This window comes from Aureispira sp. CCB-QB1, from assembly GCF_000724545.1.
Classification (GTDB): Bacteria; Bacteroidota; Bacteroidia; order Chitinophagales; family Saprospiraceae; genus Aureispira.
This window is the reverse complement of sequence record NZ_JHBV01000031.1, coordinates 173,015-230,685: the sequence shown is the minus strand read 5'-3', so window position 1 is coordinate 230,685 and position 57,671 is coordinate 173,015. Positions and strand designations below refer to the sequence as shown.

Annotated in this window: 54 protein-coding genes (2 of these 54 running past the window's edge); 34 read left to right on the top strand and 20 right to left on the bottom strand. The window is 35.2% G+C overall.

Features of this window, described 5'->3' with window-relative positions; translation table 11 throughout:
- The 5 genes from CG11_RS16925 to CG11_RS16900 form a co-directional block, all read left to right on the top strand.
- Positions 1–2,058, top strand: partial view of a S9 family peptidase gene (locus tag CG11_RS16925; RefSeq protein WP_052597988.1) — the 3' portion only. 87 nt of this gene lie to the left of the window's left edge; 2,058 of the gene's 2,145 nt are visible here — the last part of the coding sequence; its start codon lies off the left edge, out of view; the stop codon is at positions 2,056–2,058.
- Positions 2,059–2,224: 166 nt separating this feature from the next.
- Positions 2,225–2,614 (top strand): hypothetical protein, encoded by a 390-nt coding sequence (locus tag CG11_RS16920; protein ID WP_052597987.1) that lies wholly within the window; start codon positions 2,225–2,227, stop codon positions 2,612–2,614.
- A gap of 263 nt (positions 2,615–2,877) precedes the next feature.
- Positions 2,878–3,804, top strand: a complete 927-nt coding sequence (locus CG11_RS16910; protein WP_231512808.1) for a glycoside hydrolase family 73 protein — start codon at positions 2,878–2,880, stop codon at positions 3,802–3,804.
- 31 nt (positions 3,805–3,835) lie between these two features.
- Positions 3,836–4,279, top strand: a complete 444-nt coding sequence (locus tag CG11_RS16905; protein WP_052597984.1) for a hypothetical protein — start codon at positions 3,836–3,838, stop codon at positions 4,277–4,279.
- A gap of 295 nt (positions 4,280–4,574) precedes the next feature.
- Positions 4,575–4,814 (top strand): hypothetical protein, encoded by a 240-nt coding sequence (locus CG11_RS16900; protein ID WP_052597983.1) that lies wholly within the window; start codon positions 4,575–4,577, stop codon positions 4,812–4,814.
- A gap of 100 nt (positions 4,815–4,914) precedes the next feature.
- On the opposite strand, the gene CG11_RS16895 is transcribed toward CG11_RS16900, so the two are convergent.
- From CG11_RS16895 to serS, 5 genes are all read right to left on the bottom strand, one after another.
- Positions 4,915–5,334, bottom strand: coding sequence for a hypothetical protein (locus tag CG11_RS16895; RefSeq protein WP_052597982.1), 420 nt, complete (start codon positions 5,332–5,334; stop codon positions 4,915–4,917).
- A gap of 99 nt (positions 5,335–5,433) precedes the next feature.
- Entirely contained in the window at positions 5,434–6,210 is a 777-nt protein-coding gene (locus CG11_RS16890) for a hypothetical protein (protein WP_052597981.1), read from the bottom strand.
- A gap of 409 nt (positions 6,211–6,619) precedes the next feature.
- Positions 6,620–7,336, bottom strand: a complete 717-nt coding sequence (locus tag CG11_RS16885) for a hypothetical protein (RefSeq protein WP_052597980.1) — start codon at positions 7,334–7,336, stop codon at positions 6,620–6,622.
- Positions 7,337–7,779: 443 nt separating this feature from the next.
- Positions 7,780–8,850 (bottom strand): bifunctional diaminohydroxyphosphoribosylaminopyrimidine deaminase/5-amino-6-(5-phosphoribosylamino)uracil reductase RibD, encoded by a 1,071-nt coding sequence (gene ribD / locus CG11_RS16880; protein ID WP_052597979.1) that lies wholly within the window; start codon positions 8,848–8,850, stop codon positions 7,780–7,782.
- Positions 8,851–8,929: 79 nt separating this feature from the next.
- Positions 8,930–10,204 (bottom strand): serine--tRNA ligase, encoded by a 1,275-nt coding sequence (serS, locus tag CG11_RS16875; RefSeq protein ID WP_052597978.1) that lies wholly within the window; start codon positions 10,202–10,204, stop codon positions 8,930–8,932.
- 996 nt (positions 10,205–11,200) lie between these two features.
- On the opposite strand from serS, the gene rho reads away from it, so the two are divergent.
- The 4 genes from rho (at position 11,201) to CG11_RS16855 (ending at position 15,088) form a co-directional block, all read left to right on the top strand.
- Entirely contained in the window at positions 11,201–12,868 is a 1,668-nt protein-coding gene (gene rho, locus CG11_RS16870) for a transcription termination factor Rho (RefSeq protein WP_052597977.1), read from the top strand.
- Positions 12,869–13,002: 134 nt separating this feature from the next.
- Complete coding sequence (locus CG11_RS16865) at positions 13,003–13,995, top strand: hypothetical protein (protein ID WP_052597976.1); 993 nt, start codon at positions 13,003–13,005, stop codon at positions 13,993–13,995.
- Positions 13,996–14,049: 54 nt separating this feature from the next.
- Positions 14,050–14,478 carry a hypothetical protein gene (locus CG11_RS16860; RefSeq protein ID WP_052597975.1) on the top strand — a complete coding sequence of 143 codons (429 nt, stop codon included), beginning with the start codon at positions 14,050–14,052 and terminating at the stop codon, positions 14,476–14,478.
- Between the two features lie 142 nt (positions 14,479–14,620).
- The gene (locus CG11_RS16855; protein ID WP_052597974.1) at positions 14,621–15,088 is read left to right on the top strand and encodes a hypothetical protein; all 468 of its coding nucleotides are present in this window, start codon (positions 14,621–14,623) and stop codon (positions 15,086–15,088) included.
- Positions 15,089–15,182: 94 nt separating this feature from the next.
- Here the strand turns inward: CG11_RS16855 and CG11_RS16850 are convergent, their stop codons facing one another.
- The 7 genes from CG11_RS16850 to CG11_RS16820 all read right to left on the bottom strand — a co-directional run bounded on the left by CG11_RS16850 (position 15,183) and on the right by CG11_RS16820 (position 23,275).
- Complete coding sequence (locus tag CG11_RS16850) at positions 15,183–15,653, bottom strand: ribonuclease H-like YkuK family protein (RefSeq protein WP_052597973.1); 471 nt, start codon at positions 15,651–15,653, stop codon at positions 15,183–15,185.
- A 328-nt stretch (positions 15,654–15,981) separates the two neighbouring features.
- A complete protein-coding gene (rodA, locus tag CG11_RS16845; protein ID WP_052597972.1) occupies positions 15,982–17,397 on the bottom strand; it encodes a rod shape-determining protein RodA in 1,416 nt (471 codons plus the stop codon).
- A gap of 58 nt (positions 17,398–17,455) precedes the next feature.
- A complete protein-coding gene (gene mrdA / locus CG11_RS16840) occupies positions 17,456–19,324 on the bottom strand; it encodes a penicillin-binding protein 2 (RefSeq protein WP_052597971.1) in 1,869 nt (622 codons plus the stop codon).
- A gap of 164 nt (positions 19,325–19,488) precedes the next feature.
- Positions 19,489–19,983 carry a hypothetical protein gene (locus tag CG11_RS16835; RefSeq protein WP_052597970.1) on the bottom strand — a complete coding sequence of 165 codons (495 nt, stop codon included), beginning with the start codon at positions 19,981–19,983 and terminating at the stop codon, positions 19,489–19,491.
- On the bottom strand, positions 19,976–20,815 hold the full coding sequence (gene mreC, locus CG11_RS16830; protein WP_052597969.1) for a rod shape-determining protein MreC: 840 nt from the start codon (positions 20,813–20,815) through the stop codon (positions 19,976–19,978). Before mreC ends, CG11_RS16835 begins: the two co-directional genes overlap by 8 nt.
- A gap of 189 nt (positions 20,816–21,004) precedes the next feature.
- Entirely contained in the window at positions 21,005–22,039 is a 1,035-nt protein-coding gene (locus CG11_RS16825) for a rod shape-determining protein (RefSeq protein WP_052597968.1), read from the bottom strand.
- A 357-nt stretch (positions 22,040–22,396) separates the two neighbouring features.
- On the bottom strand, positions 22,397–23,275 hold the full coding sequence (locus CG11_RS16820; protein ID WP_052597967.1) for a S9 family peptidase: 879 nt from the start codon (positions 23,273–23,275) through the stop codon (positions 22,397–22,399).
- A gap of 667 nt (positions 23,276–23,942) precedes the next feature.
- Between CG11_RS16820 and CG11_RS16815 the strand changes: the two genes are divergently transcribed.
- Both CG11_RS16815 and CG11_RS16810 read left to right on the top strand, forming a co-directional pair.
- On the top strand, positions 23,943–24,917 hold the full coding sequence (locus tag CG11_RS16815; RefSeq protein WP_052597966.1) for a polyprenyl synthetase family protein: 975 nt from the start codon (positions 23,943–23,945) through the stop codon (positions 24,915–24,917).
- A gap of 213 nt (positions 24,918–25,130) precedes the next feature.
- Positions 25,131–25,712, top strand: a complete 582-nt coding sequence (locus tag CG11_RS16810; RefSeq protein WP_052597965.1) for a hypothetical protein — start codon at positions 25,131–25,133, stop codon at positions 25,710–25,712.
- Positions 25,713–25,725: 13 nt separating this feature from the next.
- Here CG11_RS16810 and CG11_RS16805 read toward each other — a convergent pair whose 3' ends face one another.
- Positions 25,726–26,337, bottom strand: a complete 612-nt coding sequence (locus CG11_RS16805) for an START domain-containing protein (protein ID WP_052597964.1) — start codon at positions 26,335–26,337, stop codon at positions 25,726–25,728.
- 244 nt (positions 26,338–26,581) lie between these two features.
- Between CG11_RS16805 and CG11_RS16800 the strand changes: the two genes are divergently transcribed.
- From CG11_RS16800 to CG11_RS16770, 7 genes are all read left to right on the top strand, one after another.
- On the top strand, positions 26,582–27,358 hold the full coding sequence (locus tag CG11_RS16800; RefSeq protein ID WP_063833133.1) for a S24 family peptidase: 777 nt from the start codon (positions 26,582–26,584) through the stop codon (positions 27,356–27,358).
- A 61-nt stretch (positions 27,359–27,419) separates the two neighbouring features.
- The gene (locus CG11_RS16795; protein ID WP_052597962.1) at positions 27,420–27,728 is read left to right on the top strand and encodes a S24 family peptidase; all 309 of its coding nucleotides are present in this window, start codon (positions 27,420–27,422) and stop codon (positions 27,726–27,728) included.
- 350 nt (positions 27,729–28,078) lie between these two features.
- Entirely contained in the window at positions 28,079–28,567 is a 489-nt protein-coding gene (locus CG11_RS16790; RefSeq protein WP_052597961.1) for an energy transducer TonB, read from the top strand.
- A gap of 12 nt (positions 28,568–28,579) precedes the next feature.
- Positions 28,580–29,050 carry an energy transducer TonB gene (locus CG11_RS16785; protein ID WP_052597960.1) on the top strand — a complete coding sequence of 157 codons (471 nt, stop codon included), beginning with the start codon at positions 28,580–28,582 and terminating at the stop codon, positions 29,048–29,050.
- A gap of 184 nt (positions 29,051–29,234) precedes the next feature.
- A complete protein-coding gene (locus tag CG11_RS16780) occupies positions 29,235–30,143 on the top strand; it encodes a hypothetical protein (protein ID WP_052597959.1) in 909 nt (302 codons plus the stop codon).
- 7 nt (positions 30,144–30,150) lie between these two features.
- On the top strand, positions 30,151–31,845 hold the full coding sequence (locus CG11_RS16775) for a T9SS type A sorting domain-containing protein (RefSeq protein WP_197043873.1): 1,695 nt from the start codon (positions 30,151–30,153) through the stop codon (positions 31,843–31,845).
- 190 nt (positions 31,846–32,035) lie between these two features.
- On the top strand, positions 32,036–32,593 hold the full coding sequence (locus CG11_RS16770) for a GNAT family N-acetyltransferase (protein ID WP_052597957.1): 558 nt from the start codon (positions 32,036–32,038) through the stop codon (positions 32,591–32,593).
- Positions 32,594–32,634: 41 nt separating this feature from the next.
- Here CG11_RS16770 and CG11_RS16765 read toward each other — a convergent pair whose 3' ends face one another.
- The 4 genes from CG11_RS16765 to CG11_RS16750 all read right to left on the bottom strand — a co-directional run bounded on the left by CG11_RS16765 (position 32,635) and on the right by CG11_RS16750 (position 39,621).
- Positions 32,635–36,084 (bottom strand): efflux RND transporter permease subunit, encoded by a 3,450-nt coding sequence (locus tag CG11_RS16765; protein ID WP_052597956.1) that lies wholly within the window; start codon positions 36,082–36,084, stop codon positions 32,635–32,637.
- A gap of 59 nt (positions 36,085–36,143) precedes the next feature.
- Entirely contained in the window at positions 36,144–37,301 is a 1,158-nt protein-coding gene (locus CG11_RS16760) for an efflux RND transporter periplasmic adaptor subunit (RefSeq protein ID WP_052597955.1), read from the bottom strand.
- A gap of 162 nt (positions 37,302–37,463) precedes the next feature.
- On the bottom strand, positions 37,464–38,819 hold the full coding sequence (locus tag CG11_RS16755) for a TolC family protein (protein WP_052597954.1): 1,356 nt from the start codon (positions 38,817–38,819) through the stop codon (positions 37,464–37,466).
- A gap of 175 nt (positions 38,820–38,994) precedes the next feature.
- Entirely contained in the window at positions 38,995–39,621 is a 627-nt protein-coding gene (locus CG11_RS16750) for a TetR/AcrR family transcriptional regulator (protein ID WP_052597953.1), read from the bottom strand.
- Between the two features lie 630 nt (positions 39,622–40,251).
- Here CG11_RS16750 and CG11_RS16745 point away from each other — a divergent pair.
- The 6 genes from CG11_RS16745 (at position 40,252) to CG11_RS16720 (ending at position 46,447) form a co-directional block, all read left to right on the top strand.
- Positions 40,252–40,977, top strand: a complete 726-nt coding sequence (locus CG11_RS16745; RefSeq protein WP_156039805.1) for a hypothetical protein — start codon at positions 40,252–40,254, stop codon at positions 40,975–40,977.
- Between the two features lie 62 nt (positions 40,978–41,039).
- The gene (locus tag CG11_RS16740; RefSeq protein WP_052597951.1) at positions 41,040–41,567 is read left to right on the top strand and encodes a hypothetical protein; all 528 of its coding nucleotides are present in this window, start codon (positions 41,040–41,042) and stop codon (positions 41,565–41,567) included.
- A 520-nt stretch (positions 41,568–42,087) separates the two neighbouring features.
- Entirely contained in the window at positions 42,088–42,522 is a 435-nt protein-coding gene (dut, locus tag CG11_RS16735) for a dUTP diphosphatase (RefSeq protein ID WP_052597950.1), read from the top strand.
- Between the two features lie 119 nt (positions 42,523–42,641).
- Positions 42,642–43,646, top strand: coding sequence for a sugar nucleotidyltransferase (locus CG11_RS16730; RefSeq protein WP_052598022.1), 1,005 nt, complete (start codon positions 42,642–42,644; stop codon positions 43,644–43,646).
- Between the two features lie 319 nt (positions 43,647–43,965).
- On the top strand, positions 43,966–45,696 hold the full coding sequence (locus CG11_RS16725; protein WP_052597949.1) for a tetratricopeptide repeat protein: 1,731 nt from the start codon (positions 43,966–43,968) through the stop codon (positions 45,694–45,696).
- A 43-nt stretch (positions 45,697–45,739) separates the two neighbouring features.
- Positions 45,740–46,447, top strand: a complete 708-nt coding sequence (locus tag CG11_RS16720) for a DUF4292 domain-containing protein (RefSeq protein ID WP_197043872.1) — start codon at positions 45,740–45,742, stop codon at positions 46,445–46,447.
- Positions 46,448–46,469: 22 nt separating this feature from the next.
- On the opposite strand, the gene CG11_RS16715 is transcribed toward CG11_RS16720, so the two are convergent.
- Both CG11_RS16715 and CG11_RS16710 read right to left on the bottom strand, forming a co-directional pair.
- The gene (locus CG11_RS16715) at positions 46,470–47,291 is read right to left on the bottom strand and encodes a hypothetical protein (RefSeq protein WP_052597947.1); all 822 of its coding nucleotides are present in this window, start codon (positions 47,289–47,291) and stop codon (positions 46,470–46,472) included.
- 299 nt (positions 47,292–47,590) lie between these two features.
- Positions 47,591–48,316: a hypothetical protein gene (locus CG11_RS16710; RefSeq protein ID WP_052597946.1), complete on the bottom strand. Its 726-nt coding sequence runs from the start codon at positions 48,314–48,316 to the stop codon at positions 47,591–47,593.
- A gap of 377 nt (positions 48,317–48,693) precedes the next feature.
- Here CG11_RS16710 and CG11_RS16705 point away from each other — a divergent pair, with 377 nt between their 5' ends.
- The 9 genes from CG11_RS16705 (at position 48,694) to CG11_RS16665 (ending at position 56,461) form a co-directional block, all read left to right on the top strand.
- Entirely contained in the window at positions 48,694–49,689 is a 996-nt protein-coding gene (locus tag CG11_RS16705) for a MoxR family ATPase (RefSeq protein WP_052597945.1), read from the top strand.
- A gap of 9 nt (positions 49,690–49,698) precedes the next feature.
- On the top strand, positions 49,699–50,247 hold the full coding sequence (locus tag CG11_RS16700; RefSeq protein WP_052597944.1) for a GNAT family N-acetyltransferase: 549 nt from the start codon (positions 49,699–49,701) through the stop codon (positions 50,245–50,247).
- The gene (locus CG11_RS16695) at positions 50,248–50,925 is read left to right on the top strand and encodes a hypothetical protein (protein WP_052597943.1); all 678 of its coding nucleotides are present in this window, start codon (positions 50,248–50,250) and stop codon (positions 50,923–50,925) included.
- A gap of 190 nt (positions 50,926–51,115) precedes the next feature.
- Positions 51,116–51,790, top strand: coding sequence for a hypothetical protein (locus tag CG11_RS16690; RefSeq protein WP_052597942.1), 675 nt, complete (start codon positions 51,116–51,118; stop codon positions 51,788–51,790).
- A gap of 54 nt (positions 51,791–51,844) precedes the next feature.
- Positions 51,845–52,714, top strand: coding sequence for a DUF58 domain-containing protein (locus CG11_RS16685; protein ID WP_052597941.1), 870 nt, complete (start codon positions 51,845–51,847; stop codon positions 52,712–52,714).
- 2 nt (positions 52,715–52,716) lie between these two features.
- Positions 52,717–53,688: a hypothetical protein gene (locus tag CG11_RS16680; RefSeq protein ID WP_052597940.1), complete on the top strand. Its 972-nt coding sequence runs from the start codon at positions 52,717–52,719 to the stop codon at positions 53,686–53,688.
- Between the two features lie 4 nt (positions 53,689–53,692).
- Positions 53,693–54,697, top strand: a complete 1,005-nt coding sequence (locus CG11_RS16675) for a VWA domain-containing protein (RefSeq protein WP_052597939.1) — start codon at positions 53,693–53,695, stop codon at positions 54,695–54,697.
- 10 nt (positions 54,698–54,707) lie between these two features.
- Complete coding sequence (locus CG11_RS16670; protein ID WP_052597938.1) at positions 54,708–55,721, top strand: VWA domain-containing protein; 1,014 nt, start codon at positions 54,708–54,710, stop codon at positions 55,719–55,721.
- 65 nt (positions 55,722–55,786) lie between these two features.
- Positions 55,787–56,461 (top strand): tetratricopeptide repeat protein, encoded by a 675-nt coding sequence (locus CG11_RS16665; RefSeq protein WP_052597937.1) that lies wholly within the window; start codon positions 55,787–55,789, stop codon positions 56,459–56,461.
- A 102-nt stretch (positions 56,462–56,563) separates the two neighbouring features.
- On the opposite strand, the gene CG11_RS16660 is transcribed toward CG11_RS16665, so the two are convergent.
- Positions 56,564–56,746 carry a hypothetical protein gene (locus tag CG11_RS16660; RefSeq protein WP_052597936.1) on the bottom strand — a complete coding sequence of 61 codons (183 nt, stop codon included), beginning with the start codon at positions 56,744–56,746 and terminating at the stop codon, positions 56,564–56,566.
- Positions 56,747–57,256: 510 nt separating this feature from the next.
- Here CG11_RS16660 and CG11_RS16655 point away from each other — a divergent pair.
- Positions 57,257–57,671 carry the 5' portion of a DMT family transporter gene (locus CG11_RS16655; protein WP_052597935.1) on the top strand. The gene runs 461 nt beyond the window's last position, so 415 of the gene's 876 nt are visible here — the first part of the coding sequence; it begins with the start codon at positions 57,257–57,259; the stop codon falls past the right edge of the window.

Here is a 57,671-nt window from a genome sequence, read left to right as displayed (position 1 = left end):
TGGGAAGACTATAAGTTTTACCCTAAAATGGTTCCTGGATTTAATTTCATGAATGATGGTAAACATTATTCGGTTCAAAAGAGCAGCGAAATTATCCAATATGACTTGACTTCTGGCGAACAAACACAAGTCATTTATAGTGCCAAGGACATCAACTTTTCTAGCTATACTTTTAGTGCTGATGAGAATAAAATTGTTTTAGAAACAGATAGAGAGCAAATTTATCGCCGTTCCTCTAAAGCTAATTTTTATGTTTGGGATCGAAAAGCAGAAAAATTAACCCCTGTTTCTAAAGAAGGCAAACAACGTTATGCAACATTGGATGCTAAAGGAAACAAAATTGCTTTCGTTCGTGGCAATAACCTATTTTACAAAGAAGTGAACGCCTCTAAGGAAGTTCAAATTACAACAGATGGAGCGCAAAATAAGATTATCAATGGTGCAACAGATTGGGTGTACGAAGAGGAATTTGCAATGTCTAGCGCTTTTGTATGGTCTCCTGAAGGTACTAAAATTGCCTTTTTACGTTTTGATGAAACAGACGTTAAGGAGTTTACTTATACATCTTATAACAATGAGTTGTATCCTATTTATAATACCTTCAAATATCCCAAAGCAGGAGAAAAAAATTCGGATGTAACGGTTCATATTTATGACTTGGCAACAAAGAAAACAACAAAAGTACAAGTAAAAGGAGAGAAAGATCAATACATCCCTCGTATTAAGTGGATTGATGACAATCAACTTTGTGTGACTCGCCTCAATCGCCACCAAAATGATTTGACCTTATTAATCGCCAATCCTAAAACAGGCAAGACAAAAGTTTTGCTACACGAGGAAAACAAGTACTTTATTGATGTACATGATAATTTGACTTTTTTAGATAATAATGAGTTTATTTGGACGAGCGATGACGATGGCTTCAACCACATCTACCTTTACAATATGAAGGGCAAAAAAATACGCCAATTAACCAAAGGTGAATTTGACGTCATTCGCTTTTATGGTATTAACAAGACCACCAAAGAACTATTCTTTCAAGCAGCAGCAGAAAGCGCTATGAATAGAGGGGTTTATAGCACAGCACTGTCAGGTGGCAAAATGAAAGCTTTACATACAGAAAAAGGAGTTAATAAGGCACAATTTAGCAGTACGTTTGATTACTATGTCAATACGTATTCTAATGCAACGACTCCTCCTACTTATAAAGTTTATGAAACTAAAAACAACCAACTTGTTCGTACCATAGAAGATAATCAATATCTGAACAAGCAACTAAAGGAGTATAACATGGGCAAACATAGCTTCTTTGAATATACCAACACCGATTCAGTGGTGCTGCATGGTTGGATGATTAAGCCTGCTAATTTTGATCCAAACAAAAAATATCCTGTCTTTATGTATGTATACGGAGGGCCTGGTCGCCAAACGGTCATGGACGAATGGGGCGGTCAAAACTATATGTGGTTTCAAATGTTGGCTCAACAAGGGTACATCGTTGTCTCGGTTGATAATAGAGGGACAGATGCTCGTGGAGAAGCATTTCGTAAATCTACTTATATGAACTTGGGTGGACTAGAGACAAAAGATCAAATTGAAGTCGCTAAATTTTTCGCCAATCAATCCTATGTCGATCCTAATAGAATTGGAATATTTGGATGGAGTTTTGGTGGTTATTTATCCACCTCTTGCCTAGCCAAAGGAGCTGATGTTTTCAAAATGGCAATTGCTGTAGCTCCTGTTATCAACTGGAAATGGTACGATACCATCTATACCGAACGTTTTATGCGTACCCCTAGCGAAAACGATAAGGGATACGAAGATAACTCTCCCATCAATTTTGCAGGACAGATCCGAGGCAAATATCTCTTAGTACATGGAATGGCTGATGATAACGTGCATTTTCAAAACGCAGCTGAAATGGCAAGGGCTTTGATCAACAAGAATATTCCTTTTGAAGAGGCTTACTATCCCAATAAAAATCATGGCATTTATGGTGGGTACACTAGATCGCACCTATATAATAAAATGACCAACTTTGTTCTAAACAATTTGTAAAATAACAATTATCGTTTCTAAAAGTAGGAGAAGCATTCGTTAAAGGGGCTTCTCCTACTTTTTTTTAGAATGACCACAATCATCTCTAGAAGTGACTTTTATCAACAATTTGCACCATCTCATAACCTATCTTTGAGTTATTAATTAATGCAAAAACAAACAAGTCATGAATACGATAGCTGCAAAAACCGAACATAAGACATTACCTCAAAAAGATGTCACTACTAAAACAGCAACAACAACTACAACCAACAGAGGTATTATTGAACGATACTTGGATTTTTGTGACAATCAAATGAAATATAGAATGACTTGGTTCTTATTTCCTGCTTTAATTCTACCTTGTTTGTTTATGCCTCTAGCTATCTATACAATGCTAAATTTTGGTGGAGCTGGAATTGGATTTTCTATTTATCTATTTGGTGGTATGTCACTGTTTATAGCAGGCATGGTTGCCAATGTAGGTAATTTGACAACTCGAGTAACGATTTCTTTATTTTTTGCTGCTGCGTTGTGGAATATCTTATTTCCTCTTATTAGTGTTATGATGGGCTAGATACACAGTCTGCTAAGTTTAATAAGAAATAATTTTGTAATTTTTAGAGCCCTTTCGAGGGCTCTTTTTTATTTATAAATACATTTTTTTGTTTCAAAATTTTCAAAAAACACCCTAACAAACCTCCAAAAACACTATCAAATTTATTTTTTGCACTTTTTAAAACATTTTGTTTTTGATTTCTTTTATTTTTAAAACATTTTGTTTTACATTTGTAATGTGATAACAAAAAGACATTATAGACAATATAAAATGCATTAATTATGATGATAGTAAACAAAAATTTGCCCGTAGTGGTAAAACAAGCCGTTGATGATAGTCTACAAAGAATCAAAAATCTAGCAAAGCAACTATGGCTGCGTGTCGCATTCTTTATTTTAATTGTTTTGGTATTAACGCAGAAAGAATTTAGCTTCCAATTTACCATTGGCAATGGGACAGCTCAACAAACAGCTAGTGTTGTCGAAACACCTCCGCCATCACAAACCCCACAAAATACTGTAGCTCCTTATGCTACAACAGTATCTAGTACAACTGCCTCTAAAGACAAAAAATGGTGGGAAACCATTCGTGACGAAAGCAAAGATATTCGCTCTCAAATGAATTTAGCCAATGCTGCTACAGCAGTAGGTAGTGCTTTAACAGAAGAACAAAAGAAGAAGGCTGCTCAATACTCTAACTTAGGTTTTATTTTGAATCCCAACTTTGCAAAAAAACACAACGTAGATCCACAAATTGTAGCCGTTAAAAACAAGATTTGTACAGATTATATTGCTAAATATAGTGTAACAGCCAAAGAAGAAGCGGATTTGTTCAATATTCCTGCTAGCATCACCCTAGCACAAGGTTTGTTAGAGAGCAATGCCGGCAAAAGCTCTCTTGCCGCCAAAGAAAATAATCACTTTGGAATCAAATGCCGTAAAAAATGCCTTGGTTGTCGTTGTGCCAATTATACCGACGACAGTCGATACGATATGTTTAGAATTTTTGACTCTGCTTGGGAGAGTTTTAGAGAACATAGCAAGTTATTATCTAACACTCGTTACAAACACTTATCTAAATTAAAACGCACGGATTATAAAAACTGGGCACATGGTCTACAAGCAGCAGGCTATGCAACAGACAAAAGGTATGCATCCAAATTGATTGCCATTATTGAAGCATTGAATTTGGATCGATTTGACAAATAATTTTGATGGGCTACTATAATCTTTTTATACTATGATGATCCAAAAAATAACACGTTACTTTCAAAGGATAGGAATTGATTTTATAACGGACCCTGATCGCCAGGCATTGAGTTTTGATGTCAAAACGCCTGAAGGAGAATGGCAATGCTTAATTTTGGTAGGCAATAAAACTAAAAATAGCACGACCAATAAACGAGCGCTCCACAGCGGCATCGGTTTATACTCTACCCATCCAATGAAAGTTCCTCTAACCCTACGCAATCAAATGGCTCTTTTTTTAATGTGCTTAAATAGTGATCGTGTTTTTGGAAACTTTGAGTTAGATCCAGATTCTGGCGATTTGCATTTCAAGACCTATATTGATTTTGAAAATCGCTCATTCTCAGAAAAAACAGTTGAACGAAATTTATTGATCAACATTTCTATTATGGAACAGCACCTACAAAAAATAACCAAAATGATCAAGTGCGCTTAAAAAATTAAAAGCCAAGCTACTACAAATAACAGGTAGGCAACTTTTAAGCCCTTTTTTGCTTCTATTATAGGCAAAAAGGGCTTTCTTATTATTATTTTCGCTAATATTTCCAACCTTTTGACTATGGGGGACGTCCTATAAGAATCTTATAAAAATATTAACAGGTGTTATACAAAATAAAATTCCGAAAAAAAAATGACACCCATGCAACATTTAGACAAAAGGTTGCGTTTTCCATATAGTAGCAAATTTAATTTCAAACAGTTTATTTTTGAAAAATAAAACGACCCGGAAAATGAAGCATCAAATTACAAAAGAAGATTTAGTTCGTGATATTTATGGAGAAACTGATTATTTAGAAAAAATGGCTATCCAAAAAGCAAAACATTCTGATTCTAAAATCAAGGAAAATCACAATGCTTTAAAAAAAGCACAACAATTATTAGATGCAGTCGATATCCAACCACCTAGTTTTGTGGTCCAAAATATTTTAAATTACAGCAAAAGTTCTGAATTTGAAGCAGAGGCTGGATAAGAGTTGCTAAATCATCAAATCAATCTAAAAAAGGCTACTACTCCTTGAGAGTAATAGCCTTTTTTCTTCGTACGGTTACGTTGTTGCTTATTTGGTAGTCTTATTTTTTCTTATCCATCTTATTAACAATCTCCTCTACTTCCTTGGTCAACTTTTTCAAATCTTCTTTGGTTTGCTCCTCATCTATATTTTCTCCTTCTTTTGATTGTTCTACTTTTTCCTTAATTCGTTTGGTTTCTTGTACCAAATCCTGAATTTCGTCTTGACTATCCTCGCTCTTAGCTTGTTCTCGCAATCGATCCAACAAGGCTCCTAATTTATCAATAGAATCATCATAAGTACCTTCTTTAAATTTTCCGCTTTCGTGCTGAAAAATATTAAATATCCCTTGTACCGTTTCCTTAGCATTGCTAATGACCTCTTGCCCCATGGCTTGTTCTTGCTTCGTTCCAAAAAATTGAGTGTAAACTACCCAACCTACAATAAAAAAGAATACAAGACTTATTAACTTACCAATCATAATTACAGTTCGTTTTTATCAATTATTTACGTGCATTACACACATTCAACTTAAATTTCAACAATTAAAAAAAAATTAAAGTTCAACTAGCTTCAAAGACTATAATCGTCCTTTGGGTTGCTCTTTTTTATTCTTTCTTTGCTTGCGCTTATTGGGAGTAAATAAATAAGCTCTATCCTCATCGCTTATAAATGGAATTACAATTGAAACATTAAATCCAAAATGACTCATATCATCTTCTATTGCATCCATAGCAACGTTGGGCGTTTGGTTGAGCTCTGCTTCAAAATTACCGCTTTCTAAATAAGCATGTAACTGATAATAAGGGCGAATTCTCAACAAGTAGTAATACTTATCTCTTTGAGATTTTTTTAGCAAGAATTTAATTTTGATGGCATAATCAATGTAAAACTCAGGGGCAATAACATATTTGTTAACAGGTGTCTGATAATCTCCTCCAAAAGAATAACGAATTCGTTGAGCCCCCAAGTGCATTGCAGCGCCAAAAGTAAAATAATGTTTAGGAAAAGGTTTGACCCCTGCTCGTGCCGTAGCCGACATATAATTGGCTACTACCTCTGCACTTTCTTTTAATTGATTAGGATTCGTACTTTTTTGACTAGAAACTAAATTTCCAAATCCTAGCTCTAAAACGGTATACTTGCTGTATTTTCCTGCTCCAAAACGATAGCCATGAAAGTTGTTTGTCAATGGTCCTATCGTGTGACTTTCTCTAGCATTAAAAGCATCTATCACCGCATTGGAGCCTTCCATATTTATTGCGCCATAATTATAGCCACCAAAAATATAATATTGCCCAAAAGAAGTGGGAATTACAAAAAAACAGAAAATCAGTACAATATAAATGCGTGTCATTTTAACTTGATTTATTAGTGATACTCACAACATGAATTTGATATAAGAATGTTTTTAATTCTTTTCTTACACAAATTTTAATTGTTGATTATCAATATTGGGGATAATATTTTTTATCATTACTTTGTCAAAACCATACAGTAGTAGCATAAAAAACTAATTGACAGCCAATTAAACTTACACCAATAGCACAAAGGCACTGCCCATGGAATAATCAGCAGAGTATTATTTTACAATAGTAGTCGTCCAGAAAAATTCTACAAACCACGAAGTAACACATAGGTCTGCTATAAATCATCTGTTAAGCTTTTTCTAAATACGAGTTGGGCAAATATACACAATTTATTGTACAAGAAAATCACCTAAGAGTTAATAAACAAGACCTTAGCACATAGCCTTAGTTCTCATTCTAAATAATCTCCATATTCGACAGAGCAATTAAGACAATTGCTGCTATTGACAATAAGATGCCGACCATGTTTAGCTTAGACAAATGCTCTCTAAACGACAAATACCCTACCAAGGCTGCTCCAGTTACAATTATAATATTACAAGAAGAATAAACCACTGAACCATCCATGCCACTATCTAAAGCATTTAGCATAAAATAAATGGAAAAATAATTGGGTACACCAAGTATAATTCCTCCTATGATATTTTTAAGTTTAATTTTTTCTCTAAAAATTATCAAACCAATCATGCCTACTACTCCTGCATTAGCAAATAAAATAATGGACTCATTGGCAGGTTTCATTTCATGAACAGCATGCAAATATTGTAATAATATTTCAATCAATGAACTTACTAGAAAGATAGATACTGGATAGAGTATTAACCATTTAGAAGATTGATTATCTCCTTCTTGAGTCTTTTTTACTTTTTTATCTGGAATATTAATAAATACAACTGCAGAAAGGGCCAATAATATTCCTATTATTTTAAAGACATCATAGGGTTCACCATAATATAAGATAGCAAATGTGGCCGAAAGACCTAAAGACATTCGTTGTGCAACGGATGTAACTGCCATACCAAAATGAGTAACAGTTCTACTAATAAGGTTAAACCCACCCATAAACAAAAAACCAAGCCCAATCATAATAGGAAACCAAGGTTCCGTAATCATATTTTTTTCAAAAGGGACTGCCCCTAATGTAAGACAACCTGTAATAACGCAAATAAGATAGTTAAAAACAATCGCTTGATAACGATTTATTGAGTAGCGGTCGAACAACTTAAAAATAACCACAATGGTTATCGAGCAACTCGCTGATAAAAGTAAATAGCCCAAGATTTATTTTTTTTGTATTAAGAAGTTTGTCATCTGCTCATTTCACAATCTCTCACTAGACATAACTAGGTTGTCACTCGCCTATTCGTGAGTTTTATGACTTAGATTCGTTATGCTAGTACACAATTGCCCTTAGCAGATTATAAAAAATGAAGTTTTCTTTGTTAATACGCTGTTGCTTTTTTTAGGTTTTTAGGCTCAAGACAAAAACACATCTAACTAATAACCAAACCAATACATTTTTTCTTCAACAGAGTAGTGCTTGTGAATATTTCAATTTAAGATTGAATATAACTGGTGTCGTTTTGAGTAGCATTCACATAAGTTTTAACCCAGTTATCCCCTAATGGTTCTTCAAACTGTAAATATTGAGTTGGAATTTTTGGCGCAATGACTCCTTCTCCAAGACATAAATTGCTACACAGAACTTTGGCTTCGTCCCACAAATTGGCAGCTATAAAACCTTGTAAAAGCTGTTGCCCTCCTTCAATCATGACAGATTGTATTTTTTGCTCATATAGGTATTCCAATATTGAAGGCAATAAGTTTTCATCAAAATCTAAAGTTACATAGCGAACGTTCTTTTGACTTGCCTGCTTTTTTTGTGCTGTAAACACCCAAGTTTCGATAGAACCATCAAACAAATATAAATGATCAGGTAAGCGTAATTGTCGATCTAAGACCAATCGAAGTGGAGATCGACCGTAAAACAAACGATTATTGAGTTGAGGGTTATCAATTAAAGCAGTATTGGTTCCTACCATAATAGCCGTTTCTTCACTTCTCCACTGATGCACCAACCGTTTGCTCAATGCATTGGAAATCGCTATCTCCTTAGAGGGATCTCCCATAAACCCATCTTTAGATTGGGCAAATTTTAATAATATATAAGGTCGCTTTTTTTGAACGTTGGTAAAAAATCGTCGAACTACCCAAGATGCTTCTTGCTCTAATATTCCTACCACCACCTCAACATCTGCGGCTTTGAGTTTTTGAATGCTTTGCCCCGCAACTTTTTCAAATGGATCTTTGCAAGCAATCACCACTCGTGGAAACTTATGTTTTAGAATAAGCTCTACGCAAGGAGGTGTTTTGCCATAATGAAAGCAAGGCTCTAGCGTAACATAGATGGTAGATGCTGCCAATAACCTTAGGTCTTCAGGGCGTACAGAAGCTACTGCATTCACCTCTGCATGTCCTTCTCCACAACGCTCATGATAGCCTTCTCCTATAATTTTATCTTGATGCACAATAACAGCGCCTACCCTTGGATTTGGGGCATTGTGACCGCCTGCTCGATTGGCCAATTCAATGGCACGTTGCATATATAATTCGTCTTTTTCTTTCATGCTGCAAAAATAGAAAAAGCCCACTTGAAAATCAAGGGGCTTTTATTTTTTATTCTAGTATTTTGTCAACAGCTTCTATTTATTTGATCATATCAAAACCTGTGTATTTTTGCAATACTTTAGGAATTTTAATACCATCTTCTGTCTGATTATTCTCCAACAAAGTCGCGATAATACGAGGCAATGCCAATGCAGAACCATTTAAGGTATGCGCCAAGTGGTTTTTACCATCTTCTCCTTTATAACGCAATTTCAAACGATTGGCTTGGAAAGTTTCAAAATTAGAAACAGAACTTACCTCCAACCAACGTTTTTGTGCCGCAGAATAGGTTTCAAAGTCATAGGTTAAAGCAGAAGTAAAGCCCAAATCTCCTCCACACAATAACAAGATGCGGTATGGAAGTTCTAGTTTTTTCAACAAACCTTCTACGTGATTACACATTTCGGTAAGCGTATCATACGATTTTTCAGGATGTTGAATTTGTACCAACTCCACCTTTTCAAATTGATGCAAACGATTCAAACCACGCACATGCGCTCCATAAGAACCAGCTTCTCTTCTAAAACAAGGCGTATGACCTGTTAATTTTACAGGAAAATCCTTTTCTTTTAGAATCACATCTCTATAAATATTCGTCAGAGGAACCTCAGCTGTTGGAATTAAATACAAGTCATCGTTGCCAATGTGATACATTTGACCTTCTTTGTCAGGCAACTGACCTGTTCCACGAGCACTATCTTCATTTACCACATAAGGTACTTGGTGCTCAATATATCCTGCGTCTTGTGCTTCATCCAAAAAGAAACTAATCAAGGCACGTTGCAGTCTTGCCCCTTTACCTATATAGACGGGAAATCCAGCACCGGTAATTTTAGCCCCCAATTCAAAATCAATTAAATTGTACTTTTTGGCTAGTTCCCAATGCGGTAATGCTGTACCACTAACTTCTGGCAAATCTTGTCCCCAATCTTGCTGTACTTGATTGTCCTCATCTGAATTTCCAGGAGGAACGATTTCATTGGCACAATTGGGCACTTGCAACATCAAATCTTCTAATTGCGCTTTTATTTCTGTCAATTCATGTTTAAGACCGGCATTGATGGTTTTTAGCTCACTTCCTCGTTTCTTTTTCCCTTCTGCTTCTGCACCTCTACCTGTTTTATACAAATCCTTGATTTCAGCTGCAATTTTGTTTCCCTCTGCCAAATGTTCGTCCAATTCTTTTTGAAGGCTTTTGCGTTTGGAGTCTACTTGTATGATTTGGTCTAGAATAGAGAAATCTGTAAAATTTCTTATTTCTAAACTTTTGATTACTTTCTCTTTGTGTTCTCGAATAAAACTAACTGGCAACATTTCTTTTTATATTTATAATAGTATATAGTACGAGCTCCATTGCTCTATGTTAAGCTTCTTATTTTGAATATGCTTAAAAACTGTTTTTCTCAACTCATTTTTTAAACTATACTCTTGCGTTTTGATCCTTTTTGGACTTCAAAAAAGACTTTTTTTTAATTTTTTATGGATTAAATATAACTTATTACGAAGTTAAACGTTATTTTGAATAAAAATAGGTTTATTTAAGTATAAAATCCTGTTAATTTAGTTCTAAATCTAATATTTTTGCAAATATACTATTTGAATTCAAAAATTAAAGTGTACTTTTGCATCACTAAGTCAAGTAAAATCGACTTCCCTCAAAAAATCGTTAACCTCCCACTGTTATCAATTCAAAAAAATCATTTCTACATAGCTTGTAAATTTAAAACCACACTATTTAGTTCCATTCAACGAACTTTTTAATGATTTTATTTTGCATAACATCAAGCAAGGGAGTTTGCATTTATCTACAGTTTGTTCAACAATTTCATCTATTTGAGGTATGAATTTGGAGAAAACAATTGCTCTGCTATACATCAATGTTAGAGCAAAAGTGCAGCAAGCTGTTATTTAATTTTCTATAATTTGTTAGAAAGGTAGGTAACAACAATAAAGCAATTATATTCTCAATCGTTGAGATGCCTTTTCTGTTGCTTATACACCAAACTTCAACAAGTTATTGTATTTAGTTGGTAAGTCTATTATACCCCATAAGGAGCTCTTTGTTTGGTTGATTGTTGTTTTGTAAAAAAACAAAATTCCTCAACTATAACTTATAAGACTCCATGATAAAAAACCACAACACATAAACAAATAAAGTTTGCTGTTTTGTGTGGACAATAGTTTGATTATATAAAAAACAACAATTATTTAATCTATCAAGTCTTATCGTAGTTACATGGTTAATTACATATACTTAATAGTATAATTTTCATTGATTTATTCACTTAATTTCATTTAACCTACCTTTGTATGTACGACATACTTCAATTAAATCAGATGCTCGTTCCTGAGCTAAGAGAAATAGCTGAGACGCTGGAGATGAAAGGATATAAGAGACTCACCAAAAAAGAGCTGATTTATAAAATCTTGGACTTCCAAGCAATTAAAGGAGATACTATCTCTACTTCAACAACTCCTACAGAAGAAAAAAAGGTTGCAAAAACAACCCGAACTAGAACACCTAGGACAACAAAAACTCAAAAAGTTGCTGTTGCTGAAAAGGAAAAGTCAAAAGTTGAAAAAACTTCTAAGACAACAGAAGAACCAACAAAACGTAGAAGAGTTCGCAAGACAGAAAACAGAGAGTCAGCAGATACTAACACAACCAATAAAGAAACGGAAGTCGCTAAAAAGACTGAAGAGAAAAAAGTTGCTGTTCCAGAAAAGAAAGAAGAGCGTTCTACTCCTCGTAACAGTACGAATAGTAATAGTAGTAATAACAAAAAGGAGCCTAAAAAACCTAGAAGCACCTCTCATAAAGAGAAATTCAACAAATCTGCTAAGTTTAATATTGACTTAGATGGTGTTGTATCGGGAGAAGGTGTGCTAGAAATGATGTCAGAAGGATATGGCTTTTTGCGTTCTTCAGACTACAACTACTTAACCTCTCCAGATGACATTTATGTTTCGCCTTCTCAAATCAAGTTATTTGGCTTGAAAACAGGTGATTCTATAGAAGGAGCCATCCGCCCTCCCAAAGAAGGGGAAAAATATTTTGCCTTGCTAAAGGTTGAAAAGATTAATGGTTGGAGTCCTGAAGAAATTCGTGACCGTGTTCACTTTGATCACTTAACGCCTTTATTTCCTGAGCAAAAACTAAATATTGTTCAGAAGAGTAAACCCAATTTGTATTCTACTCGTATCATGGATTTGTTTACTCCTATTGGGAAAGGTCAACGTGGTCTTATTGTTGCCCAACCCAAAACAGGTAAAACATTCTTGCTGAAAGATGTCGCTAATGCTATTGCAGAAAATCACCCAGAGTGTTATTTGATTATTCTATTAGTCGATGAACGCCCAGAAGAGGTGACAGATATGCAACGTAGCGTGCGTGCTGAAGTTATTGGTTCTACTTTTGACGCTCATCCAGAAAATCACGTTCGTGTTGCCAATATTGTTTTGGAAAAAGCAAAACGTATGGTAGAATGTGGGCATGATGTTGTCATCTTATTAGATTCTATCACGCGTTTGGCAAGAGCTCATAATACAGTATCTCCTTCTAGTGGAAAAGTATTGTCTGGTGGTGTGGAAGCGAGTGCATTGTTAAAACCTAAAAAATTCTTTGGGGCAGCTCGTAATATCGAAGATGGTGGTTCTTTGACTATCTTAGCGACAGCTTTGATTGATACTGGTTCCAAAATGGATGAGGTTATCTTTGAAGAGTTTAAAGGTACAGGTAACTTAGAATTGCAATTAGACAGAAAATTAGCCAATAGACGTACTTATCCTGCTATTGATTTGACCAAATCAAGTACGCGCCGTGATGATTTATTGCATCACCCAGATGTTATCAATAAAATGATTATCCTTCGTCGCTATCTTGCAGATATGAAAACAGAAGAAGCAATGGACTTTTTATTAAGTCGCATGAAAGGCACACATAGTAACGATGAGTTTTTGCACTCTATGACTAAATAATAAGATAGAATTCCAAAATGAATGCCTCTCGATTTTTTTGAGAGGCATTTTTTTATGTCACCAAATGATCAGATTTGGTATTAGATTTGTGCGTTTTAATTTACAACACTATTCACACTTCTTTATATTCCCACATGAACAGTATCTACATCTTTGCAGGCTTAATTGGTCTGCTTTTAATTCCTTATTTGACTCAAAATCCCTTTGATTGGCACCAGACTCAAGTTCTAAAAGAAGGGTCAACAACCTATTATATCATTCCAGAGCTAGAGTTGAATACCTTTCAAGAAAACTCCTCCCATTTGTTTACGATTGAGCCTGTTCTCGAAGCATCATCTCAGAAACAGAGTTTTCAATGGGGCAAAAATACAGAGCGCATACAAACTCGTGTGGCAGAACTTCGCCAAGAATCGAGTATGTTTAATCAAATTTTAACCCATTTAGAAGAATCTGAATATCCTTATTCTATTAATAATACGCCTGTCAAAGATGCTTATGGTACTTATTCTTCTAAAAACGGTACGCTCAAATTTGGGGTAGACCAAATGCATGATTTTTTCTTTGATGCCACTATTATCGAAGAATTTGCCCACGCTTATCAAGCTCTTTATTATAATTATACGCATGGGCGATACCGTGCCAAGCGAGAACAAGAAAGCTTGCAGCAAGGCAAAGACTATTCTAAAGCTAGAAAAAAAGGACTTTTAAACTGGAAAAAATTTGGTCAAAAACATGCTTTTATCGAAAGTGAGGCAAAATTAATGACTTATTTTATTCAACATCAAACCTGTGGTATCTCGGTTCAAGATATTATAGATACAGATGATTATAATACTGGTGGAAAAGGACGGAAAATTATTCATCGTTATCTCAAGAGAAACACACTTTATTCCAATGGAACTACCACAAAACGTCTTGGGCACTTAGCTTTTTATTGGATAGATTTGCCTACCTTTGCTTTGTACCAACAGCAGTTTGTACAACATTGGCGTCGCAAAGCGCCTGGTTCCAGCTATACCATTGGCTACTTCTATCATAAACCTGACGCTTTAAACAACATTTATCAACCTATTTGCAAAGCAAGTCCTGCTCTAATAGATAAAAAACAAATGGTCATAAAACCATGAGTACATCTATTCTCTAGCCGTAAATTAGGTCCAAACACCTTTTAATTTCCCCCTATGAAAACGATACGTTTATTTATTCTATTGGTACTACTTTTGGGTTATACCTTTGTATTTGCACAAAAAAAACTACACTGCAAAGAAACTGGTTTTTATAAAAAACCATTAAAAATATGTTTTCCTTCTTGTGTCAAAACCATATTAGAGGAACAATGTAGTGAAACACTAAAGGGCTTTACAGGACAAGTTGAATTTAAGTTAGTCATTTCTATTCCACAAGAAAAGGTCTTAAATACATACCTTTTTATTCATGACAAAAACGAACCTCTCAATCCTAAACAACGCATTAGTATAAAAAAGGCACTTAAAAATATCCCTTTATTATTCTTAGGGAAAGAGTCTAATGAACGGCAAGCCAAGCCTAATTTTTTTTACAAAACGAGTTGGGTCTATTCAGTAATAGATGGTCATTTCAAAAGTTTGTGAATTTCCTTTTGTTCCTCTATCTAGAATTGATTATTTTTAACCAATACGGGGTTACGTTTTAGTTCTGTGTTATGCTCCATGAGATTGCAAGCTTAGTTTTTCATTCAATAATGTACTTCACCCAAAACATCAATACAACACAATGGATATTATTTACATCGTAAAAGCACTAATGATTGGTTCTATGGGAGCGGGAGGGTTTTACTTTCTTATTTCCTTTCTCTTACATTATTTTCCACTCCCCTTGTTTCTTAAAACACAAAACGTAGTCGATGCATGGGCTATAAAACATTACAAAACAGAAAAAGCATTGGATAAAATCTGGAATGTTGGAAATAAAGTTGCTCAAATTACGGTTACGTTTATGTGGTTGGTAATATTGGCTGCCTATGTCTATCTCTTATATCAAGTCTTGTCTTTTTATATTCCTATTGATAATAGGAGTACACTTTTTCTTTATTATTATTTAATTGCGATTGCCCTTCCTATCGTTTGGATTTTATTTCGAATTGCTACGTACGCATGGGCTAAAAGAAAAGCCAATCAACTATCTCCACCTGTTAAAACACCTCCTCGAAAAACGCTTATTGAGCAAATGGAAGGTAAATAACTAGCTCCAATCTATAAATTGGGCAACAAAAAACAAAAAAGCTACCCTCAAATGAAAGTAGCCTTATATTATTATAAATCACTAATTTTTGCCATTAGCAGACTTTGTCTGCACAGCTAGAACTAGCAAAAGCATTTGGTTTTGCTTTAAATTCATAGCCCATTCCTTTGATATACCCCATAGCTTCTTTCAGTGCTACGTTTGATTTAAAGCTTGCATCTGTATTGATGTCGGCATGAATTTCTAAAGAAATAGCATACTTATCCCATATTTCAGATAGCTCGTAGGCTAGGGTTACCGATTTACTCACCTCGTGAATCATTCGTTCTTTGATCGCCATTTTTTGCGTTAAAATCTCGCTTTTTATAAACATAAAACCTCCTTTTCCTTCTCGCAAAAATACAATAACGGTCGCAAAGCCGATGTTTTTACCACGTACTTGCGAATCTGTTCCAATACAAATTTTTAGTTGGTGACCTGCTTCCAATTCTTTTTGAATGGTTTTTTCTACAGCTTCTTTGATAGGCAACAAAATTCTGCTCCCATTTAGTCTGCGCCAGCTCATGTCTTCTCAGTTTTGAAGTTAAAAAATACTTGGATGTATGTTTTATGCTATGCTCCTTCGAAGTTAACCACGAAGTTTTGTCGATAGGCTGTTATTTGTGATTAACAGCAATATTCGTTCCTTATTATTTATTGGTTTTCAATGTGTTTTTGATGTGACGTTCCTTGGTTAAACTCCTCTTTATAGAGATAAGTTCCAATTATTAAGTTATTTTTATGTCAACAGAATGTTAGGAAGTTGATGGCATGGGGGGATTCGTGTCAATATGGTAATCCATTGACATCAAAAAGATTAAGCATTTTTTTGTTAAAATGTGTGTATTTCGAGTCTATCGAAACACAAATAAGCGGTTGCTATCTAATTTAATTAGCAAACCCATTAGAATGGAGAAAGAGAGTAATGAGGAGCCTCCATAGCTGATAAATGGTAGTGGTATTCCAATAACAGGCACCAAACCTGTTGTCATACCAATATTGATAAAGACATGAAAAAACAAAATGCAAGCAACCCCTAACGCATAGTATTTTGTAAACAAAGAACGTTGGCGTTGTGCAATAAATAAAATACGTAAGATAAGCGCAAAAAAGACTAAAATAATAAAGGTTGTTCCAACAAATCCCCATTCTTCTCCAACAGTACAAAAAATAAAGTCTGTCGATTGCTCAGGCACATAGTCTAACTTGGTGCGCTCTCCTTGCAAAAAACCTTTGCCAGCCCAACCCCCAGAACCAATAGCAAATTTTGACTGCTCTACATTGTATAAAGGTCCCAAAGGATGGCATTTTTCTGGTCGGAGCCATACCCAAATACGCTCTTGCCTATGCCCTCCTATCAAATTATTAACAATATAATTGACCGACGTAGAAAAAAGAATAGCCGCAGTTACTAAGAGCGAGACAAAAAAGCTGTTTTCCCATTTTTTATCCCCAATATTTACCAAAGCCAATACAACTAAAACTAATCCATTAACTCCTGTAATTAAAATATAACGACTCTCATCAAAAAATAAATACGTCAAAATAGCTTCTATAAGAATAAGCCCCAACCACAAATCTTCTTTTCGCCAAGATTTTAGCAGTACTATATTGCCAACCAACAAGATAGTATTAATAAGCCACCACGTTTCGTCATATAATAACGCAGAAATAGCCAAAGCCGCTACCACCAAACCTAGTATATAAATCCAAGCATCCATCCCTGCTCTGAATAGTAAAATAAAGAAAGCAAAATAAACTAGGGTTGATCCTGCATCTCCCTGTAAGAGGACTAACAATACAGGTAACAATACAATCCCTAGCGCAATCAATTTTGTTCTTAGTTCTTGCATTCGTGCAGTGGGCATTGCCAAATAGGCTGATAACATGATACAGGTCGTTACTTTTGCAAATTCGGAAGGTTGAAATCGAAAGCCACCTATATCAAACCAAGAAGTTGCTCCGTTAATAGGAGTGGTAAATAAAACAGCAATTAGCAAGAGGATAGTAATTCCATAAAAAACAGGCGCAAACGTTTGGTAAATCCTTAGCTCAACCAATTGAATTATTCCAACTAGCACCATTCCTACAGTAATCCACAACAACTGCTTCCCATAGTTTTTCTTCAAGTCGTACAAACTAGTAAATGAATCCTCATCCAAATAGCCTGCTGCAAAAATCATCATCCAACCACAAAAAACTAAGATTCCCCACAGTGCTATGGTAATCCAATCATATCCTCCAATATCTGAATCTCTACCTTGACGCATATACTCTATCTAAAATTAATTGTTTTGTTTAAATACTATTGTTCTTTGGATTATGAAATTAAGGAACAGAAGAGTACGATGGTTTTTCTCGTTTAACTAGATCCGCATTTAGCATCCTTTTTTCCAACGATTTTCGTTGAGGGCTTTCGATGCTTCCTTTTATGTATTTCTCAATCATCAAACTAGAGATTGGTGCCGCATAGGTAGATCCAAATCCTCCATTTTCTACATAAACAGCAATGGCAATTTTAGGATTTTCTCTAGGAGCAAAAGCAATAAACGTAGAGTGGTCTTTTCCCTTGTTATTCTCCACGGTTCCCGTTTTGCCACACATCGTAATATCTGGGATTCGAGAACGAGCTCCAGTTCCAGCAGTTACCACTCTTGCCATCCCGTCAACAACAGGCTCAAAATGCATGGGATGTACCTTCGTGTAATGTCTTTCTTTAAAATGATCCAATATTCCAGAAGTATCTCCTTCAAATTCTTTGGCAAAATGAGGGGTATAATAATAGCCTCTATTAGCAATAATCGCAGCCATATTTGCCATTTGCAAAGGAGTTATCAATAATTCTCCCTGTCCAATACCAACCGATACAGCTGTTGAGAACTTCCAAGTTCCTTTCCCGTGTTTTTTGTTATAATAAGCAGCCGTTGGAACGTGTCCAGATGCTTCGTGCGGCAAGTCAACCCCTAACGGTGCTCCTAATCCCCAACTGTGCAAATGTTCTGCCAGGCGATCCATGCCTTTTTCTGGATAGTAAAATCCATAAACATTGACCAACTCTCTAAAAGTTTGGCAATAATACTTGTTACAAGAATACTGAATGGCATTTCCCACATCATTAATAGCACCATGCCCATGGCATCCAATTCGCAATGATCCATAAATAAAGCCTCCACTACAAGACATTCCTCTATTGGGAGTAAGAATTCGTTCTTGCAAACCAATTGCCGATAAAGTGGTTTTAAAAATAGATCCTGGTGGGTATTGTGCCATTAAAGCACGGTTGAACAAAGGAAACAAGGAGTCGCCTTGCAGTGCCTTAAAAGCCTCTTTTCGGTTTCTATTGACAGCTAAAATAGCAGGGTCATAAGATGGAGAGCTAACCATTGCTAATATCTCTCCTGTAGAGGGCTCAATTGCAACAATTACCCCTGTTTTATTTTGCATCAATTGCTCTCCATATGCTTGTAACTCCAAATCTATCGAAGTGATTAAATCATAACCTGATACGGCAGCTTCATCCAATGCACCTTCTTTATACTTCCCTTTTCGTTTCCCCCATTTATCTTTTAAAACATGCTCTACTCCTCGAATACCTCTCAACTGTTCCTCATAAAACAACTCTAAACCACTCGTTCCTACATATTCCCCTCGTTGATACAGACCATTGGATTCTTTGATTTTCTTGGGGCTAACCTCACTGATATACCCCAACATATGCGCCCCCACATGTGCAGGATACCCCCTAACGCTCTTTAGTTGGCTTTCAAAACCAGGGAATTCGTACAAGCGTTCTTCAATAGAGGCAAATTTGTCTCCTGGAATCTGAGTCAAAAAATCAAAAGGTTTGCGCTGTGAAAAACGGCGATCGCTAAAATCCTTGTTTAGATTGGCATAAAACGTACTATCTGTAATTCCCAATAGTTTACAAAAGGCAGCTGTATCGATGTTCGCTTTGCGAACTTGGTTGTAGGTTGCTTTCAAATCATACATCGCCAAATTATAAACCAATAACTCCCCATTTCTATCTTTGAGAGCGCCTCTAGATGGGTATAAGGTTACTGCCTCTCGGTAACTATGCTGTTGCTGATAAGACTTGTCCCAAATTTGTATTTGAAAACATTTAAACACAAGCATAGCAGCACAAATTACAAATGCAACTTGCAATACCTTCTGTCTATCTTGATACAAATCTTGCATATAACTTATATTCGTTTAATTTAATGTAGTGCGTCTACTTACTTTTGCTCAAGTAATACACCTTTATCCATTGAATTAGCAGTTAGCTCTGTTACTCCCTACAGCCGTGAGCTCACATAGCTCGGTTCGCTGCTACTGCGTGGTTTCAACGACCTATTGTTGAGTTATTCTTTGGGATTGAATAAGAATTGATATAAAATAATGATTAGCATTGATAAAGCGTAAATTAAAATCCAGATTAACAACCGCAACCAAGAAAAAAGACTCAACTGCTCTAATGTTACTACCCAGATCGTATGCCATAACATCAAAATACTACTATACTGTATAAACCATCTTGTTCCTAGGTTGTATTTTGTAGGAGCTTTTCCTTTTTCATAACCTCCTCTTGGTTCTAAAATTGCTAAGACCAATGGTCGAGCAGCAGCAACAGCTACTGCTGCCGAAGCAAATAAACCTGGTGTGTTGTAAAAAGCATCAATACACAAACCATAGATAAACGCCAACAACAAGACCAAGCCATCTATCATTCCCACAGGTAATAATAAGATAAAGACAGGATAAATATAGATATCGACACTATCTACTCCTTTCAGAATAAACTGTATGATAATCAACAAAACAAATCGAATAAAATTGGCTCTAATTAAACTAGTCATTGATTACCTCCTCTTCTAATTTTAATCGTTCTTCTTTTAATAAATCGGATACTACATATACATATTGTGTACTATTTAAGTCATTAAACAAGGCTACTTTAATGCTGTAAAAGTTCACTCCAGGAGGGTGGTAAAAACTATCAATTGTTCCTATCAATATTCCTTCTGGAAAAATAGTCGAATAGCCACTTGTAACAATTGTATCACCTTTATGAATCGTAGCATGCTTGGGGACAGATTCTAAGTTCATATAACGAGAATCTAAACCATCCCAAACCATAACACCAAAATTATTGTTTCCCAAAATTTTGGCACTAATTCGTGTATCTAGATTTAAGATAGACATCGCTACTGCATAATTTCGGCTCACTTTCTGTACGACCCCAACAATGCCCATCCCATTGCCATTCAAAACCCCCGAATTAGCTTTTAAGCCTTGTGCAGCCCCTTTGTTGATCGTAATAAAATTTCTAGGTCGATGGATTGTGTTGTTGACAACTTTGGCGTCATGGTATCGATAATATTGCTGCAAAGTAGTATCTTTTATGGTGCTGGTCTGAATCAAGGAACTAAACTTTGAATTTGGCAGCCGCATTTTTAATTCAGCATTTTCTCTTGCCAAACTATCATTAACCGCAGAGAGATTCCAATATCGTGCTACTCGACTAGTCGATTCATAAACACCACCAATCAAACCATTGGCTGAGCTTAAAAAAGCTTGTGTATTTGCATTACTATTTCTTGTAAAATAAATCGACAATGCAATCACCTCTAATAGAAAAAAGGCAAACACACCATTATATTTTATAAAAAATAAGAATATCCGCTGCATAATGTACTAAATCAGATAGGTAGGAAACGAAAACCATCCATCCTTACAATAGGATCGTTTTATCAAAGCTTAAGATGGAGGTAGAGTTTTTTTAAAAAAATTGCCGAATTTACAACACTAAAAAAAGGGTGGCAAATTCGGCAATTGTAGCTATTGGTAACCAAAGCTTTTTTTGATCATCAGCTTTAATTACATATTCTTGTGTGTAATCAAGAAAGAGTATTTAACTCTATTTTTAAGTGCAATACCTGTACCACGAACAACAGCACGAAGAGGATCTTCAGCAACATGTACAGGTAATTTGGTTTTTTGAGCAATGCGCTTGTCCAATCCTCTCAACAAAGCACCACCACCAGTTAAGTACAACCCTGTTTGATAAATATCCGCAGCAAGCTCTGGAGGCGTATTTTCCAATGCTTTTAGAATAGCATCTTCAATTTTTGAGATAGATTTATCCAAACAATGGCTGATTTCATTATAAGAAACCATGATTTGTTTTGGAATACCAGTCATCAAGTCTCGACCATTAACCGCATAATCTTCTGGTGGTACTTCTAACTCATGCAAAGCAGCACCAACATTAATTTTGATTTGCTCAGACGTGCGTTCACCAATCAGTAAGTTGTGTTGACGACGCATATAATTCATAATATCAACCGTAAACTCGTCTCCTGCTGTGCGGATAGATTGATCACAAACGATTCCTGCTAGTGCAATAACAGCAATTTCTGTCGTTCCACCTCCAATATCTATAATCATGTTTCCAATCGGCTCTGTTACATCCAATCCAATTCCCAAAGCAGCAGCCATTGGTTCGTGAATAAGATACGTTTCTCTAGATCCCACATGCTCTGCCGAGTCAAATACAGCACGTTTTTCTACTTCTGTAATACCAGAAGGTATACAAATAACCATGCACATATTTCGAAACAGCCTGCGTCGATTGGGAATCATATCAATCATACCTTGAATCATACGTTCTGCTGCCTCAAAATCAGCAATAACTCCATCTTTCAGAGGGCGAACAGTACGAATCATTTGGTGGGTCTTCTCATGCATCATCATTGCCTTTCGACCAACAGCAATTACTTCGTTGGTATTTCTGTTAACGGCAACAATAGACGGCTCATCAACAATTACTTCATCATCAGCAGTAATTAGTGTATTAGCGGTCCCTAAATCTATGGCTATTTCTTGCGTAAAAAAACTGAAGAAATTTTTCATTCTTATCTATAAAAGGATTGAGTGTTTGCGAAACTAGTTTAAATTGATCGTGTATTCATCTAGGGGTCTAAACTTAAGTCAGTTTCTATTAAATTAGTATTTCTTTTTCAAGTTGTTACGATAGTCGTCTTATTTAGCACAAATTTACCAATTATAAGTAGTTCAACAAAAAATTAACCTACATTTTTGGTATAGTTTAGGATAATAATACTTTGTTAATTTATAGAGTCATTAATCCTCTATTTGACACAAAATAAAACGATCAAACTATTACTTGTTATAAATAAGTTACTAAAAGTAACTTATGGTGGTTCATCTTTTTACATAATAAGACTTTTTGTTGATAAATTAGTCTTACTAGTACTTTTTCTCATTTTTATTACCTTTTTTTTTCAAAAAGGATAAACTTTCTACAATCAGTTCTTGGGTATGCTTAGGCAAATGTTTTTTATCAAAAGGATGCTGTCCTCCAAAAACATGATTGGCACCATCAATAAGACATAATTCTGCATTGGCAGCATGTTCTAACAAGTAGTTAGCAGCGTCTACAGGTACGGCAGGATCAGCACTTCCATGTACAATCAAATACGGTTTGTTCAAATCTTGCAAAGTATTTTTGATAGACAATCGTTTGGCATTTTTTTGATAATCTTCAAATAACTGATAATAAAGTGGCATATTTTGTTTGGTTCTACCATTCAATACATAATAAACACCATCTTTTTCCCATTGTTTTATCTTTTCTTCTTCCTGTTGCCAAGCATAATTCAACTCATGTACCCCTGCCCACGTAATGACTCGTTGCACATAATCATTTTCTTTGGTAGCAATTAGCGCAATTGGTCCTCCTCTACTATGTCCAATTAGATTAATATCCTTGGTGTTACAATTAATTTTTGAACGCAATTCTTGTGCTTGAACAATCCAATCCAACACAGTTTGCAAGTCATCTAATTCCTTACTATAATTATTTTGCCCAAAAGCCTCCAAGTCTACAAAATCAAGAGGATTGTCTGGTGTTGTTCCATTGTGTGAAAAGTTGAACTTTACAAAACAATATCCTGCTTCTACAAACTTTTTAGCAATTGCTTCCCAATGCCCCCAATCTTTGAAACCTTTGAATCCATGAGCAAAAACAAGAATGGGTAAAGGAGCAATTGAAGTTTTCCAGTAGATATCTACAGGAATTGACTTTCCGTATTTACCTTTTAATAAATGGTTGTTGATTTGATCCATTTGATTCTATTCTTAATGCTTTACAAATTTCTTACTTAAAGGTAATTTTTTTCTTATTTTTCACGACCTTTTTTGGGTTTGTATTATTAAACGGTTCATAACTTTAGTAACTGGTCGCTCTAGAGTTTAACGGAATTAAACGCAGCACTTAATTTAGATTTCAAGCACTGACATCCCGCACAACAAAGCACTGATATTCAACAACAATTGTTTATTTCCTCTTACTTTTTAGAATAATTTGCTAAAACCATATTAAGGAAGCAAAAAATCAATCGTATAAAACCACCTCAAACTTCCTCCTTTCATACTCCTTAATAGACTCTGTAACAAACTATTAAAAGCCTACTACACCAAGTAAATTCATAACATTTTATATTTTCAATAAAAATTGAAAATAAAGTTTTTTTTTACTATTTTTGTATAACGAATGTTGCTATTTTTTTATAAAAATTTGATTCTTTGTTTATTTAAAAGCAAAAAATAAAATTCTATAAAACTGATAACCAACAAAATACCATTACTTTTGCTAACATTATGAATATTTAAAGCAAGTAATGGATAAAACAAAAGGATAGAAAAGGTGTTCTAAGAAATACTACTACTATGAACATGTTCATTTTCGTTTCCAATCATAAACAGAGGCTTAGCTCTATTTGACTTTTAGTGCATGATAAAATCATTGTCCAATATACAAGCACCTATTGATACCGAAATTAAGGAATTTCATCGGCGTTTTAAAAACGCAATGAAAAGTGATGTTCCTTTACTAGATACGGTGACCAACTTCATTGTCCGTCGCAAGGGCAAACAAATGCGTCCAATGTTTATTTTCTTAAGTGCCAAGGTATGTGGTGACGTCAACGACTTGACTTATCATGCTGCTAGTTTGGTTGAATTATTACATACGGCCACGCTTATTCATGATGATGTAGTTGACGACTCGATGCAACGCAGAGGTTTTTTCTCATTAAATGCATTGTGGGGCAATAAAATATCTGTTTTGGTAGGAGATTATCTACTTTCTAAAGGTCTCTTACTTTCTATTGAGAATAATGCGATCAATTTATTAAAAATAACTTCCAATGCCGTTCAAGAAATGAGCGAAGGAGAGCTATTGCAAATTGAAAAAGCACGTCGATTGGACATTAAGGAGGAAGTATATTTCCAAATCATACGTAAAAAAACGGCTTCACTCATAGCTTCTGCTTGTGCTAGTGGGGCTGCCTCTACCACTTCCGATGAAGCTGTTATCCAAAAAATGCATGATTTTGGTGAAAAAATTGGCATTGCTTTCCAAATTCGAGATGATTTATTTGATTTTGGTGATGGAGATGCAGGCAAGCCTCAAGGCAATGATATTCAAGAAAAGAAAATGACTTTACCCTTGATTCATGCACTTAACATGACAACAAAGGAACAGCGAAATTATATTATTAATATTATAAAAAATGAGAACACGAATCCTAAAAAAATTCGGGAAGTAACCGACTTTGTTTTAGCGAGTCCAGGTATTGAGTATGCTCGACAAATGATGTATCAATACCGTACAGAAGCTTTCGAAATCTTGAGAACCTTACCTTTTTCTGATGCTAGAACTTCTTTGGAAGATTTGGTCAATTATGTAACAGAACGAAAAAAGTAACCTTTTCACTCTAATAAGCATACAAAAGGCATATTATATGCTAAACATTTGTCATACAGGTGCTTCTAACAACGACAAATGCTTGTTGGCATTCCCTAAACACACCACTACTCAAAATAATCCTTAAACTACTATTGTTTATTATAAATTATTTTGTATCATAGTTTTGAGACTGCGCATATGCTAAACTATTACAACAATATATAGTTTTATATGGAGTGGTCAATTTACAATTGTTCTTTATTTCTTATTACCTGCATCTATCTCAACTCTGTGCAACATACACTTCAATTTCAAAGTACTGTTTCTGTTTTTCTTACTTATCTTATTTTAAAAGCCGCTCCTGCTGTTGCCGTTGTCTATTACTTTTTCACTTGGCAACTAGCTATCTTAAGCGCTGTTTTACTATTAGCTATTATTTTAGCACACTCTGCGTATACCAATCACAACTTTCAGATTAGCAAACACGACATTCAAATATCTCCTAGTATTTCTATTACCCAACAAGTACAGACGTTTGACTACAAATCGATAGAATACATAGAAATAAAATATTCTCAAGAAAAAGACAACAAACAATGGTTGGCGATTCAACTCAAAAACAACTCTAAAATACATCGCTTCCGTTGTGATTGGTTGCATATGCAAGACCCACCTGACGAAGATGAAGACGATCACGGACATCCTGAACATGAGTTATTTGAGCTCTTGGAGGATGAAGATTTCTATGAAGGCTCTTTACAACAGTTAAGTACAGAATTAAGAAATAGAGGTGTTGAGGTTAGAGAAGTTTGATACACTTCATTTTTTAACTTTTTTCTACATATTTCTTTAGGTTATACATAGAATTGTAGGGATTATCCACTACCGCAGAATTAGCCAACCAATCAGGAATACTACCACCAGGTTCAGCTACACATTGCTGAATCACTTCTGTCCACCCATTGCCTTTATCTCGAATCAACCAATGCCCTTTTAAACGCTCGACCCGCACAATACCATCGTATACAGGAGCTTTTGCATGTGATTTGATAATGGTCATATCAACTCTCGCAGTATTAGCACTAGGATAAGAAAACGAAAACCGTGTAATATTATCCCGATCTGCTACGGGCCAAGGGGCATCTACCTTATTATAAATAGCCACTTCTTCGCTGTGAGGGCGTTCGATTTCTCTAATTTCAATAGAATTGTATGCCCACTCATATCTACTTGGGACATCTTTAAGCGCTGCGACTACTTTAGACAAGCTTGTTTGGACATTCATCACCACTTTATACTCTTTAATTCCCCACCCTTCTATCTTTCGAGTGTATACTTTAACACCATTTTTATCTTTGGCCAATGTCCATTCTTGTCCTTGAACGGAGTAAACATTACTTAACAGTAATAAAATTAGTACAAAATGTTGCAATTTCATGTTTCTATTTTTGGTTTAAGTGGAATAAAAGCGACAAACAAACTGTTTTTCATCTATTTAAAAATAATACTTTAAAGCCAATTATGTTCTATTTTTTTGAATTTTAACCCTTTTTTTTCAAAAAAAATGAATAAAAATTATTTTGTTTGAAACTTTTTGTTTTACTTTGGCGTATAAACAATACAAGAACAAACAACAAAACCAAAATGTTTGTTTTTCTTTATTGAACAATAAAAAAGGAACTATGACAGAAAAAGAATTGCTAAATCAACGTTTTAAAATTGTCTTCCAACATCTGGTAGAGAAAGGAGAAGTTGTCAAAAGCTCTAGAGAAAAAGGTATGTCTAGTTTTGCAGAAAAAATTATGGGCAATAAGAGTTATGGACATATCATCAGAGCTTATCTAAAAGATAGTGATTCCAGAACAATTACTTACCCACAAGCCAAACGCTTGGTTAAATACTATGGTGTCAACTGGTCTTATATGTTTGAAGGAAAAGGCGAAATCTTTGTTTCAAACAAAGAGGAAGGTAACTTCTCTTCTCAAGAACTCTCTGCTGGCTCGCCAAAATCAGACGATGTTTTTACAAAAACAAACGTTCCCAAACACAAAACTAATATTGTATTTTCTTCCATTTCTGCTTTTGCTAGTAGTACCGTAGATGTTGGGGTACATGAAGATTCCGAACGATTCTATATTCCAGGAATGCAAGGAGAACATATTGCCTTTTATATCAAAGGAGAATCCATGACTCCTACGATTGCTGATGGGGATATGGTTATCTGTCGTTCTTTAGATTCAAACGAGCGAATTATTGAAAATGAAATTTATGCTATTGTTACTTCTAGTGGTAATGTAATGGTCAAACGAGTTCAAAAAATTCTAAACAAACACCGCCAATTACAAGGAATTAAGTGTATTTCTGATAATTATTTAGAACACGATCCATTTACCCTTTCTATTAATGAAGTTCAAAAACTGCTTAAGGTAGAACGTAAGCTAACCGAAATAGGGCTTTAAAGCTACTGCTAACATTCCCTCTCATTTATTTTATTCTTCTTATATCATAAAACCTTCTGTTATGAATAATTTAGCTTTCTATATTCAAGGAAATTCGATGGCACCAACAATCTCTAATGGTGATATGGTTATCTGTAGAGAACTAGAACCTTTCGAGAACATAGAAGAAAATGAGCTTTATGCTATCATCACCACAACAGGTGCCGTTATGGTCAAACGAGTTCAAAAAGTAAAATGGAATGGAAACAGCCAAATCAGACAACTAAATTTAGCCTCAGACAATGCCTTAGAAGGAGCTGCCCTCCAAATTTCAGGGTATAATATTCGAACACTCCTAAAAGTAGAACAGCGCTTACCTGTTACGGCTTAATCTAATATAATAATCCATCTAATTGCCAATAGAACATCTCGTTGCCAATTAGTTTGTACAATACAATAAGAGCTTTTAGCTAATGGGCTCTTATCGACGCACTTATTCAATTTTTATACTTTAAAAACATCCAAACTTAAACTACTTTTATTGCTCCCTAAAACTTTAAAATAACCCATTCTTATAACACATTAAAACCTACTGCCTATAAGTTAAACTGATTTTTAATTTGCTAAGTTCGAGAACATAAAACTGCCTTCCATGCCGCAATGGGAAGGCAGTTTTTTTTGTATTAAGGCACCATTCCCATCAATGATGTCATCTAAAGAAGTACAATCATACTCATTCTTATGAAAGCACTCTACTTATTCTTTACGCTCTTATATACTTCTTATCTTTTTTCTCAAGAATTGTCAAAGACCACGGCAATACAAGCCCCTTCTATAATTCTAGAAGATAGCATCCCTACCATTTTTAGAATTACTGAGCAAATGCCTATGTTTCGAGATACTAGCTGTCATGCTACTTCTTATCAGAAACAAAAAACATGTTCAGACCAAAAATTACTACAGTTTATTTATAATCATATTAATTATCCTTCTACACTTTTAGAAATGGGCTTAGAAGCTACAGTTGTTATTTCTTTTGTTGTGCAAGCCAATGGATATCTAGATGATTTTAAAATCATAAGAGGAAATAGTAATCCAGTATTCGCACTAGAATTTATCCGAGTGTTACAATTAACTACAGATCAAAATGGTCCATGGATTCCTGCTCGACACCAAGGTAGAAATGTGCCTGTTCAGATTTATTTTCCTTGCCGATTAAATTTTAACTAAAAACAGATCCTAATGAAAATACTACCTTTTATCTTGTTGATCCACTTAATCAGTACTCCACCAATTCAAGCTCAATATGATAGTTTTCCCGAACCTAATCTAAACGAAGCAGTAGGACTGCCTCCCTACGTAAATGACCTTCTGCCTTATCTTGGCAGTTGTGAAAATAATACGGATACGTATCAAGATAAAAAAGATGCCTCAGATAAAAAGTTGCTTGATTACATATATAAAACGCTTCGTTATCCTGATTCTGCTATGACCAATCAAATAGAGGGATTGGTTGTGGTTTCTTTTTTGGTAAAAAAAGATGGGTGGATAGAGCCCCAAAGCATTCAAATTCTTAGAGATATTGGCTATGGTTGTGGAGAAGAGGCGCTTAGAATTATTCAATCACTTAATCGTGAATTAGGTAGATGGGCTTTTCATGCTACTCCTTTGGATGTTCGTTTTAGTATTCCTATTCGATTTAGAATGTACTAACACGCTATAAGAACATTTCCATTTAAGGTATTTATCACTTATTTTGCCAATTAAAACTATTTAGAAGTTAAATAGCACCATTCAGAAAGTAAAACCATACATCCAGAAGACAGCGAAGCATTTAGCGTATTGTTTGTATACATTTGTAGTTAATATTATTACTCAAATTTTTAACTTGTTTATTATGAAAATGTATTCGTTAATTGCATCATTCTTATTGCTCTCTGTTTCTGGTTGGGCACAAATATATACTCCTAACAATACCATACAAGGTTCGTCCAATAACAACTATTTGGGAATTGGCACCAATACTCCCGACCGCCCTCTAACTATAAAAGGTATAAACTCTGGCAATGAACTCATCAGTTTTAAAAATAGCTCCAATCAGTACAAATGGCATATTAATCTCCGAGGCGGATTTAATCTAACAGAGACAGGTGTTTCTGATTATAGACTATTCATAAAAGATGGTGGAAATGTAGGAATTGGTACCAACACGCCTATTGCCAAATTGGATGTGAATGGCTCTTTGGTTATCCGAGGTACGGACCTTGTCTTGGGAAGAGATAATTCACGTCCTATTGGAACTAGACAAGCACAACGTGCCTTGGTTCATGACTTAGATGACAAATTAATCATCAATTATGATGGTGACTTCGAGGGAGGTGCTTTCTTTCATGGTCCTAAAGTTATCTTTCAAACAAACAAAGTTGGCATTGGTACTTCTAATATTCCCAACGAGCATACAGCCAACAATCAGCTCTATCGTCTATATGTACGAGGAGGGATCAAAACAGAAGAAGTTAAGGTAGAAATGTGTACGGGTAGTTGGTGTGATTATGTTTTTAAAGAAGATTATCAGTTAATGCCTCTAGCAGAGGTAGCCCAACACATCCAAGAAACAGGACACTTACACAAAATTGCCTCTGCTAGCACCATTGAAAAAGAAGGTTTGGAGCTAAAAAGTATGACAATCAATCAGCAAGAAAAAATTGAAGAAATTTTCTTGCACTTGATTCAACTAGAACAGCGAGTTAAGGATTTAGAGACAGAAAACAAACAATTAAAAAATGCATTGTCTAATCAAAAATAGCTCATTAATGAAAAATATAATAATTATATATTGTCTTATGAGTAGTTATATTACTCATGGACAGTCATTTCCCAATTTACAGAACTTTTATATCACAAGCTGTATTGGTAGTGCCACCAATGCCCCATTTTCAGTTCCCAACGGTCTTTGTCCGCCTTGGAAAAATTCTCATGGAACTCCCAATAGTAATAATTATGGTGCACCAACTAACGGGGCATTTGATTATTGGATAGAAGTAGCATCTGGCAAAAGAGCAGGAGTACAAAAATCAGAAGGAGCCTTATACCCCTACGACTTCAAAAAAAACCATATTTATAAATTAAGGTTCTCTTACCAAACTCGACAAGGAGGTTTACAAGATCCGGGTAAAGTCGATCAAGCTTTTATTGCTTTAACTAATGATGTTCAAGCTGATTTAACAAATATTACCACTCACAATATCTCATATACTCAGCCTCAACACAATGACGTTCAAAAAATCTTTGAAGTTTTAAACGACGAAACATTTAGACTACAAACTCCCCCCTACAATCCTTTTTATTTCAGAGGAATGGACCCTAATGGTTGGGTAGAAGTAGAACTTTACTTTGTTCCAGAACAAAACTACAACAAGATTTGGCTTACAGTATATGATGATGATGCCCTTGCTGCTGATGACGACAATGACGTAGCCATCAAATGGGCTGCATTCGGCGTAGGAGGTCTACAATTTGAATGTGTTGGTAGTATTCCTAATACAGACATAACGTATACATCTTCTTCTATCCCTTCATTTTCAGAAGCATCCAACCAAATAACTGCTAAAAACAATGCTACCATACTAAATAATAATCAAGTTCATTTTAAAAGTGCAAATTCTATTTTATTACAACCTAATTTTTTAGCTCTATCTGGAAGTGATTTTTTAGGATACATTGGCGATAATTGTACTTATGAGCCCAATCGGTGCTTGTACTATGAAACAGGAGGAGTTACAATAACTACCCTAGCTAATATAAACAACCACTCAAAAGCTGTGGCGATGCCCAATGCAGCGGGACATGATCCATGGGGCAATCGAGCTCCCCTTGTTGTTTTCTCAAAAGGTTATAATTTACCTTATAATGCTTGGAAAGGTAGACTTTCTATTTACAATCGATGGGGAGGATTGATTTACACAGACGAAGAAGAGTCCTCTGAACACCAAAATGGTATCACTTTAAATTCGCTAACTTGGGATCCCTGCATAGCAGGACATCAAGATGGGGTATATGCTGCGGTTCTAGAGCTCTATCTTTGTGATGGTACGGTAAGAACCTATTCTCAAGATATAACCGTTACTTGTGCGTGTCACTGTTTACCCCATCATTCTTCCTCTAGTTTAGATTATCAACAGGTACTAGAAGAATATTTACCTCCTAAAACTATTCCACTAAGTCAAACTAATAAACTAATAGACGTAACAACACTGTCTATTTATCCTAACCCTATTCGAGAAGTAGCAACCATTTCCTTTAATTTAACAAATGAGGCTAATATCTCTATTCATGTTACTGACTTATTAGGCAGAACAGTTGAAAATATTATCACCAACTCACTAACTCCAAAAGGTCACCAACAAATACACTTCAAAAATACAAACTTAAAAAAGGGAGTTTATTATTTTCATCTAACAACTCCCAATACAACTATAACCAAAAGTATTTTTATAACTTCGGATTAATAGATTTTTTACCAAATAAGAAGTTTTATTGCGAAACATGCATCTTGTCTCGTCCTAAAAAAGGGGAATTATTATAAATATAATTCCTCTTTTTCTATGCCCTCAAACAAGCTCCTAATTTCCATTTAAGCGGTTCTTTTATTATATTAGAAATCTTCAACAAAATTAATAATAAAATAAGCGCTCCTCCATGCACCAAATTAAAACGGAACGGCTACTGCTTAGAGCCTATCAACCAACCGATGCTTCAAGAGTTTATAATTTTATTCTCAACAATCAAGAACAGTTTCAACAATACTTTTCTTTGCTATTGGAATTAGATAACCTAGAGAAATGTACCGAATTCATACAAAACCAAATCCATGCGATTGAAGATAAGACAAAATTGGTCTATGGAATATTTGATTCCGTTCAAGATATATACTTGGGACAGATTTTTCTTCGAGATATTGAGTGGATAGTTCCTAAAGGACAAATTGGTTATTTTATCGACAAGAATTGGCAAGGGAAAGGAATTGCAACAGAAGCTTTAAAGGTGTTTTCTCAGCATTGTTTTGATGTTTGGGGATTGGAAAAACTGTATTTGCGAACGGGCTTAGAGAATATCGCTAGTCAAAAAGTTGCTTTAAAAGCAGGTTTTGAGTTAGAAGGTACGTTAAAATCTGATTTTCGCACCGCAGACAACCAATTGATTGATGTCTATTATTATGGAAAAACAAAAACCACAGCCCCAACAATGGAACTGTGATTTTTTATCTATCAACATATATATGATTGTTGAAACTTATTTTAGTGCTTAAAGCCAAATAAGCTTTTTACAAATTTAGTTACTCTATAAAACAACCAGTACATTACAGGTACAACTACTAATGTTAAAAAGGTTGCGAAGATCAAACCATATACAATCGTCCACGACATTGCCCCCCACATAACCGCATTGTCACCACCAATAAAAATATGTGGATCTAGTTCTGTTACAAAAGTGGTAAAATTAAAGTTAAATCCAATTGCTAAAGGAATCAAACCTAGTACTGTTGTAATTGCTGTTAGCAATACTGGACGCAATCTTGTTTTTCCTCCTGTAATAATAGACTGTTTGACCATTTCGTCTGAAAGGTACTCTTGATTTAAGTTTGTTTTCTCCCTAGACTGTAAAAAGTTGATATAGTCGATCAATACAATGGCATTGTTAACCACAATCCCCGCCAAAGAAATAATACCAATTCCCGTCATAATAACTACCAAATCCATTTCTGTCCACCAGTATCCTAAAAATACTCCAATCGTACTAAATAAGATCGATAGGATGATAATGAATGGTGAAATAAAGGAGTTAAATTGAGATACCAAGATTAAGAAAATTGCAAATACGGCAATCAGCAATGCTTGACTCAAAAAAGCCATATTTTCTGCCATTTCCTCTTGCTCCCCCGTAAACACATAACTATATGCTTCGTCAAGGTTTTCTTCTGCATAAGATGCCATTCCTCGCTTCAACTCTTCTACTACTTCATTGGCATTGTATCCTTCTAATACATTGGAGTAAATTGTAATGGTTCGTTTTTCATTCTTACGTTTGACAGCACTATAAGTAGAACTTGGGCGTTTGCGTGCTACGGCAGAAATTGGAATTTGAACAATTTGTCCACCCGCATCCATGTTTCTAAATGTTACCATTTGATTCATCAATGCTTCGTTATTATCTCTATACTCATCATTGAAACGCAACATAATTGGGTACTCATCTTCTCCATCCTTAAACTTACTAACCTCTCTACCATACAAAGCTGTATTCAAGGCTTTCGCAATATCCAAAGTAGACAAACCATAACGTCTTGATGCTTCTCGGTCAATTTCGATAACATCTTGTTGTACTTTAGAAGAAATATTCATATTCAGTTCCTCTACTCCTGGCACATTGAGCGATTTCAAGTGTCTCAGAATATCATCAGAAACAATGGTAAGTTCTCGCATGGTTTTATCATCACCAGAAATTTCCAAATTAATTGGTTTTCCAGTTGGTGGACCATCTTGGTTTCGGTCAACGACTAAAGACACCCCTGCGTATCCTGTCAACGCATTTCGAATCGAATCCATAGCATCATAAGTAGACAAACCTTTTCGTTTATCAGACGAGACAAAAGCGACTGTAATACGAGCCTTATTAGGTGTTGCTCCTGGTTCTGGTGGTGCCGCAGGATCTGATGTATTTTCACCTATTTGAGACAAAACGGCATCAACAATTCCTGCATCTTTAAATGTTTTTATAGAGCGGTCTACCTTTGCTTCTAATTCCTTCATCAATGCATTGGTACTTTGTATATCACTTCCTATAGGTAGTTCAACAAATGCATTGATGTACAAAGGATCTGTTTCTGGGAAAAATACTGTCTTAGGAGGGTTGCTGCTAAACAACGATATAGAGCCAAATAACAAGAAAATCACTCCCACAAAAGTAACAATAGGCATAACTCCTTTCAATACAAATCGAATAAAGCTATCGTATCCATTTTCTAACCAAGGCAATACTTTGTTTTGGAACAAGATGGCTCCTGGTCTAAACAAAAAGTAATTGACCAAGCTAATAATCATAGCCATTCCCAAGGCGTTTCGCAACCACATGACATTGGAAAAATGCGCAAATACAGCTCCTGCTAACATCAAGCCTGCTGCCAATAAATTGTTGAACAACTTCCGTTTTTCATTATCACGTACCAATTGCTCTTCTTCTACTTTCATCAGTACAGAAGCAAATACAGGTGTCAAGATTAGAGCCACGAACAAAGAAGAAGTCAAAACAATAATCAATGTCAATGGCAAATAGCCCATAAACTCTCCCATCATTCCTGGCCAAAACATCAACGGAACAAAGGCAGCCAAAGTTGTTGCAGTGGAAGCGATAATTGGCATGGCGACTTCTCCCGCTGCTTTTTTCGAGGCATCTACCCCCGAATAGCCTTCTTGCATGTACCGGTATATATTTTCCACTACTACAATAGAATTATCTACCAACATCCCTAAAGCCAAAATCAAAGAAAACAACACAATAACGTTCAATGTAATCCCCATGATATTTAGGATTAAAATTCCCATCAACATCGACAATGGAATTGCCAAACCAACAAACATGGCATTTCTAATCCCCAAAAAGAACAACAATACGAGTACTACTAAAATTACCCCAGAGATAATACTATTTTGTAAGTTAGCAACTTGATCTCTAGTGTTGATCGATTGATCATTAAAAATAGTCACCTTTAGGTCTTCTGGAAATTTATTTGCTTTAGCTTTATCGACAATTTTTTTGATTTCATCTGAAGCTGACAACAAGTTTTCTCCTGCACGTTTGATAACATCTAAAGAAACAACGGGTAATTGATCTGAACGAGCAATACTAGTTGGGTCGGCAACTCCCTCTATGACGGTTGCAACATCCTTGATAAATACAGGGTTTTGAAATTCACTTTTGATAATAATGTTTTCAATCTCCTGTATGTTCTTAAATTCTCCCACAACCCGTACAGAACGGTTAAAGCCATTAAAATTGCGTTCACCAGCAGACATGGTTATGTTTTCCATCGCAATAGCATTGGCAATATCATCAAAACTGATTTTTTTGGCTTGCATTTGCTTCCAATCGACATCGATTTGTATTTCTTTTTCAGAAGTTCCCTTTAATTTTACTTCTGAAATTTCCGAAAGTTTTTCAATTTCGTTTTGTAAATACTCTCCAAACGAGCGCAACTCATCATTAGAATAATTTCCAGACAAATTCACCGTCATAATAGGAAACTCTGAAAAGTTGATTTCAAAAACATTTGGTCCAGCCGTCAAATCCTTGGGAAAATCACGATCTCCTTTGGCTTTGTCAACGGCATCTTTTACATCTTGTAAGGCTTTGTCTACTTCAACATTGGTATTAAATTCGACAATAATGTTCGAGAAATCATTAATAGAGTTTCCATCAATTTTTTTAACGCCATTAATAGAAGCTAACTCTTTTTCGATAGGGATTGTCACCAATGTTTCCATATCCTCGGCAGAGTTACCAGAGTAAGTTGTTGCTACATAAATAGTAGGAATAACAATTTCTGGGAACTGTTCTTTGGGCATTGTGTTATAGGACTGTACTCCAAATACCAACAACATTACTGTCAACAAAAACATACTAGTTGCATTGTCTACAGCAAAGGAAGTCGCCCTAAAATTTCTATATAATTTATTTTTATTATTACTCATTCTGCTTTTAATTTTAATGCCCTAAAGCATTGAAAATAGTTTATAATAAAGAGAAACGCCTATTCTGGTAAAACTTCTACCAAATCGCCATCCGAAACTTGACGAGCTCCTTTTATCAACAGTGTTTCATCACCATTTAATCCTGAAGTGATAATAGTTTCATTACGATACCCTCTTCCCATAGTCACTAATTTTTTTACCGCTTTATTTCCTTCTAGAACCATTACATAGTCTGCCCCACTTACATCTTGCAAAATTAACTGATCGGGCACAACAATAGCATCCTTTTTAGAAAAGTCATTAACCAACATTGTTGCCAATAAATTAGGTTTCAACAAACCATTCTGACTATTGATAGATGCTTCTACTTCAAAGGTTCTATTGGCAGGGTTGATGGTACGTCCAATCGAAGTCACTCGACCTTTTTGCTCTTCATTTAATGCAGGGAATTTCAAAAGTACGCCTTCTCCTTTTTTCACATTTCCTAGATAAATTTCAGGAATGGCAGCCACTACTTTCAGGTTCTTGGTATTCAAGATTTGAACAATTGGAGTTCCAGGACCAGCCATTTCTCCTTCTTTTGCCATTACCATATCCACATAACCACTAATTGGCGCATAAACATTCGATTTGGTCAACTCGTATTCTAAACTTTCTTTGTTCTTCAACAAAGATTCCACTTGACTTTTGGCCTGCAAGTATTGTACTTCAGAACCAATTTTTTGGTTCCAAAGGTTTTCTTGGCGCTTAAACATATCCTGTGCAAGGCTCAAGGATTCATCCAACTGAGCAATGCTTTTCTTGATACTTTCTAAATTAATTTTAGCAATCAAGTCTCCTTTTTTGACATAATCACCTTCCTTTACAGTCAAATCCATAATTCTTCCACCCGTCTCGCTACTAGCCATACCAGGATCTTGTGCTGGCACTACATTTCCTTGCACTTCTACATAGTGGTTAAAATCTTTGACTTGTACTTTGGCAGTTGTAACAGGCGTTACAGATTTCTTTTTTGATCTAGGATCTAACTTATTCACCACCGCTTCTGCTTCCGCAATCTCTTTCTTTAGCTCTTGAAGCTTCTTGCGTTTTTCTTGCAAAACTTTACGAGCAGCATCCAAAGTTTGGGGACTTTCTTCTGATGTTGTTTCTCCACCACCACAAGAAGTAGCTAAGATAAAACCAGCAAGAGCAAAAAGATAAAATATATTTTTCATTTCTTAATTTTTGTTATGTTCTAACGTGATTCTTTAATTTTATAGCAAACCGATCGTCAAAAGCTGTTTTTCTCAAAATGCAGCTCTCAACGACCTTTATCTCATTCTCAAAATGTGTAAAAAATAGTTGTCATGGCAATTATAAATACCTAATAACAGATATTATTTCCCCAAAGCTTTGTCCAAATCTGCTTTGGCAACGACCAATTCATACAAGGCATTCAAACGATTAGCTTGTGTGCGATATAGTTCTTGTTCTGCTTGAGTCATTTCCAAACTAGACCCAACCCCTTCTCTATATTTGATTCTAGTTGTTTTGAGTATTCGCTCAGCCAAGGCTAAATTTTTCTCTTGGCTAGCCAATCGCTCTCTAGCATTGTTGTAAATTGCTCTAGCATTCGTCACTTGAAGGGTAATACTACGTTCCAAATCGTTCAATTGTAGTTTGAACTTTGCCACATCAATTCTTGCTTTTTTAATTTTAGCAGCTTTGTCCAAACCATCAAAAATAGGAACGTTTAACTTTAAACCTACAATAGTAGTTGGAAAGAATCCTGGTTGACTGCCATCGAACAAGTCATCGCGTTGTAATACCTGTTGATGCACTGCAAAAGCTGACAAACTTGGCAAATATCCCATGTGAAAACGCTTTACATTCAGCTCATTCAAGTGAATTGTTTGCTTTAATATATCTGTTTCTATACGACGATCAAAAGCAATTTCTCCATCCAAATCTTCGGCATCAGGCAAAGCCAATACATCATCCAATTTATTGGTCAATTCAATTTTGCCCTCCAACGGATAATTCATTTGAAACTTAAGAACATTATAAGCCAACTCGGTTTGACGTGCTAACAACTCTAGCTCTACTTGAAGATTGGACAAGGACAACTCCAGACGGTCAACATCCAATTGTTCTACCATTCCATTGTCTAAAAATGCCTGTGTTTCTTCTTTCATTTTTTCTACATTCTCAATGTTGCGAAGCAAAACCCCTTTGTTTTCTTCTGCTATCAAGACCTGTAGATAAGCTTTTACGATTGTATGTTTAATATCATATTTGGTTAGAGCTGCTTGGCGTCTTGTCATTTCCATTAAACCTCTAGAAGCTTTGAGCCCAACAAAATAAGATCCATCTACAACCAATGTATTTAGATTGAGTGCAAATGTTAAGTTATTACGTGTTCCAAACTGTGTTTCAGAATAGCCTGGCTCTGGTTCTGGAAGTGGAAATCCAGGAATCTCAAAAGAAAAAGCATCATTTGGAATCAACTGTGTAGGAAGATGTATATAATAATTATAATCTAAGCCTGCATTCAATTTGGGGATTCCTATAGCTGTGTATTCTTGAACCTCTGCTTTTGCTTTTGCAATCTCTAATTCAGCGGTTCGTATACTATTGCTATGGGTCTGAGCATAAGCAACTGCTTCTGACAAAGAAAACTGCTCTACGTCTTGAGCTTGTAAGCTTGTCATCGCTACTACCAAAACAATTAATAAACTGTTTAGTCTTTTCATGATATCGTGTTAAAATTACAATTTTATAGTTCTAAGTAAATGAGTCTGAAATTATTGGGAAACCATCTTATTTGAGTATCGCTCCTTACAATAAGGGTAAAGTTTTTGCCATGCGGAGGAACCTGCACAATACATGGTTTTTATAATTTTCTTTAGCAATTACTTATTCTTACATTTAATATATTTCACCTGTAGGATCTAAATTATCCAATATTGGTTTTAATAATTTGCGTCCTTTTTCTGAGACAATTCCATGGATGTGGTAACGCATAAATTCTCGATGCAGTTGATCCGTTGGAAATACCTTGGCAGGAAACAGTTTGTCATTTGCTAGTATTGGCATCAAACTAATGTGCAATCTCGAAATCAGAGAAACGTTTAAATTTTCTCTATACAAACCTTCTTCTACCCCTCTTTTTAAGTTATTAACAACGATTTCTAACATATACTTTCGATTAAAATCGTCTAACATTTCCCAGACTGGTCGATGGTATTTTTGCAAATCGTAAATAATAGAAGGATTCATTCCATCTATCTGCTGTTGCATATAGAGAATAAACATCAACAACTCATCTAAAGCATTCCCAGCCTTGTTCTCTATCGAAAAACACGCTTCTTTATCTTTGACAATATGTCGTTTCATGACTTTTGCCACCAAATCGTGCTTATTTTCAATATGTACATACAATGTTTTTTTAGACATGCCCAACTCTTTGGCAATATCCATCATTGTTACACTCCGAATTCCATACTTCTTAAATAAACTTTCTGAAGCATCCAATATTTTTGTTAATTCATCCAAGTCGCTTGCTATTTTTCGTTCTTTGAACCATCACACAAAGTCTCTTTTTTGCTTAATCTCATCCAAGAGCTTCATGTAAATTTGATACAACTTTATTTTTCAATTTAATGAACACATTTTTTCATCTTTTTAAGAAAACCTTAGAAACTCTATTCGTTTCTGTAGTTTCCATTTGGACAAAAAAATTCGTTCTTAGCCGCAAAGATAGAATAAAAACGCAGGAAACCAAAGTCATTTTCAAAGTTTCCTTAGTTTTTTAACATTTATTAACAAAAAAAGTGGAACGTCTTTTGAGACTCCTGAAAGCTGATTCAAATACATTCCCAAAAACAACCGTACGAACTATTTTAAAAACAATAAGGGCTTCTAAAAATTAATCCGACTATTAACTAAACTTTACCATCTTTGTACTTAACTTACAAACGAATGAGATAGTTTCTTGAAATTTATTTCTTAACCTATTTGAGCGAATTTTTCGCTTAAAGACAATAATTCTTCGACCAATTCCATCCCCTAGTACGTTTACCAATACAAACAATGCCAATAATCCCTTGATTATAACCAAGTACCAAACGATGGAATCAAATCTTAGCAATCAATCCAATTTTATCATTTTTTACGTGTCTTAATATGAAGTTACAACTCTTAGTATTTACCATAACAGCCATATGCATGATTTCTTCTTGTTCTTCTTGTGGAGAAGGCAATGGTGGCAATAGCCATAGTGATAGCAATTCTCTTTACGGTGACAGTCTAGGCACCAATGAATACACTACTGGAAATCAAGAAAATGCTGATGGCACCTACAATACTGCTAATCTCCAGGAGGATATGGATGCTATGATACAAGAACAAGTAGACTTAGCCAATCGCTCCAAATCTAACCGTGTCGAAACGATTATTGCTAGTTTTGAACTAGGTATGACCAAACGTGAAGTCACCAAGCATATGCTTAGAATGAAACAAAAAAAGCATTTAGTTCGCGTCAAAAAATCTTCAAATCGCTATGAATATGTTTACCAATTAAAATTAGAAAGTGGTCGTTCCAATACTTATATGGATTTTGAATATAGTCGCAATGGTGGCGTTTATCAAACCATTTGCAAGCCTAGCAAATTTCGAAAACTAAGCAAGAGTGACTTTTTAGCTGAAGTGCATGCACTTTTGACAGATTGGTATGGTCCACATAATTTTCAACTACCTACTCAAAAGGGTTGCGCTCGTTACGTATGGATTACAGGCAATCGACATATTGATCTTTATTGTACCAACAAAAGCGTCGAATTTGTGTATACCGACCTAAATGTTAAAAAACCAGCCAAAATTGAACCTGCAACACCAGATGTTGTCATGTAAGCAAGCCTGTGCTAAAACCTAATTTTACCAATTCATCCACCATATTCCTAGATTATTCTTCAATGAAAAGTTATCCAGCATTTAGTAACAATCGTGTTTTTTACGAAAGTACATTTAACCTTCTTTATATTACGATGCGGCACACTCCTTCTCCTCAGAAAACAAGTTTAATCAAGCGAGACTCGAAGGAAGAAAAGCCTTTTTCTAATTTATTCATTTGGGATATCAATACGCAAACTAAAAATGCTTTATTTTCAAATGAGATTGCCCGCACTGAATCTATTCAAAAAATCTTGTTTGAAAAGGAATATCATGAAGAAAACCAACGTTTATTGTTCAATGAAGAGACAAATTTGCTGAATAATAAAGCAATTCCTTATAGAAATCTAAAGAACAAATTACTTGTAGAGACGTATCACATTGAGTCCAAAACACGCCATCTTTGGCTTTCCAATAAACAAGGAAACAACCTTTCTAAGGTTGCAACACTCCATACTGAAAATCAATGGCATCTGGATGTTGGGAATGGTATTCTTAGAATTATAAAATATCTAAAAACAGATATTGAAGTTCAAGAAATTGCTTGGTAAAACTAGGTCATATTTTTTTTTTACTACTACAAATTAAACTACTTCTTTTTTTAGACCCAAAACATCTATTCCCCACACCCCTTTATTCTAAAAAAACTTACTATATTTGGGGGCTATATTTTGATAAGTAGGTCATAATTTGATATTTGGTGCGTTTCTAATAGAATAACCATAGGTGTAAATTATAGTTGTTCACTAAGTAATTTCTTGCAATACTAGACACGCTTGTATTGGTCGTCAATATGCCTTGTCATCCTATACTTTCCCCAACCAAACAACGTAAACTTACATGTTATAAATTTAGCTAAGAAAAACTAAAAAACCACCTTATACTAACGTTTGAGAATCTTGTTACTATTAACAATTAGTTTGATCCTTTTTTTGTGAACTATTGATAATCGGTAGCAAACGGCTTAAAAAATCATTAACTCGAAAAAAAAACAATAAGCAAACGATTTAAATCTATTTTTTGAATTAGAATTAATTGTGTTGTAGAGAAAAGCCTAGAAGGCAGAGAAACATGAATGTTAAGATTATAAATAAATCTAAAAATGCTCTTCCGCATTATGCTACAAATGGTAGTGCGGGTATGGACTTGAGAGCCAATATTGATACAACAATTGTATTACAACCATTAGAAAGAAAAGTGATTCCAACAGGACTTTTTATGGAACTCCCTGTAGGATATGAAGCTCAAATTCGCCCCCGAAGTGGTTTAGCCCTCAAGAAAGGTTTGTCAATTCCTAATGCCCCAGGAACTATTGATTCGGATTATAGAGGCGAAATAGGCGTTATTCTTATTAATTTGTCCTCTACTCCTATAGAAATTGAACCTTCTGAACGCATTGCACAAATGGTTATTGCCAAGTACGAATCGATCCAATGGGAAGAAGTGAACAGCCTTGCCGAAAGTGATCGAGGAACTGGTGGCTATGGTAGTACAGGAAAATCCTAGTTTCGACCACCATTAATTTGTGTTTTGAAATACGGATTACAACTCCTATAGTAATTCTGTATCCAAAAATTTAAATTACCAAACAGATGCCTTTTGGGGCTAAAACAAGAAAGAAATTTATGAAGATAATAATACCAATGGCTGGTCGTGGAACACGTCTTCGCCCTCATACTTTAACAGTACCTAAACCTTTAGTAGAAATTGCTGGTAAATCTATTGTAAGAAGATTGGTAGAAGATTTAGCCGAAGCTTATGGAGACACAATCGAAGAAGTTGCCTTTATTATTGGAGATTTTGGAGAAGACGTGGAAAATGAATTGGTGGCACTCGCTGAAAGCCTTGGAGCTAAAGGTTCGGTCTATCATCAAACTGAAAAATTAGGCACGGCTCATGCTATTCTTTGCGCTCAAGAAAGTTTAAGTGGTAATGTTATTGTTGCCTTTGCAGATACATTATTCAAATCTGATTTTGCTTTGGATACAGAACAAGAAAGTGTTCTTTGGGTACAACAAATTGAGGATCCATCTGCTTATGGTGTTGTTACACTCGATGAAGAAGGCTATATTAGTGAGTTTGTCGAAAAGCCAACTACTTTTGTTTCTGATTTGGCAATCATTGGTATCTATTATTTTAAAGATGCTAATATGCTCAAAAATGAGTTGCAATATTTGATTGATAATAATATTATGGATAAAGGGGAATATCAAATCACCAATGCCCTAGAAAATATGCGCCAAAAAGGTGTCAAATTCCGTACACATCAAATCCAAGAGTGGCTTGACTGTGGCAACAAAAATGCTGTTTTGTACGCCAATGAACGTGTTTTGGAAACCAAGAACAACGCTGCAACAGTCGCTTCAAATATTACAGTAGAAAATTCTACCATTGTTCCTCCTTGTTTTATTGACCAAGATGTAGTGATCAAAAATTCTGTGATTGGACCGCATGTTTCTATTAGTAGAAATGCTGTGATTGAGAATTCTATTATCAGCAAAAGCATCATCCAAGATCACTCTACTGTTAATAATGTGGTTACCGAAAACTCTATGTTGGGTTCTCACACAGAATATATTGCTAAAAAATCCGAGCTTAGCTTAAGCGATTTCTCTAAATTCCATCAATAGAAAGGAGTTGCATTTAAATTTCCCCCTTTTTTAATATAGCTCAACCTGCATGGATTCATTCTAGCTGTTTTGTTTAAAACAATAACAATTGATTAACAAAATTATCTATCATTTGGATAAAATTTTGTATATTATTAGTGCGCTCTTCTGAGTTTACACTTAATAAATTCAATAGTTCGTACAAATAGTTATGGGATTGGTTATTATGCCCCTACATCCAAACAAACTAAATACAGTTTGCTCATAATCAATACTATAAACAAATTTTCTTTCAAAGGAGAATCAAAAAATTGTATGGTCTACTAAAAATAATACTATCATGCATAATTTTACCCCTAAACAATGGTCACTTCTTATACTTTTACTAAGTATAACCGTGGGGGTGTTCGCACAACCCCCTCAAAAGTCACGCCCTAAAGAAAGTGATGTATTGCTGGAAAAACTCTTTATTGAAGCGAATAGAGAGAAAATTTTGGGGAATATTGATGAAGCAATTATGCGTTATTTGGAAGTCTTACAAAAAGACAATGACAATGCAGCTGCTCATTATGAGTTAGCTCGCTTGTACAAACAACAAGAAGTTTACGACAAAGCAATCAATAGAGCAGAAAAAGCAGTTGCACTAGAAGAATACAACCTCCTTTATAATAATCTTTATGCTAGTCTATTGGAAAAAGAAGGTAACTTCAAGAAGGCAGCTGAACTATATGCAAATTTGACGGATAAATATTCTGAGAAGGAACAACTGTATTTTGATTGGGCCTATTTTTTAAGCAAAAGTGGTAAATCTGACCAAGCTATTAAGGTATACAACAATCTGGAAAAACGAGTTGGTATAAAAGAAACCATCTCTATGCGTAAGTACAAGTTGTATATGAAATCTGGTAAACAAAAAAAAGCGAGTCAAGAAATTGAGCTTTTAATACAAGCCTATCCCAAAGAAGCTGAATACATCATTCGATTGGCTAACTTTTATGCCTCAACAAAAGACTTAGAAAAAGCAAAAAGTTTGTACAAAAAAGCACTAGATATTGACCCTAATAATCCGACAGCCAATATGGCAATGGTTGAATTCTTTTTGCAAAATGGAGATACCAGTCGTTACTTAAATGCCTTGGTCAATACATTTGAAAATCCCCATCAAAATCTGACCACGAAATTAGAAACCTTAAAATCCTTGTCCAAACAATTGGAAACAGGTACTATGTCTTCTTCTTATTTGGATCAGGTAGTTTTGGTCGGTAAGAAATTATTAGAAACAGATCCAGGTTCTCCTGATGCTAATTTAATCCTAGGAGATTTATTGTATCAACAGCAAAAATACAATCAAGCTGTTTCTAATTACAAAATAGCCATTCGGTTTATCAGAAACGATCTTAACCTTTGGAAAAATTTACTAGAGTGTTTATTAATTACAAACCAACAAAAAGAGTTGCAAAAACGTAGTGCTCAATTTATAGAACTCTATCCTAGTCAAGCGGCTAGTTATTACTATTCTGGCATCGCTTATTACCAAACTGGAGCGTATCAAAAAGCAATTAAGGAATTAGGACAAGTCCCCGAAATTGCGGTAACAGACATGCACCTTCAAGGGAAAGCATTGTGCTATGTAGCCAAAAGTTATGAAGGTTTGGAAAATTTGGAAAAGGCAGATCAAGCTTATAATGAAGCCATTCTCATGTTTCCCAATGATCCTGAAATTATTCATAATTATGCTTATAGCTTGGCAAAAAGAGGAACAATGCTTAACAAAGCCCAAGAGTTGGTAGAGGGTATTTTGGAAAAAGCTCCTAAAAATGCAAAATATACAACGACAAGCGGCTTTATTGCTTACAAGCAAAACCAGTATTCCATTGCTGAACAAACCCTTAGTAAAGCACTAAGTTTTGGGGGCAATGAACAACCTGAAACACTAGAGCGTTATGGTGATGTTCTATTTAAATTAGGCAAAGAAAATGAAGCGGTTAATTATTGGCAAAAAGCCTTAGACAAAGGGTCTACTTCTTCTCTCTTACAACGCAAAATATCAACCAAGCAACTCTATGAGTAAAACTGGCTATTTTTTATGTTTTCTATTGTTTAGCACTCTATTGATGAGTTGCCGTAATACACAGTTTACCTCCAAAACTGCCAAAAATCACTCGGCTAAGTTCTTATTGCGTCAGCTAGAGAAAAATCATATTGACTATACATGGTTTGGCACGAATGCCAAAATAAAAGTCGATAGCGATCAAGAAAAAGCAACTTTTGCCGCAAGCATCCGAATGCAAAAAGATAGTCTAATTTGGATAAAAATTAGGAAAATGAATATTGAAGGTGCCAGAGTCAAAATCACTCCTGAAGTAATTGAGATTTTGGATCGCCAAAATGGGCAATACATTCGACGCCCATTCTCGTTTTTAAAAGATGAGTACGGCTTAGAGGTTAGCTTTTCGCAATTACAAGACCTGCTTATTGGCAACCCTATTCTTTGGGAGACCCAGTCCTTAATTTCTGTTATTCGAGACCAAAAAAACGTTTTACAAACACCTTCTTCTCAAAAAAAGGTGCTAAAAATTTTTATGACCCCAGGTTCTTTTCTAATCCAATCCGTTCGAGGCTCTTTGGATAAAAATGCTCTTAGTATCGACTACAGCGATTATGAAATACTGGAACAGGAACAAATTCCTAGTAAAAAGAATGTTGAAATTGACAGCGATGAAACAGGCATCATCAAATTAGATATGAGTTTTTCTAAAATGACAATCAATGAAGTTCAGAAAGTTGGTTTTCGAGTTCCTGATAATTACGAACGAAAATAATCCTCATTGCTACCTATTGAACTTAAATCCATGCTCCATCTTTTAATAAAAGCATTACATCAGGATATTCAAGGGTTATGTTCAAACGTTCTTTGAGCTTTTGATTGTCAATAATTTTAAAATCTCCTTTTTCTGCCTCTACTGTTGGAGGGGCTAAACCGATAGACTTTGCAGCCAATGGATAAAAGTCTTTCTTTAAAGGGTGCTCGTCTGAACAAGCATTAAACACATCTCCCCATACATCTTGCTCAATCAATTCACTTATTATCTTAATACAATCTATTCGATGAATTAAGTTGATTGGAGTACTTGCATTTTTAATATGCCCTTTTTTGGCAAAAAAACGACCAGGATGCCGCTCACCTCCTATCAATCCTGCCATTCGAACAACGGTCGTTTCAAAATATTGGCTCTCCTTCAAGAACTGTTCACTACGATATAAATAATGTGTTTTATTTTCACTTTTTTCATCTTCTGACACCCTTCTATTAATATTTGGATAAACGGAAGTAGAACTAATCAGCAAAACTTTTTGAATGTCAGATTGCTCTATCAAAGGGCGTAAACTTGCAAATTGCTCTTGATCTAATTCATCTCGATTTGGAGTAATATTAACAATCAAAATATCTGCCTCTAAAAACTTTTCGACCATCCCCTCTACTTTTCCACTTCGAACCTTAATCTGAAAAATGTTTTTGCCTAACTTTTTCAAACGTTGATAATTTTCATCCGAGGCAGTAGAACAATTGACAACGTAGCCTAATTGCTCCAATTCATCTGACAAAGGTTTTCCTAGCCATCCGCTCCCTAAAATACTTATCTTTTTGTGTTGATTTGGTATCATTTTACTTGTCTATACTATGATTCAAAGATTAATGCTGAAGGTATTTCAGTAATGATATTAATTTTTTGGATTAATCCCACAAACAACTATTAGAACTTCCTCATACAAGCAACTATTTTTTATTAAGCATACAGGCTAAAAAGTCTATAAAGGAATGCTAAAAAATAGCCATAAAGTTATTCATTAACATCGAAACCTATGGGATTCCTAAACAAGGGCAATAAATCTAAAAACCAAAAAGTCATCCCCCAAATTTTAGGATGACTTTTTTATACCTTTTACACTATTCGAAATCGTGTTTATCCTTCTGATTTAGCAGCAGACTCAGCAGCTTTATTGGCTGCATTTCTAGCGGCGCGTTCTGCCATTTTTTTCTCATACTCCAAGGCGCGACTATAAAAACTATAAAACTTACGATTCAGCTGTTCTACTGCTCTAGCTGCTCTAGGGCTATTAACCTGATTAATCCAAGATTCACGCAAAGCTACATAGTAAGGAAAAGGTTCTTCTAGTTTTTCTTCTAATCTTCGTACTCGAAGTACATCAAAAGGAAAATCAGCGCCACTCTTCTTATAATTTACAATAAATACATGTGGTGCCTGAATTTTTATTGATGGATCTATCTTTCCATCCTCCCCCAAAAACAGACCTTCTCGAACTCCTTGGTTTAAAGCTTTGCTACAAGTATCGTACATAAGATAAACAGGACAAAACGAAAAGGAGTCTCTAAACATGTTCCCAATTGCCTTGTTAAAATCATCTCGCACTTTCAAAGTACCTTCTAGTATAGCCTCCTGTCGTCTACGTTGTGCTTTTGTCAAGTTAGGATTCCGAAGATTCCGCTCCAAGATTTCAATTTTTCGTTGATTGGTTTTTAAACGAACAACCAGAGCTCCTTCCTTCAGGTCTTGAATAGATTTAAAGGCAAATTCTTTTTTTTCTTTTGTTAGTACAATATCGTCTCGTTGAGCATTAACACTACTCCCCAACATTAGTACGATTAATAACAAGATGCAATTTCTCATAACTCTAGTTTTCTGATAAAAATAATGTGCTCTTTGACCATTCAAAGAACAAAATGATAAATTAAAAGTAGTCTTAATTTGGTAGAATAGAAAGTTGGATGGACAGATTTGCTTTTTTAACGGAAAGTGGGGTGTGTAATAATCAGCAAAAATTAAACCAACTTAAAGCTAGCACTTACAATCTTTTTAGGAAAAATACGTCTTTATTTTTTCATAAAATCCGTACATTCGCAGTTAATGAATGTTAAATGCTAAGACCTTTCGTAACAATAGCTTACATTCACATCAAAATTATAATCCATTTGACTTAAGTCTTGTCATAGGCTTGATTTTGTCAAACCAAACAACTGTTTAAAACGTAAATAGAACTAAAGAACATGCAAACTTCAGCAGATATACAATTACTTCAAGAACAAATCGCTCTAGAAAGTCAAGTCATAGAACGCTTACTTGTTGAAACCAATAAAGTCATCATTGGTCAACAATATATGTTGGAACGTCTAATGATTGGATTGTTAGCTCAAGGACATATTCTTTTAGAAGGTTTGCCTGGATTAGCAAAAACCTTAGCTATTAATACTTTGTCGAAAGCTATTAGTGCCGATTTTCAACGCATACAATTTACACCTGACTTATTGCCTGCCGATATCATCGGTACGATGATTTACAATCAAGCTGAAAATGATTTTACAGTACGCAAAGGACCTATTTTTGCCAACTTTATTTTGGCAGACGAGATCAACCGAGCTCCTGCCAAAGTCCAATCAGCTCTATTGGAAGCCATGCAGGAACGCCAAGTAACCATCGGAGAAATTTCCTACAAACTACAAGAACCTTTTTTGGTCTTGGCAACTCAAAATCCAATTGAACAAGAAGGAACCTATCCTTTGCCAGAGGCACAAACAGACCGTTTTATGCTAAAAGCATCAATTACTTATCCTAATAAGGAGGACGAACGTGCAATCATGCGAATGAATATGGCAGGTAGTTTTGAGAAAATTAATCCTGTGGCAACTATTCAAGATATCTTATTGGCAAGGGAAACCGTCCGCAAAGTCCATATGGCTGAAAGTATTGAGCAATATATTCTAGATATCGTTTTTGCTACTCGCGAACCTAGCGAACATGGTTTGAGTGAAATTGCTCCTCTAATTTCTTTTGGGGGCTCTCCTCGTGCTAGTATTAACATGGCTTTAGCAGCCAAAGCACATGCTTATATGCGCAAAAGAGCTTTTGTCATTCCAGAGGATATTCGTGCGATTGCTCAAGATGTATTGCGTCATAGAATTGGCTTAACTTATGAAGCACAGGCTGAAAGTATAACCACAGAACAAATTATAGAAAAAATATTAAATACGGTTCAAATTCCTTAATCTGTAATTATGCGTGAGCTTTTTATCCTAAAAAATGGTACCTCTCTTTTGGTTCGAGAAGCGACATTACAAGATGCGCTCCCGCTAAATGATTTGGTAGCTCGAATTTTTGGTAGCTCGGATCAAGTATTGACTTCGCTAGAAGAGTTTGAAGCATCGGGGACTTTGCAAGCGCAATTAAAACGCATTCAGCACTTTTCGGAAGCGATTGGCAAGTGTATTTTTGTTGCCGAAATAGATCGTCAATTAGTGGGAACCATTGATTTTTGGAATGGATACAGAAAACGCATCGAGCATACAGGAGAGTTTGGAATGGGGGTTTTAGCTGAATACCGAGACCAAGGTATTGGAGCCTGTTTGATTCAAGTTCTTTTAAAATGGGCAAGTGCCAATCCTGTTATCGAAAAGGTAAAATTAGGAGTCTTTGCAACCAATTTGAGAGCCATTCATTTATATGAAAAAATGGGCTTTGAAGAAGAAGGAAGACGAGTCGCAGAAATCAAAATGGCTGATGGTCAATATCACGATGTCATTGAAATGTATAAAAATGTAAAATAAATGTCCAATTCAAAGCAGCAAGAGATATCAATTGAGGAAATTGAGCAATTAGATAAGTTTAGTAGCCCTATACAATTAATCAAGAAGGCACTTTCTTCTTTTTTTGTTGTTCTTATGATTGGTGCAGGTTTTCTAATCAACTGGATTTCTGCGCTTATATTCTTATTTGGCTACTTCAGCAGCACCTCTTGGCTTTGGTATATTTTAGGTCTGATTTTAATGATTGCTATTTTTCCTATCATTTATGTTTATTTTGCTTACTCTTATGGTCGTAGTGTTCTTTTTTGGGAAGCTTATAAAGAAGGGATTCGTCCAGTTGCTGCCAAGGTTTTTGGCAAAACCTTGGATAAGTTTCTAGTAGATAACCCTGAGGAGGCTGGCAGTATCAATGAAAATAACATTATTCAAGAAGTAGAAGAACGCAAAAAACATTTTTTGGAAAAGCTACCCGACTTTATTCGTGCTTATTTTCAGATTTTCTTCACGAGTGGAGATATTATAAAAATTGTCAAAGCACAACGCCAAACAGGAGCAGATAAAGCTGTTATTAAACAAAAAGCGATGACTAGCTTTTTTGAATCGTTAGATTTGCAAGTGTCTGAATTGATGGAACCTTCGTTAATTCCGTTTTTTATCGTAGGGGCAGCCAATTTAGTTTGTTTTTACTTTCTATTTTAATCAATAGTAATTAGTTAGCTACACTGCTACTACGTGGTATCCTCAACTAAGTTCATGGCTCTGGCTTTTGTGCTACTAACACAAACAAACTCGGCAAGCTTAGTTTTTCACCTAAGGCAAAACTATAACTCATTAATTATAAATTCGATAAAGTTTCCAAATAGCTATTGAATCAAAAAACTAAAATATTATGACCGACGAAATAGAACAGGTTAATATTGCAGTGGAGAAACTAGAAGCCGCAGAAAAAAATCCATTCCTTATTTTAAAGGCTGCACTATCCCATTTACCAGTCCTTTTACTAATTGGTTCTGGAGTGCTTCTAAATTGGGTTTTAGCCGTAGTATTTTTGGTTGGAAACATTTCAGTGGCACCTTTTACCACTATTTTAATTAGCCTACTATTTTTAGCTGTATTATTTCCCTTAGGTTATTGTTATGCAGCTTATTCTTATGGTCAACAAGTAGTTGTTTTTCAGGTTTATCAAGAACTGATTCGCCCTGTTTTGGGGAATTTAATTGGAAGGGTTCTTAACAAAATTCTTAAAGACGATACGGTACCTACAACCAACAACAATATACAAGAAGAAGTGCAGAAAGAAGCAGGTTCTTTTTTAGATAAAATCCCAGCGTTTATTAAAAATCGTTTGGCTATTTTTACAGTTATTAGCGATGTGATTCAGCTAGCAACAGAACGTTATAAAAATGACGATGGTAATAGTTCCAAAGAAACAGCAAAAAGCAATATCATTAATTATGTCTTTGAATTGTTAGATGCTCGTATGCAGAGTATTGCCAATCCTTCTTTGCAAACTTTTTTGATTATTGGTAGTATTAATATAGTAGCTCTATTCTTTATATTTTAAATATGTATTGTGAATTAAATAGTCCGTTTTAGGCAGACTAATGGTAAATAGATTATGACGATAACAGAATTATTAAAAAAAGTTCGCAAAATAGAACTCAAAACAAGGGGCTTGTCAAACCAAGTATTTTCGGGTACTTACAAAACAAGATTCAAGGGACGAGGTATGTCTTTTAGCGAAGTTCGTCAATATCAATACGGGGATGATGTTCGCAATATTGACTGGAATGTTACTGCTCGAACCAACGAACCCTATGTTAAAGTGTTTGAAGAAGAACGAGAACTGACTTTTATGCTCTTAATTGATATTAGTGGGTCTTCATTTTTTGGAACTACACAACAGAGTAAAATGGAAATTGCCACAGAAATTGCAGCTACTCTAGCATTCTCGGCAAGTGCCAACAACGACAAGGTGGGGGCTATTTTCTTTTCTGATAAAGTAGAGAAGTTTATTCCTCCCAAAAAGGGAAAACCGCATATCATGCGTATTCTCAGAGATATGATTTATGCCAAGCCTAGTCAAGCCAAGACGAACCTTAACGAACCTTTAAAATATTTAACCAATATTATCACCAAACGCTGCACGGCTTTTGTCCTATCTGATTTTATGTGTCAAGAATATGATAATGCCATCAAATTGGCTGCTAATCGGCACGATACCATTGGCATTCATCTGTACGATCCTTTGGAGGTTCGTATGCCCAATGTAGGTTTATTACCAACAGTAGATGCTGAGACAGGACAAACCAACTGGATTGATACTTCCTCCAAAAAGGTTAGGAAACAATACAATCAGTGGTATGATAACAACTTAACTTATTTCAAAAAAACTTTTTTGCGCAACAATGCTGATGTTATGAGTGTTGCTACCAATGCGCCTTATTTGAGTATTTTAATCAAATTCTTTAAAGAACGACGCAATTAAAGATGTTAAAACATTATTTCTTTTTACTGTTATTCTTATTTAGCTGTTCTTTGGGACTTGTTGCCCAAGATAAGGGACAGGCAAATATATTTATGGATAGTACATCTTTTTTGATTGGAGATCAAATTTCGATGGAATTGATTGTTAATATTCCTGCGGGTTATAATCCTACATTTCCACTAATCGATGAAATCCTAGAAAAAGAAAAGTTAGAAATTATTAGCCAACAAGAGCAAGAACTTATCAAAGGAAATCCGAACTATACCTACAAACAAAAATTCACTCTAACAGCATGGGAACCGGGCTCGTACCAAATACCCGCTCTTAAGTTTGCCTACAAAAAAAATGGTACCTTAGTAGAGTTCGAATCTTCTAGCTTAATGCTGAATGTTATTGCACCACAAGTAACGGGCGATAGTACTTACGTCGCAGATATAAAAACAATACTGGCAGAATCTCCCAATTTTTTGGATCAGCTATATGCCTTTTTTAAGCACCCTGTTGTTATTGCCTTGTGCATTTTACTGCTAGCATTTTTAGCTTTTTATGCCTTTGTTCAATACAAAAATAGGGCAAGAGCCATTGTTCCAAAAACGCCAGAAGAAATTGCTCTACAACAATTAGAATCCTTGCAACAAAGCGACTTGATTGCCCAAAAACGGTACCAAGAATTTCATACTCGCATTTCTTTTATATTGAGAAATTATTGCAATAATCGCTTTGACATTAAGGCATTAGAGCGCCCTGTGAGTGAGTTTTTGCCTAAAATAAAGCAACACCGCTTACTCAAGGATTCTCTTTACGAGGAATTTGAAACCGTTTTAAGACACGCAAATTTAATTAAATTTGCCAAAGCCTCGCCCTTAGATATTGCCAACCAAAAAGCCTTGAGCTTTGGTTTTGAACTAATTGAATCTGTACAAATAAAATTAGCAGAAGAAGCAGAACAACCTGTAGAAACACAAACGAATTAATTATATGTCATTTGGAGGAATAGAATTTGCCAATCCCTATTTGTTAGGTCTATTGATCTTAGTCCCATTGATGGCTTGGTGGTATTATAAAAAGCAAGATGAGTATGTTGCCGATGTACGGCTGTCATCAACCCAAGGTATTGCTGCTGCACAAAACTGGAAAGTAAAGGCTCGCCCAGTTCTTCAAGGACTGCAATTATTGGCTATTACAGCCTTGATCATTGCCTTAGCTCGTCCGCAAGTCGTGTTAAAAAAAGAGAATGTCAATGCAGAAGGTATTGATATTATGTTGGCTTTAGATGTTTCCGTTTCGATGCTAGCAAAGGACTTTGAACCTGATCGTTTAGAGGCTTCTAAAAAAGTAGCCGCAGATTTTGTGGAACAGCGCAAGCACGATCGTATTGGTTTGGTTGTTTTTGCAGGAGAGAGTTTTACTCAATGTCCCTTAACAACAGATCATAATATTTTACAATCGTTCTTATCGACATTAGAGTGTGGTTTGATTGAAAATGGGACGGCTATCGGAATGGGATTGGCTAACGCTAGCAAACGATTAAAGGATAGTGACGCTAAATCAAAGATAATTATTCTCTTGACAGATGGAGAAAATAATGCGGGATATGCTTCTCCTATGCAGGCTGCTGATGCTGCCAAAAAATTAGGCATAAAAGTATATACCATTGGAGTCGGCACCAAAGGACAAGCTCAAGTTCCTGTTGGACAACATCCTAATGGGCGTTTTATTTATGGTTGGCAGCAAGTACAAATTGATGAAAAGCTCTTGCAACGAATTGCCAAAGAAACAGGAGGAGAATACTTTAGAGCACAAGATATGGAACAATTGAAAGCTATTTATAGTAAAATTGATTTGTTAGAGCGCACTAAAATAGAAACGACAACAATAAGAAACTATCAAGAAAAATATCATTTATTTGTATTGCTAGCCATTTGCTGCGTGTTAATTCAAGTTCTACTAGCTAATACTTTGTTTAAAACTATCGTTCGCTAAAACAGTACCTATGTTACATTTTGAGCAACCCAATTATTTTTATTTACTACTCTGTATTCCTGTACTCATTGCATTGTTTGTAGGCATTACGCTACACAACAATCAACTTAGAGAACACTTCGGGGCACTGATAGGATTGGAACGACTTGCTCCTAATATTTCTCGTATCAAGGGACCTCTAAAATTTGGTATCCTTATGCTTGCTATGGCATTTTTGGTGGTAGCAATGGCCAATCCAAGAATGGGTAATAAAACCCAATCCGTCAAAAGAGAAGGAGTCGATATATTTATTGCAATGGATATTTCTAGAAGTATGTGGGCAGAAGATGTCAAACCAAATCGGATGGAACGTGCTCGTCAATTTGCCCAAAAATTGGTCAAAGCAGTACGAGGAGATCGAGTTGGATTGATTCTATTTGCAGGACACCCTTACTTACAAATGCCTCTAACAACGGATTACGCCGCCGCACAACTTTTTGTACAAACCGCTAGTCCTAAGTTAGATATCACACAAGGTACGGCTATTGAGTCTGCTATTGATATGGTGGTAGAATTGGGACGTAAAGAAGAACAAAAAAAACAACGTGCCTTGATTGTCATTACAGATGGTGAAAACCATGAGTTAAATGCCGTAGAAACTGCCAAAGAAGCCAAAACGAATGGGGTCACTACTTTTGTTGTTGGTGTTGGCACTGAATCTGGTGCACCAATTCCGATTAAAGATGCAGGCTATGCACAGTTTCAATTGGACAAAGACGGGCAAATTGTTCAAAGTAAAATGAACACAGATTTGATCAAAAAAATTGCCCTAAGTGGTGGTGGAAATTTTTACAAAGCCAATTCTAACCCAGATTTAATTATTGCCAAATTAGTCAACAAAATGGCAAAACTAGAAAAAACAGAATTTGAGCAACAAGAATTTGATGTTTATGAATCTTATTTTCAGATTTTCGTAGCGATTGCTTTAGGGCTTTTGATACTTGAATTTTTTATTACATACCGTAAAAGTAAATGGTTTCAATAATGGTTGTTAAAACTATTTTCAAACAAACTATCTTGCTTATTATTTTAATCTAAAACGACATTACAATGAATCCCCCCGATAACACATTTACCCTTGGAGATATTTTTTACACGCAACAGGAAGATAAATTCAATTTATTTAAATTGATAAAATTTGATGCTGAATTTAATACCTACCATGTCAAAATTTATGCTCCAGTCGCTAGTTTACCAGCAGTAGAAGAACTAGATAATTTGAGCGTCATTGCCTACCACGCTCCTATTGACAAAAACGGTTTTGAAAATCCGACGTTACTCTATTCTACGTCTATAGAAGATGAAGACTTGATTGGTTATTTAGAATATATTAAGCAAACTGGTAATGTCGATGAGGTTGTTCAATACGCTAGTAAGTATTATAAAGAAGCCTATCAATTGAGTAATCAAAAAAAACATGAAGAAGCGATTGGCAAATATTCTAAAGCCATCGAATTAATTCCGCATTTTTTTGAAGCAATTGACAATAGAGCCTTTTGCAAAATGGATTTAGGTCGTTGGAAGGAAGCCATTGAAGACTTTAAGCATTCTTTGGTTGTCAATCCCAATAGTTTTTTGGCTATTTTTTCTATTGGAGAATGCTATTTCAAATCCTCAGATTATGCACAAGCAAAAGATTATTTTGAACAAGCTATCCTCATCAATCCTGAGCATGAGTTACCTAAAAAATTTTTGGCTCAAACCTTAGAACAGCTAGAAGCGTAATCCTCCTAGAGCCTATGCCTAAAAATTGGGCATACGCTCTATTTTTAGTTCAAATTTTGGCTGGAAAATTCATGACAAATTAAACACTCTTTTTTACTTATCTTATGCACTAGTACTTCGAGTAGTTTTGAGCAAACCAATTCCCGAAGAGAAAAAGATAATCCCTAATATCAGACCAATCCATGCACTTGGTTCTGTAAACTCTCCAATAAAAAGCATAACAACACCAATAATTAATCCTATTGCTCCTACTCCTGTCAATATTCCTGCGATACTCTTTTTCATTTTCTTGTATTTATATAGGTTAATAATGTAATGATTATCACACCATCAAACATATACAGAACATACAAAATAGAGGATTGATAAGAAGTAAGTACAGATACCTACTCTACTGTTCCAACTATCCTTTGGGGATAATCATTACCATTTATAACATAAAAAACGCTCCATTGTTTGCTCTATTGTCAAGCTTTCCCTTTCTTAAACAAATACTTATCAACTACATTCTACAAAATAAGATGGAATTCAATGAAGAATCTCATGCCAATAAAAGAGGGCTATTTTTTTCTAATGGAAGAGAAAAGCAGAGGATAATGTCCTATCTCGATCATTTTTGATGATAAGTAAATAGACGCTTTCATTACAACAGGATTTATTCAATTCTGCATAAGTCATCTAATTAGTAGAATTTTAATACCTTGTTGACAATAGACAATAGTTCGTTGAAACCACGCAGTAGCAGCAAAGCTAACCAACGAGCTACTAAATAGAGTAGACTACTAAAATATTGTTATGAACAAAGGCAACCTCCTTAGAAACTTATTAGAGCTTAACTTAGCCATGCTTTTTATCAGTACATCAGGGGTATTAGGAAGGTATATCAATATGCCTAGTCCGATTGTCATAGAGCTTCGAGCACTCCTCGCCTGCATTGTGCTGTTTATTTTCTGCCAATGGAAAAAAGCTTCCCTGACCATTCAGCCCAAGGATAGAAAAACAGTTTTTATCAGTGGCATTCTGTTAGGTTTGCATTGGACGACCTATTTCTATGCCTTGCAGTTGTCAAACGTAGCAATAGGAATGCTTTCGCTATTTACTTTTCCAGCAATTACGGCCATTTTAGAGCCCATATTCTTAAAAACAAAAATTCTTGCCTTCCACCTTGTACTCTGTTTATTGGTATTGATTGGCATTTATTTTTTGGTGC

Bases quoted from the DNA above. Each gene is read 5' to 3' on its own strand.
- CG11_RS16770 (WP_052597957.1), top strand. From the start codon at position 32,036: ATGCACCAAATTAAAACGGAACGGCTACTGCTTAGAGCCTATCAACCA.
- CG11_RS16740 (WP_052597951.1), top strand. From the start codon at position 41,040: ATGAAAAGTTATCCAGCATTTAGTAACAATCGTGTTTTTTACGAAAGT.
- CG11_RS16920 (WP_052597987.1), top strand. From the start codon at position 2,225: ATGAATACGATAGCTGCAAAAACCGAACATAAGACATTACCTCAAAAA.
- CG11_RS16850 (WP_052597973.1), bottom strand. From the start codon at position 15,653: ATGAGCTGGCGCAGACTAAATGGGAGCAGAATTTTGTTGCCTATCAAA.
- CG11_RS16810 (WP_052597965.1), top strand. From the start codon at position 25,131: ATGGAGTGGTCAATTTACAATTGTTCTTTATTTCTTATTACCTGCATC.
- CG11_RS16790 (WP_052597961.1), top strand. From the start codon at position 28,079: ATGAAAGCACTCTACTTATTCTTTACGCTCTTATATACTTCTTATCTT.
- CG11_RS16765 (WP_052597956.1), bottom strand. From the start codon at position 36,084: ATGAGTAATAATAAAAATAAATTATATAGAAATTTTAGGGCGACTTCC.
- CG11_RS16885 (WP_052597980.1), bottom strand. From the start codon at position 7,336: ATGATTACGGAACCTTGGTTTCCTATTATGATTGGGCTTGGTTTTTTG.
- CG11_RS16715 (WP_052597947.1), bottom strand. From the start codon at position 47,291: ATGATACCAAATCAACACAAAAAGATAAGTATTTTAGGGAGCGGATGG.
- CG11_RS16730 (WP_052598022.1), top strand. From the start codon at position 42,642: ATGAAGATAATAATACCAATGGCTGGTCGTGGAACACGTCTTCGCCCT.
- CG11_RS16800 (WP_063833133.1), top strand. From the start codon at position 26,582: ATGACAGAAAAAGAATTGCTAAATCAACGTTTTAAAATTGTCTTCCAA.
- mrdA (WP_052597971.1), bottom strand. From the start codon at position 19,324: ATGCAAGATTTGTATCAAGATAGACAGAAGGTATTGCAAGTTGCATTT.
- CG11_RS16720 (WP_197043872.1), top strand. From the start codon at position 45,740: ATGAGTTGCCGTAATACACAGTTTACCTCCAAAACTGCCAAAAATCAC.
- CG11_RS16665 (WP_052597937.1), top strand. From the start codon at position 55,787: ATGAATCCCCCCGATAACACATTTACCCTTGGAGATATTTTTTACACG.
- CG11_RS16795 (WP_052597962.1), top strand. From the start codon at position 27,420: ATGAATAATTTAGCTTTCTATATTCAAGGAAATTCGATGGCACCAACA.
- CG11_RS16755 (WP_052597954.1), bottom strand. From the start codon at position 38,819: ATGAAAAGACTAAACAGTTTATTAATTGTTTTGGTAGTAGCGATGACA.
- CG11_RS16745 (WP_156039805.1), top strand. From the start codon at position 40,252: ATGAAGTTACAACTCTTAGTATTTACCATAACAGCCATATGCATGATT.
- CG11_RS16860 (WP_052597975.1), top strand. From the start codon at position 14,050: ATGAAAACGATACGTTTATTTATTCTATTGGTACTACTTTTGGGTTAT.
- CG11_RS16780 (WP_052597959.1), top strand. From the start codon at position 29,235: ATGAAAATGTATTCGTTAATTGCATCATTCTTATTGCTCTCTGTTTCT.
- dut (WP_052597950.1), top strand. From the start codon at position 42,088: ATGAATGTTAAGATTATAAATAAATCTAAAAATGCTCTTCCGCATTAT.
- CG11_RS16775 (WP_197043873.1), top strand. From the start codon at position 30,151: ATGAAAAATATAATAATTATATATTGTCTTATGAGTAGTTATATTACT.
- CG11_RS16815 (WP_052597966.1), top strand. From the start codon at position 23,943: ATGATAAAATCATTGTCCAATATACAAGCACCTATTGATACCGAAATT.
- CG11_RS16855 (WP_052597974.1), top strand. From the start codon at position 14,621: ATGGATATTATTTACATCGTAAAAGCACTAATGATTGGTTCTATGGGA.
- CG11_RS16695 (WP_052597943.1), top strand. From the start codon at position 50,248: ATGTCCAATTCAAAGCAGCAAGAGATATCAATTGAGGAAATTGAGCAA.
- CG11_RS16710 (WP_052597946.1), bottom strand. From the start codon at position 48,316: ATGAGAAATTGCATCTTGTTATTAATCGTACTAATGTTGGGGAGTAGT.
- mreC (WP_052597969.1), bottom strand. From the start codon at position 20,815: ATGCAGCGGATATTCTTATTTTTTATAAAATATAATGGTGTGTTTGCC.
- CG11_RS16905 (WP_052597984.1), top strand. From the start codon at position 3,836: ATGATGATCCAAAAAATAACACGTTACTTTCAAAGGATAGGAATTGAT.
- CG11_RS16890 (WP_052597981.1), bottom strand. From the start codon at position 6,210: ATGACACGCATTTATATTGTACTGATTTTCTGTTTTTTTGTAATTCCC.
- CG11_RS16865 (WP_052597976.1), top strand. From the start codon at position 13,003: ATGAACAGTATCTACATCTTTGCAGGCTTAATTGGTCTGCTTTTAATT.
- CG11_RS16685 (WP_052597941.1), top strand. From the start codon at position 51,845: ATGACGATAACAGAATTATTAAAAAAAGTTCGCAAAATAGAACTCAAA.
- CG11_RS16820 (WP_052597967.1), bottom strand. From the start codon at position 23,275: ATGGATCAAATCAACAACCATTTATTAAAAGGTAAATACGGAAAGTCA.
- CG11_RS16900 (WP_052597983.1), top strand. From the start codon at position 4,575: ATGAAGCATCAAATTACAAAAGAAGATTTAGTTCGTGATATTTATGGA.
- rho (WP_052597977.1), top strand. From the start codon at position 11,201: ATGTACGACATACTTCAATTAAATCAGATGCTCGTTCCTGAGCTAAGA.
- CG11_RS16760 (WP_052597955.1), bottom strand. From the start codon at position 37,301: ATGAAAAATATATTTTATCTTTTTGCTCTTGCTGGTTTTATCTTAGCT.
- CG11_RS16785 (WP_052597960.1), top strand. From the start codon at position 28,580: ATGAAAATACTACCTTTTATCTTGTTGATCCACTTAATCAGTACTCCA.
- serS (WP_052597978.1), bottom strand. From the start codon at position 10,204: ATGTTGCCAGTTAGTTTTATTCGAGAACACAAAGAGAAAGTAATCAAA.
- ribD (WP_052597979.1), bottom strand. From the start codon at position 8,850: ATGAAAGAAAAAGACGAATTATATATGCAACGTGCCATTGAATTGGCC.
- CG11_RS16675 (WP_052597939.1), top strand. From the start codon at position 53,693: ATGTCATTTGGAGGAATAGAATTTGCCAATCCCTATTTGTTAGGTCTA.
- rodA (WP_052597972.1), bottom strand. From the start codon at position 17,397: ATGCGTCAAGGTAGAGATTCAGATATTGGAGGATATGATTGGATTACC.
- CG11_RS16895 (WP_052597982.1), bottom strand. From the start codon at position 5,334: ATGATTGGTAAGTTAATAAGTCTTGTATTCTTTTTTATTGTAGGTTGG.
- CG11_RS16805 (WP_052597964.1), bottom strand. From the start codon at position 26,337: ATGAAATTGCAACATTTTGTACTAATTTTATTACTGTTAAGTAATGTT.
- CG11_RS16910 (WP_231512808.1), top strand. From the start codon at position 2,878: ATGATGATAGTAAACAAAAATTTGCCCGTAGTGGTAAAACAAGCCGTT.
- CG11_RS16825 (WP_052597968.1), bottom strand. From the start codon at position 22,039: ATGAAAAATTTCTTCAGTTTTTTTACGCAAGAAATAGCCATAGATTTA.
- CG11_RS16705 (WP_052597945.1), top strand. From the start codon at position 48,694: ATGCAAACTTCAGCAGATATACAATTACTTCAAGAACAAATCGCTCTA.
- CG11_RS16690 (WP_052597942.1), top strand. From the start codon at position 51,116: ATGACCGACGAAATAGAACAGGTTAATATTGCAGTGGAGAAACTAGAA.
- CG11_RS16670 (WP_052597938.1), top strand. From the start codon at position 54,708: ATGTTACATTTTGAGCAACCCAATTATTTTTATTTACTACTCTGTATT.
- CG11_RS16725 (WP_052597949.1), top strand. From the start codon at position 43,966: ATGCATAATTTTACCCCTAAACAATGGTCACTTCTTATACTTTTACTA.
- CG11_RS16835 (WP_052597970.1), bottom strand. From the start codon at position 19,983: ATGACTAGTTTAATTAGAGCCAATTTTATTCGATTTGTTTTGTTGATT.
- CG11_RS16660 (WP_052597936.1), bottom strand. From the start codon at position 56,746: ATGAAAAAGAGTATCGCAGGAATATTGACAGGAGTAGGAGCAATAGGA.
- CG11_RS16700 (WP_052597944.1), top strand. From the start codon at position 49,699: ATGCGTGAGCTTTTTATCCTAAAAAATGGTACCTCTCTTTTGGTTCGA.
- CG11_RS16680 (WP_052597940.1), top strand. From the start codon at position 52,717: ATGTTAAAACATTATTTCTTTTTACTGTTATTCTTATTTAGCTGTTCT.